Annotated in this window: 50 protein-coding genes, 1 other RNA gene and 1 pseudogene; 36 read left to right on the top strand and 16 right to left on the bottom strand. The window is 51.8% G+C overall.

Going from position 1 to position 57,671, the window contains the following annotated elements; all coding sequences use genetic code 11:
• The first annotated feature begins 72 nt into the window (after nt 1-72).
• From ACQY6F_RS06465 to ilvN, 6 genes and pseudogenes are all read left to right on the top strand, one after another.
• The gene (locus ACQY6F_RS06465; protein WP_428773066.1) at nt 73-600 is read left to right on the top strand and encodes a phosphatase PAP2 family protein; all 528 of its coding nucleotides are present in this window, start codon (nt 73-75) and stop codon (nt 598-600) included.
• 3 nt (nt 601-603) lie between these two features.
• Nucleotides 604-1,650, top strand: coding sequence for an MJ1255/VC2487 family glycosyltransferase (locus ACQY6F_RS06460; protein ID WP_428773064.1), 1,047 nt, complete (start codon nt 604-606; stop codon nt 1,648-1,650).
• Nucleotides 1,651-2,001: 351 nt separating this feature from the next.
• Nucleotides 2,002-2,961 (top strand): transcriptional regulator LeuO, encoded by a 960-nt coding sequence (leuO, locus tag ACQY6F_RS06455; RefSeq protein ID WP_428773062.1) that lies wholly within the window; start codon nt 2,002-2,004, stop codon nt 2,959-2,961.
• Nucleotides 2,962-3,126: 165 nt separating this feature from the next.
• Nucleotides 3,127-4,938 (top strand): AMP-dependent synthetase/ligase, encoded by a 1,812-nt coding sequence (locus ACQY6F_RS06450; protein ID WP_428773060.1) that lies wholly within the window; start codon nt 3,127-3,129, stop codon nt 4,936-4,938.
• A 441-nt stretch (nt 4,939-5,379) separates the two neighbouring features.
• Nucleotides 5,380-7,100: pseudogene (locus tag ACQY6F_RS06445) on the top strand (acetolactate synthase 3 large subunit).
• A 1-nt stretch (nt 7,101) separates the two neighbouring features.
• Nucleotides 7,102-7,596: an acetolactate synthase small subunit gene (gene ilvN, locus ACQY6F_RS06440; protein WP_428773058.1), complete on the top strand. Its 495-nt coding sequence runs from the start codon at nt 7,102-7,104 to the stop codon at nt 7,594-7,596.
• Nucleotides 7,597-7,662: 66 nt separating this feature from the next.
• Here ilvN and serA read toward each other — a convergent pair whose 3' ends face one another.
• From serA to ACQY6F_RS06415, 5 genes are all read right to left on the bottom strand, one after another.
• Nucleotides 7,663-8,892, bottom strand: a complete 1,230-nt coding sequence (gene serA / locus ACQY6F_RS06435) for a phosphoglycerate dehydrogenase (RefSeq protein ID WP_428773057.1) — start codon at nt 8,890-8,892, stop codon at nt 7,663-7,665.
• 252 nt (nt 8,893-9,144) lie between these two features.
• On the bottom strand, nt 9,145-9,801 hold the full coding sequence (gene rpiA, locus ACQY6F_RS06430) for a ribose-5-phosphate isomerase RpiA (protein WP_428773056.1): 657 nt from the start codon (nt 9,799-9,801) through the stop codon (nt 9,145-9,147).
• 68 nt (nt 9,802-9,869) lie between these two features.
• Nucleotides 9,870-10,460 carry a 5-formyltetrahydrofolate cyclo-ligase gene (locus tag ACQY6F_RS06425; RefSeq protein ID WP_428773055.1) on the bottom strand — a complete coding sequence of 197 codons (591 nt, stop codon included), beginning with the start codon at nt 10,458-10,460 and terminating at the stop codon, nt 9,870-9,872.
• 35 nt (nt 10,461-10,495) lie between these two features.
• Nucleotides 10,496-10,680, bottom strand: a non-coding RNA gene (gene ssrS, locus ACQY6F_RS06420) — 6S RNA.
• A 6-nt stretch (nt 10,681-10,686) separates the two neighbouring features.
• Complete coding sequence (locus ACQY6F_RS06415) at nt 10,687-11,010, bottom strand: cell division protein ZapA (RefSeq protein ID WP_428773054.1); 324 nt, start codon at nt 11,008-11,010, stop codon at nt 10,687-10,689.
• A gap of 246 nt (nt 11,011-11,256) precedes the next feature.
• Here ACQY6F_RS06415 and ACQY6F_RS06410 point away from each other — a divergent pair, with 246 nt between their 5' ends.
• From ACQY6F_RS06410 to ACQY6F_RS06400, 3 genes are read left to right on the top strand one after another with little or no spacing between them, the layout of a single operon-like run.
• Complete coding sequence (locus tag ACQY6F_RS06410) at nt 11,257-11,829, top strand: YecA family protein (protein ID WP_428773053.1); 573 nt, start codon at nt 11,257-11,259, stop codon at nt 11,827-11,829.
• 20 nt (nt 11,830-11,849) lie between these two features.
• Nucleotides 11,850-13,028 (top strand): 2-octaprenyl-6-methoxyphenyl hydroxylase, encoded by a 1,179-nt coding sequence (gene ubiH / locus ACQY6F_RS06405; protein ID WP_428773052.1) that lies wholly within the window; start codon nt 11,850-11,852, stop codon nt 13,026-13,028.
• Between the two features lie 23 nt (nt 13,029-13,051).
• Complete coding sequence (locus tag ACQY6F_RS06400) at nt 13,052-14,275, top strand: FAD-dependent 2-octaprenylphenol hydroxylase (RefSeq protein ID WP_428773051.1); 1,224 nt, start codon at nt 13,052-13,054, stop codon at nt 14,273-14,275.
• Nucleotides 14,276-14,341: 66 nt separating this feature from the next.
• Here the strand turns inward: ACQY6F_RS06400 and ACQY6F_RS06395 are convergent, their stop codons facing one another.
• The 3 genes from ACQY6F_RS06395 to ygfZ form a co-directional block, all read right to left on the bottom strand.
• A complete protein-coding gene (locus tag ACQY6F_RS06395; protein ID WP_428773050.1) occupies nt 14,342-14,548 on the bottom strand; it encodes a DUF1107 domain-containing protein in 207 nt (68 codons plus the stop codon).
• Between the two features lie 602 nt (nt 14,549-15,150).
• Nucleotides 15,151-15,657 (bottom strand): aminoacyl-tRNA deacylase, encoded by a 507-nt coding sequence (locus ACQY6F_RS06390; protein WP_428773049.1) that lies wholly within the window; start codon nt 15,655-15,657, stop codon nt 15,151-15,153.
• A complete protein-coding gene (ygfZ, locus tag ACQY6F_RS06385) occupies nt 15,647-16,621 on the bottom strand; it encodes a tRNA-modifying protein YgfZ (protein WP_428773047.1) in 975 nt (324 codons plus the stop codon). The genes ACQY6F_RS06390 and ygfZ overlap by 11 nt, the downstream gene beginning before the upstream one ends.
• Before the next feature lie 206 nt (nt 16,622-16,827).
• Here ygfZ and ACQY6F_RS06380 point away from each other — a divergent pair, with 206 nt between their 5' ends.
• Both ACQY6F_RS06380 and ACQY6F_RS06375 read left to right on the top strand, forming a co-directional pair.
• Entirely contained in the window at nt 16,828-17,088 is a 261-nt protein-coding gene (locus tag ACQY6F_RS06380) for a succinate dehydrogenase assembly factor 2 (protein WP_428773046.1), read from the top strand.
• A gap of 142 nt (nt 17,089-17,230) precedes the next feature.
• On the top strand, nt 17,231-17,455 hold the full coding sequence (locus tag ACQY6F_RS06375) for a hypothetical protein (protein WP_428773044.1): 225 nt from the start codon (nt 17,231-17,233) through the stop codon (nt 17,453-17,455).
• Between the two features lie 39 nt (nt 17,456-17,494).
• Here ACQY6F_RS06375 and nadB read toward each other — a convergent pair whose 3' ends face one another.
• Nucleotides 17,495-19,105, bottom strand: coding sequence for an L-aspartate oxidase (nadB, locus tag ACQY6F_RS06370; protein ID WP_428773082.1), 1,611 nt, complete (start codon nt 19,103-19,105; stop codon nt 17,495-17,497).
• A gap of 314 nt (nt 19,106-19,419) precedes the next feature.
• Here nadB and rpoE point away from each other — a divergent pair, with 314 nt between their 5' ends.
• The 11 genes from rpoE to acpS all read left to right on the top strand — a co-directional run bounded on the left by rpoE (nt 19,420) and on the right by acpS (nt 28,620).
• On the top strand, nt 19,420-19,998 hold the full coding sequence (rpoE, locus tag ACQY6F_RS06365; protein WP_428773042.1) for an RNA polymerase sigma factor RpoE: 579 nt from the start codon (nt 19,420-19,422) through the stop codon (nt 19,996-19,998).
• 25 nt (nt 19,999-20,023) lie between these two features.
• On the top strand, nt 20,024-20,656 hold the full coding sequence (locus tag ACQY6F_RS06360) for an RseA family anti-sigma factor (RefSeq protein ID WP_428773040.1): 633 nt from the start codon (nt 20,024-20,026) through the stop codon (nt 20,654-20,656).
• Entirely contained in the window at nt 20,653-21,618 is a 966-nt protein-coding gene (gene rseB, locus ACQY6F_RS06355) for a sigma-E factor regulatory protein RseB (protein WP_428773038.1), read from the top strand. The genes ACQY6F_RS06360 and rseB overlap by 4 nt, the downstream gene beginning before the upstream one ends.
• Nucleotides 21,615-22,085, top strand: coding sequence for a SoxR reducing system RseC family protein (locus ACQY6F_RS06350; RefSeq protein ID WP_428773037.1), 471 nt, complete (start codon nt 21,615-21,617; stop codon nt 22,083-22,085). Before rseB ends, ACQY6F_RS06350 begins: the two co-directional genes overlap by 4 nt.
• A gap of 106 nt (nt 22,086-22,191) precedes the next feature.
• Nucleotides 22,192-23,985: a translation elongation factor 4 gene (gene lepA, locus ACQY6F_RS06345; RefSeq protein ID WP_428773035.1), complete on the top strand. Its 1,794-nt coding sequence runs from the start codon at nt 22,192-22,194 to the stop codon at nt 23,983-23,985.
• 88 nt (nt 23,986-24,073) lie between these two features.
• Complete coding sequence (gene lepB, locus ACQY6F_RS06340) at nt 24,074-24,970, top strand: signal peptidase I (protein WP_428773033.1); 897 nt, start codon at nt 24,074-24,076, stop codon at nt 24,968-24,970.
• Nucleotides 24,971-25,005: 35 nt separating this feature from the next.
• The gene (gene rnc / locus ACQY6F_RS06335) at nt 25,006-25,686 is read left to right on the top strand and encodes a ribonuclease III (RefSeq protein WP_428773031.1); all 681 of its coding nucleotides are present in this window, start codon (nt 25,006-25,008) and stop codon (nt 25,684-25,686) included.
• Nucleotides 25,676-26,644, top strand: coding sequence for a GTPase Era (gene era / locus ACQY6F_RS06330; protein WP_428773030.1), 969 nt, complete (start codon nt 25,676-25,678; stop codon nt 26,642-26,644). The genes rnc and era overlap by 11 nt, the downstream gene beginning before the upstream one ends.
• 87 nt (nt 26,645-26,731) lie before the next feature.
• Nucleotides 26,732-27,499, top strand: a complete 768-nt coding sequence (recO, locus tag ACQY6F_RS06325) for a DNA repair protein RecO (protein ID WP_428773029.1) — start codon at nt 26,732-26,734, stop codon at nt 27,497-27,499.
• On the top strand, nt 27,496-28,227 hold the full coding sequence (gene pdxJ, locus ACQY6F_RS06320; RefSeq protein WP_428773028.1) for a pyridoxine 5'-phosphate synthase: 732 nt from the start codon (nt 27,496-27,498) through the stop codon (nt 28,225-28,227). Before recO ends, pdxJ begins: the two co-directional genes overlap by 4 nt.
• 6 nt (nt 28,228-28,233) lie before the next feature.
• Nucleotides 28,234-28,620: a holo-ACP synthase gene (gene acpS / locus ACQY6F_RS06315; protein ID WP_428773027.1), complete on the top strand. Its 387-nt coding sequence runs from the start codon at nt 28,234-28,236 to the stop codon at nt 28,618-28,620.
• On the opposite strand, the gene barA is transcribed toward acpS, so the two are convergent.
• The gene (gene barA / locus ACQY6F_RS06310; protein WP_428773026.1) at nt 28,602-31,397 is read right to left on the bottom strand and encodes a two-component sensor histidine kinase BarA; all 2,796 of its coding nucleotides are present in this window, start codon (nt 31,395-31,397) and stop codon (nt 28,602-28,604) included. The genes acpS and barA overlap by 19 nt on opposite strands.
• A gap of 164 nt (nt 31,398-31,561) precedes the next feature.
• On the opposite strand from barA, the gene rlmD reads away from it, so the two are divergent.
• The 5 genes from rlmD to eno all read left to right on the top strand — a co-directional run bounded on the left by rlmD (nt 31,562) and on the right by eno (nt 39,269).
• The gene (gene rlmD / locus ACQY6F_RS06305) at nt 31,562-32,884 is read left to right on the top strand and encodes a 23S rRNA (uracil(1939)-C(5))-methyltransferase RlmD (RefSeq protein ID WP_428773024.1); all 1,323 of its coding nucleotides are present in this window, start codon (nt 31,562-31,564) and stop codon (nt 32,882-32,884) included.
• A 61-nt stretch (nt 32,885-32,945) separates the two neighbouring features.
• Nucleotides 32,946-35,165, top strand: coding sequence for a GTP diphosphokinase (gene relA / locus ACQY6F_RS06300; protein WP_428773023.1), 2,220 nt, complete (start codon nt 32,946-32,948; stop codon nt 35,163-35,165).
• A 96-nt stretch (nt 35,166-35,261) separates the two neighbouring features.
• Nucleotides 35,262-36,056 carry a nucleoside triphosphate pyrophosphohydrolase gene (gene mazG / locus ACQY6F_RS06295; RefSeq protein ID WP_428773022.1) on the top strand — a complete coding sequence of 265 codons (795 nt, stop codon included), beginning with the start codon at nt 35,262-35,264 and terminating at the stop codon, nt 36,054-36,056.
• Between the two features lie 196 nt (nt 36,057-36,252).
• Nucleotides 36,253-37,890: a CTP synthase gene (locus tag ACQY6F_RS06290; protein ID WP_428773020.1), complete on the top strand. Its 1,638-nt coding sequence runs from the start codon at nt 36,253-36,255 to the stop codon at nt 37,888-37,890.
• A gap of 77 nt (nt 37,891-37,967) precedes the next feature.
• Complete coding sequence (gene eno, locus ACQY6F_RS06285) at nt 37,968-39,269, top strand: phosphopyruvate hydratase (RefSeq protein ID WP_428773018.1); 1,302 nt, start codon at nt 37,968-37,970, stop codon at nt 39,267-39,269.
• 127 nt (nt 39,270-39,396) lie between these two features.
• Here eno and ACQY6F_RS06280 read toward each other — a convergent pair whose 3' ends face one another.
• Nucleotides 39,397-40,611: a multifunctional CCA addition/repair protein gene (locus ACQY6F_RS06280; protein ID WP_428773016.1), complete on the bottom strand. Its 1,215-nt coding sequence runs from the start codon at nt 40,609-40,611 to the stop codon at nt 39,397-39,399.
• Nucleotides 40,612-40,699: 88 nt separating this feature from the next.
• Between ACQY6F_RS06280 and ACQY6F_RS06275 the strand changes: the two genes are divergently transcribed.
• Together ACQY6F_RS06275 and ACQY6F_RS06270 are read left to right on the top strand one after the other, a co-directional pair.
• Complete coding sequence (locus tag ACQY6F_RS06275; protein ID WP_428773015.1) at nt 40,700-42,310, top strand: AAA family ATPase; 1,611 nt, start codon at nt 40,700-40,702, stop codon at nt 42,308-42,310.
• Nucleotides 42,311-43,051 carry a general secretion pathway protein GspB gene (locus ACQY6F_RS06270; protein WP_428773014.1) on the top strand — a complete coding sequence of 247 codons (741 nt, stop codon included), beginning with the start codon at nt 42,311-42,313 and terminating at the stop codon, nt 43,049-43,051.
• 66 nt (nt 43,052-43,117) lie between these two features.
• Here the strand turns inward: ACQY6F_RS06270 and ACQY6F_RS06265 are convergent, their stop codons facing one another.
• From ACQY6F_RS06265 to ACQY6F_RS06255, 3 genes are all read right to left on the bottom strand, one after another.
• Entirely contained in the window at nt 43,118-43,729 is a 612-nt protein-coding gene (locus ACQY6F_RS06265) for a TIGR04211 family SH3 domain-containing protein (RefSeq protein WP_428773013.1), read from the bottom strand.
• Nucleotides 43,730-43,912: 183 nt separating this feature from the next.
• Entirely contained in the window at nt 43,913-45,172 is a 1,260-nt protein-coding gene (locus ACQY6F_RS06260) for an inorganic phosphate transporter (protein WP_428773011.1), read from the bottom strand.
• Nucleotides 45,173-45,294: 122 nt separating this feature from the next.
• Nucleotides 45,295-45,975 (bottom strand): TIGR00153 family protein, encoded by a 681-nt coding sequence (locus tag ACQY6F_RS06255; protein WP_428773010.1) that lies wholly within the window; start codon nt 45,973-45,975, stop codon nt 45,295-45,297.
• Between the two features lie 205 nt (nt 45,976-46,180).
• Here ACQY6F_RS06255 and ACQY6F_RS06250 point away from each other — a divergent pair, with 205 nt between their 5' ends.
• The gene (locus ACQY6F_RS06250) at nt 46,181-47,698 is read left to right on the top strand and encodes a CYTH domain-containing protein (protein ID WP_428773009.1); all 1,518 of its coding nucleotides are present in this window, start codon (nt 46,181-46,183) and stop codon (nt 47,696-47,698) included.
• A 120-nt stretch (nt 47,699-47,818) separates the two neighbouring features.
• Here ACQY6F_RS06250 and ACQY6F_RS06245 read toward each other — a convergent pair whose 3' ends face one another.
• Nucleotides 47,819-48,589 (bottom strand): potassium channel family protein, encoded by a 771-nt coding sequence (locus ACQY6F_RS06245; protein WP_428773007.1) that lies wholly within the window; start codon nt 48,587-48,589, stop codon nt 47,819-47,821.
• Nucleotides 48,590-48,710: 121 nt separating this feature from the next.
• On the opposite strand from ACQY6F_RS06245, the gene ACQY6F_RS06240 reads away from it, so the two are divergent.
• The 3 genes from ACQY6F_RS06240 (at nt 48,711) to hldE (ending at nt 54,457) form a co-directional block, all read left to right on the top strand.
• Complete coding sequence (locus tag ACQY6F_RS06240) at nt 48,711-49,967, top strand: methyl-accepting chemotaxis protein (protein WP_428773005.1); 1,257 nt, start codon at nt 48,711-48,713, stop codon at nt 49,965-49,967.
• Between the two features lie 150 nt (nt 49,968-50,117).
• Entirely contained in the window at nt 50,118-52,958 is a 2,841-nt protein-coding gene (glnE, locus tag ACQY6F_RS06235) for a bifunctional [glutamate--ammonia ligase]-adenylyl-L-tyrosine phosphorylase/[glutamate--ammonia-ligase] adenylyltransferase (RefSeq protein WP_428773004.1), read from the top strand.
• A 68-nt stretch (nt 52,959-53,026) separates the two neighbouring features.
• Nucleotides 53,027-54,457 (top strand): bifunctional D-glycero-beta-D-manno-heptose-7-phosphate kinase/D-glycero-beta-D-manno-heptose 1-phosphate adenylyltransferase HldE, encoded by a 1,431-nt coding sequence (hldE, locus tag ACQY6F_RS06230; protein ID WP_428773003.1) that lies wholly within the window; start codon nt 53,027-53,029, stop codon nt 54,455-54,457.
• Between the two features lie 115 nt (nt 54,458-54,572).
• On the opposite strand, the gene tolC is transcribed toward hldE, so the two are convergent.
• The gene (gene tolC, locus ACQY6F_RS06225; protein WP_428773001.1) at nt 54,573-55,880 is read right to left on the bottom strand and encodes an outer membrane channel protein TolC; all 1,308 of its coding nucleotides are present in this window, start codon (nt 55,878-55,880) and stop codon (nt 54,573-54,575) included.
• 254 nt (nt 55,881-56,134) lie between these two features.
• Between tolC and nudF the strand changes: the two genes are divergently transcribed.
• From nudF to cpdA, 3 genes are all read left to right on the top strand, one after another.
• Nucleotides 56,135-56,770: an ADP-ribose diphosphatase gene (nudF, locus tag ACQY6F_RS06220; protein WP_428772999.1), complete on the top strand. Its 636-nt coding sequence runs from the start codon at nt 56,135-56,137 to the stop codon at nt 56,768-56,770.
• Nucleotides 56,752-57,189, top strand: a complete 438-nt coding sequence (locus tag ACQY6F_RS06215) for a DUF1249 family protein (RefSeq protein ID WP_428772998.1) — start codon at nt 56,752-56,754, stop codon at nt 57,187-57,189. The genes nudF and ACQY6F_RS06215 overlap by 19 nt, the downstream gene beginning before the upstream one ends.
• 29 nt (nt 57,190-57,218) lie before the next feature.
• Nucleotides 57,219-57,671, top strand: a 453-nt coding sequence (gene cpdA, locus ACQY6F_RS06210; protein WP_428772996.1) for a 3',5'-cyclic-AMP phosphodiesterase, incomplete at its 3' end; no start/stop codon positions are given.

Here is a 57,671-nt window from a genome sequence, read left to right as displayed (position 1 = left end):
CAAAAAATATTCACTTTCCTGTCACTGTATTGCTTTAGCGTGGAATCCAGACTTGTGAGCAAGGATGACACCATGCGAGTAATCGATTCTATCGTCAAATTGGATTTGGCCTTTTCCGGTTTATGTCTGCACCACCGACACAGTATGCGAATGGCCCAGCTTAGCCGGGCGATTTCTCACACCGGCGATGGCCACTTATATCTGTTGATGGGGCTGATGGCCTGGGCCACCGGAGGTGGCAGGGGATTGGCCTTTCTCACTGCCGGGCTGGTGGCATTTGCTATTGAACTGCCATTTTACTGGCTGATTAAAAATGGCTTCAAGCGCCGCCGCCCTGAAGAGCTGTCCAGCCAGTTAAGGGCTTATATCAAGCCATCGGACCGTTATAGCCTCCCTTCCGGTCACACCGCTGCCGGCTTTGTAATGGCGATTTTGATCGGTCACTTCTATCCGTTAATGGGCGGCTTGGCGCTGGTTTGGGCGGTATTGATCGGTACTTCGCGAATTCTGCTCGGGGTCCATTTTCTTACCGACGTAGTATTAGGTGCAGCCTTAGGGATGGCTTCAGCGCTGGTGGCGCTGCAGTTAACAGGAGCATAGTAATTGAACATTTTATATGGCGTACAGGGAACGGGCAACGGTCATATCGCCCGTGCCCGAGCGATGGAACAGGCTCTGGCTAACCACAGCGTGGCGGTGGATTTTCTGTTTTCCGGCCGGCCAAGTGAACGCTACTTTTCAATGGAGCAATTCGGCGCTTTCCAGACCCGGCGGGGAATGACGTTCCAGAGTCATCATGGCCGGGTGGATTACCTGAAAACACTACTCAATAACAGCATCAGTCAGCTATGTAACGAAGTGAAGCAACTCGACTTGTCTGGCTATGATCTGGTGGTGACCGATTTTGAGCCGGTGACGGCCTGGGCTGCCAAACGACAGGGAGTACCCTGTATCAGTCTTAGCCATCAGAATGCCTTTCGTTACCAGGTGCCGAGCAAAGGGGCCAGTTGGCTGGACCGCCAGGTAATCCAGCATTTTGCCCCGGCACAGCATTACATCGGGTTACACTGGTACCATTTTGACCAACCGATCTTGCCGCCGATTGTCGATATCGGCACGCACGCTGTCAACTGTGAAGATTTTATCCTGGTCTATCTGCCGTTTGAGTCCCGCGAAGAGATCAACCAGTTGCTGGCCAGATTCACCAATCAGCGCTTTATTTCTTATCATCCTGACAACAGCGAAATGGCGGTTCTGGGCAATGTCGAGCAGCATCCGCTATCCCGGGAACAGTTTCAGTGTCATCTGCATCGTTGCCAGGGGGTGATTGCCAATGGCGGGTTCGAATTACCTTCTGAAGCGCTAGTTTTAGGTAAGAAATTGTTACTGAAACCGCTTTCAGGTCAATTTGAACAGCAGAGCAATGTGGCGACCCTGGAAACAATGGGGCTGGCCAGTGCAATGTCTTTTCTTGATGCCAGTACCGTCCGCGAGTGGTTAGATGAACCAAAAGCAGAGCCGGTGGGCTATCCGGATGTAGCCAGTGCCATTTCTGACTGGTTGATCCGCGGCGACTGGAGCCAGTTTTCAACCCTGCGCGACCGGCTCTGGGAGCAGGCGGAGTTTCCCAGTTACACCCTTTCCCTCTAGATTTATTTTTGACCTAAATCAATTTTGCCGACCAATTATCATATTTAATAGGTCGGCTTATTTTTGTCGTAAATGATTCAATGCTCAATAATTCAAAAAATGTATAAAAAATGCACTTTTAGCTTTTTTTATCTATTTGCTATCCGTTTGAAAGTTATGGAATAATGCATGCGTACCGTAAAAAGAACTGATTAATTGTCAATCTTGTTGCCACCCTCTGAATGATTCGCAGATAGTAATACTCGCTCAAAACCTATGCGACCGATAAATACTAAGTACATATGGTTGTTCAATTAATCGACTGAATTAATCCGTACGACGTGCTGAGAGTGGAATCTAGAGGCGAAACCGATGTTAGATAAAAAAGATGCAGTAAGTGCTATTGCAAACTACCGAATGGAAAGCACCTTAAGAGGTGTTGACCTAAACTTATTAACTGTTTTTGATGCCGTGATGCAAGAGCAGAATATTACTCGTGCCGCGCACAACCTGGGCATGTCACAGCCTGCGGTAAGTAATGCAGTAGCTCGACTAAAAGTGATGTTTAATGATGAACTGTTTATGCGCCAGGGGCGTGGAATTCAGCCAACTCAGCGCGCTCGTCAGTTGTTTGGCCCGGTTCGTCAGGCATTGCAGCTGATTCGCAATGAACTGCCTAGCTCTATTTTCTCTCCAGAAACGTCGACTCGTCTGTTTAAGTTGGCCATCTGCAGCCCGTGTGATCTGCGCTTTGCACCAAAAATTCTGACTACCGTTCATGAGTTGGCACCGAATGTTCAACTGCACCTGGATGCAGAATTCAATAGCCAGTTGTCGCAGCGTATGCGTTACCAGGAGCTGGATTTCGTGATCGATTACACCCGTTTTGAAGAGCAGGGCGTATCGAGCACTGAAATTTTCCAGGATGAACTGGTTGTTGTTACCTCTAATATCCATCCACGTATTCAGGGTCAAGTCTCAGCGGCACAACTGATGGCCGAACGTCACGCGAAGCTGTCTAATGTGCATGGTCAACGCGGTTTTACCGAGCAAGCTTACCGTGAGATGGATGTGCAGGCGTTCTATGAGGGTACCAGCCTGAGCAATGTGCTGTATGTTGTCGGTCAGTCTGAACTGGTGACGGTGGCACCTCGCTGGATGGTGGAAAATGCCGTCAATAAAGATCAGTTACAGATCCTTACCCTGCCATTTGATAACCGTAAGATTACCGGTTACCTGAGCTGGCACGAGTCTAGTGAAAAAGACAAAGGTCATATCTGGTTACGTGATCAACTGATGATGATCTGCGGTGAAGTTGTTGCCCTGAACTGATTTAAGTTAAGCATAACCACTTGAAAACCTTGAACTAAGTGATTTGTTCAAGGTTTTTTATTTTCCCACGCTACAACTTTGATATTGCTCAGTTGCCTTTTTTGAAACTGACGGTACACTTGTGCGCTCAAAATAGCTTACAGCTGTAAGCCAAAGGTAAGAGAGATGGCTAATTTAGACTTTCATATCGTCCTGCGGATTCGTGAACAGATTGCGCAAGGCGGCCACCGCACGGCTCTGAAACATAGAGTTGCCGGGGTTTGGCAGAGTATCAGCTGGCAGCAATTTGGTGATCAGATCGATACCCTGTCGCTGGCGTTACTGGCTCATGGTATCGGCGTTCAGGATAAGGTTGGCCTGTTTGCCAACAACATGCCTGAGTGGACCATTGCCGACTTAGCTTCACTGCAGGTCCGTGCGGCCACGGTACCGGTTTACCCAACCAATACCGCAGCCCAGGCCGCTTATATCCTGGATAATGCCGATGTCAGAGTCCTGTTTGTTGGTGAACAGGGCCAATTTGATGCGGCAGTGGCGATGTTTGACCAGTGCCCGACACTGGAGCTGGTGGTAGCCATGTCCGACGATGTCGACATTGGTAATTACCCGTTTGCCAGCAACTGGCATACTTTCCTTAGCAAAGCGCAAGAAGTGTATCGTCCGGAATTGATGACGCGCTTGTCAGATGCCCGAATGGATGATCTGTTGACCCTGATCTATACCTCAGGTACGACGGGACAGCCAAAAGGGGTGATGCTGGATTACGCTAATATCGGTGCTCAACTGCTTGGTCACGACCAACGTCTCAGCCTGAGCCGCGACGACATATCACTCTGTTTTCTGCCGCTGTCACACGTGTTTGAACGGGCATGGACATTCTATGTGCTCTATCGCGGCGCCACTAACTGCTACTTGCAAGACACCATGGCCGTTCGTGATGCCCTGTCGGAAGTCAGACCGACAGTGATGTGTGCGGTACCGCGTTTCTATGAGAAGATTTTTTCTGCCATCCACGAAAAAGTGGCCAAAGCGCCCTTTATTCGTAAGGCGCTGTTTACCTGGGCAGTCAATATGGGCGCCAAGGTGGCACAGTGTCAGCAACAGCAGCAAACACCTTCCTGGCTGCTCAGCCGGGCGCACCGCTTGGCCGACAAACTGGTGTTAAGCAAAATCCGGCTGTTGCTGGGTGGGCGGATCAACTTTATGCCTTGCGGCGGGGCAAAACTGGACGAAACCATCGGACGTTTTTTTCACGCTCTCGGTATCAACGTCAAGCTGGGTTACGGTATGACGGAAACCACCGCGACCGTCTCTTGCTGGGATGATCTGGGGTTCAATCCGGACTCCATCGGTACCACTATGCCGGGCGCTGAAGTGAAGATTGGTGCGGAGAATGAAATCCTGGTTCGTGGTCCTATGGTGATGCGCGGTTATTACAAAATGCCGCAAGAAACGGCGGCCAGTTTTGATTCGCAGGGTTTTCTCAAAACTGGCGATGCTGGTCATATCGACGATCACGGTAATCTGTTTATCACCGATCGGATCAAGGAGCTGATGAAAACCTCCGGAGGTAAATACATTGCGCCGCAGATGATCGAAGGCACCTTGGGCAAAGATCACTATATTGAGCAGATCGCGGTGATCGCCGACACGCGCAAGTTTGTTTCCGCCTTGATCGTACCTTGTTTTGATACCCTGGAAGAGTATGCCAAAGAGCTGAATATCAAATACCACGACCGACTGGAGCTGATTAAGCATCACCAGGTGGTGGAAATGTTTGAAAGCCGGGTCAATGAATTGCAGAAAGAACTGGCCAGGTTTGAGCAGGTCAAACGTTTTAAGCTGTTGCCGAAAGCGTTTTCCATGGACGAGGGGGAGCTGACGCCAACGCAAAAACTGCGTCGTAAAGTGATTAACGACAAATATCAGGATGAAATAGAAGAAATGTACAGCGAAAACTCGCCAGCGAAGCGTTAATCTGCGCACTTGATATTGATAACTTTATTAAACCTTCACTGTTTGCTGAAAAGGCAAAGTGAAGGTTTTTTTCTGTCTGATGAACGCTTTAAGTGCGGCCATATCGACTAAAAAGCCATATTTTGCTGCGGCGGAAATTAAATTTTTCTCTGTTTTGGCTGGTAATTTGGCGGTTTATTTTGAGTTGTGTTTAATGTCGAGTGAATGTTGCTAGTATTTTGCTTGCCAGTAGTGAATTGTTGATAGTTAGATCAAAGTCGCAATAGATTCCGGCTGGATAAAGCGTTACATTGGGCAGGTATACTTGTTTTCCCGAACCTGTGGGAACAAGGCATAGCCGGAATTTGGATAAATTTCGAATTAGGCTACGAATAAGACCTAGACTATGTAAAACCAGATCAGTTGCTCACCATAGCGACTGATGACTGGAAGGAGAAAAATATGGCAATGTTGTCTGGCGCAGAGATGGTCGTCCAGTCTCTGATCGAAGAGGGCGTAGAGCAGATATTTGGTTACCCTGGTGGTTCCGTACTGGATATCTACGATGCGCTGCATGAAAAAACCGATAAAATCAAGCATGTCCTGGTACGCCACGAGCAAGCCGCTACCCACATGGCCGATGGCTATGCCCGTGCAACGGGCAACCCTGGGGTAGTGCTGGTCTGTTCCGGTCCGGGGGCTACCAATACCATTACCGGTATTGCCACCGCCTATATGGACTCCATCCCAATGATTGTGATCTCCGGTAACGTGCCGAACAACCTGATCGGTAACGATGCGTTTCAGGAGTGTGACATCGTGGGCGTTTCCCGTCCGGTGGTTAAACACAGCTTTCTGGTGAAAAAAGCCGAAGATATTCCTGAGACAGTCAAAAAAGCGTTTTATATCGCCACGACCGGCCGTCCTGGTCCTGTGGTGATCGACCTGCCTAAAGACGTAATGAACCCACAGGTGAAACTGCCGTATCAATACCCTGATACCATCAACATGCGTTCTTACAAGCCGACAACCAGCGGCCACAAGGGCCAGATTAAAAAAGGTCTCAAAGCCTTGCTGGAGGCAAAGAAACCGGTACTGTACATCGGTGGCGGCGCAGTGATCTCCGGTGCCCATGAGCCGCTGTTCCGTCTGGCTGACTCTTTGAACCTGCCGGTAGTCAGCACCTTGATGGGGCTGGGGGCTTTTCCCGGCACTCACAAGAATTCACTGGGCATGCTGGGTATGCATGGTACCTATGAAGCCAACATGGCAATGCACCACGCCGATCTGATCTTTGGTATCGGGGTGCGTTTGATGACCGCACCACCAACAACCTGGAAAAATACTGCCCTCAGGCCAAAGTGATGCACATCGATATCGACCCGTCTTCGATTTCGAAAAACGTCAAAGCGGATCTGCCGATAGTCGGCTCGGCGGAAAAAGTGCTGGAAGCCATGCTGAACCTGCTGGTGGAGCAGGGCGGCAGCAATGATGAACAGGCGATGCAAGCCTGGTGGGAAGAAATCCAGGTCTGGCGCGATCGTAACTGTTTGTCTTACGAAACGTCCTCTGAACGGATTAAGCCACAACAAGTTATTGAAACGCTGCATAAACTGACCAATGGTGATGCTTACGTTGCCTCGGATGTCGGCCAGCACCAGATGTTTGCTGCGCTCTACTATCCGTTCAACAAGCCACGTCGCTGGATCAACTCTGGTGGCCTCGGCACCATGGGCTTTGGTTTGCCAGCGGGAATCGGCGTTAAGTTTGCCATGCCGGAAGAAGAAGTGCTGGTGGTGACCGGTGACGGCAGTATCCAGATGAATATTCAGGAGCTTTCTACAGCGCTTCAATACGATATTCCATTGAAAATCATTAACTTGAATAACCGATTCCTCGGTATGGTTAAGCAGTGGCAGGATATCATTTATCAGGGCCGTCACTCTAACTCGTACATGAGTTCGGTACCGGATTTTGCCGCAATCGCTGAAGCTTACGGCCATGTGGGTATTCGTATTTCGAAACCGGAGGAACTGGAAGCAGGCTTACAACAAGCGCTGGATATGAAAGACCGTCTGGTATTCGTAGATATCAATGTGGATGAAACCGAGCACGTATACCCAATGCAGATCAAAGGTGAGGGTATGGACAAAATGTGGCTGAGCAAGACGGAGAGAACCTAATATGAGACACATAATTTCGCTTTTATTGGAAAACCAGCCTGGTGCTTTGTCTCGCGTGGTGGGTCTGTTCTCTCAGCGTGGCTATAACATTGAGTCGCTGACCGTGTCCCCGACTGATGATGAAACCCTGTCGCGGTTAAACATCACCACCAATTCCGATGAAATGCAGCTGGAGCAAATCCAGAAGCAGCTACATAAGTTAATCGATGTGCTTAAAGTTCAGGAAGTAACCGAACTGGAGCATATTGAGCGTGAACTGATGATGGTGAAAGTAAAGGCGAGTGGTTTTGCCCGGGCAGAGGTTAAACGCACGGCGGATATCTTCCGCGGGCAAATCGTTGATGTTACTGCCTCGCAATATACGGTTCAGTTAGCCGGGACCAGTGAGAAACTCGATGCCTTTATCCAGGCGCTGTCCGAAGTCACCGAGGTGGTCGAAGTTGCCCGTAGTGGCGTGGTCGGCATCGCGCGTGGAGAGCGGGCGCTGAAACCTTAACTTGCTTATTTAATGATAAAAAAGGCCGCATTAGCGGCCTTTTTTGTACTCGGTTCAACCGGATTTTTAGTGCAGGATTCGGGCGCGAATGGTGCCTTCGATATTCTTAAGCTGATCCAACGCTTCTTCTGAGCGGGCCGTTTCAACATCGATCACCACATAACCGATATCGGCGCTGGTTTGCAGGTACTGACCGGCGATGTTAATGCCTTTTTCAGCAAAGATGGTGTTGATCTGGGTCAGGATACCCGGGCGGTTCTGGTGAATGTGCAGCAGGCGCGAACATTCGCCGTGCTCAGGCAGCGATACTTCAGGGAAGTTAACGCTTGATAGCGTTGAACCGTTATCGGAATATTTGGCCAGTTTACCCGCCACTTCGACGCCGATATTTTCCTGAGCTTCCTGAGTAGAGCCACCCACGTGTGGGGTCAGGATACAGTTGTCGAATTGCTGCAGTGGTGATTCAAACGGATCGGCATTGGTCTTAGGTTCAACTGGGAAGACGTCGATCGCTGCACCTGCCAGGTGACCGCTCTCCAGTGCACCACAAAGTGCCGGGATATCGACTACCGTACCGCGTGCCGCGTTGATGAAGATCGAACCCGGTTTCATACGGGCGAACTCTTCTACACCCATCATGTTCTTGGTTTGCGGGGTTTCCGGCACGTGCAGTGAAATTACGTCACACTTGTTCAGCAGTTCGCTCATGGTGTGTACCTGAGTGGCATTACCCAGCGACAGTTTATTTTCAATGTCATAGAAGTAAACGCGCATCCCCAGGTTTTCCGCGATGATGCTCAGCTGGGTACCGATGTGGCCGTAACCGATAATCCCCAGACGTTTACCACGGGCTTCGAATGAGTTATCCGCGCTTTTTTTCCAGATACCACGGTGAGCCAGGGCACTTTTTTCCGGAATACCGCGCAGTAACAGCAAAATTTGCCCCAGCACCAGTTCCGCTACGCTGCGGGTGTTTGAGAAAGGTGCATTAAATACCGGAATACCGCGTTTGGCCGCGGCATTCAGGTCAACCTGGTTGGTACCAATACAGAAACAGCCAATCGCCACCAGTTTATCGGCCGCGTTGATCACTTCTTCGGAAAGGTTAGTGCGCGAGCGAATACCGATAAAGTGCACACCTTTAACGGCTTCCAACAGCTCGTCCTCGGCGAGGGAGCCTTTGTGATATTCAATATTGCTGTAGCCAGCGGCTTGCAGAACTTCGACTGAAGACGGGTGCAACCCTTCGAGTAGCAGGATCTTGATTTTGTCTTTTTCCAGTGAAACTTTGGCCATTATTCTCGTCCTTAAAAATGGAAAGTGGGCTTTATTGGGCGCGCGTAACCAAGGTTGACTAAATTCGCTAAACATTAGTGATTCGTAACGGAAGCAAACGTTTGCCCTGAATATATTCTGACCATAAAGTTATCAAAAAAATATTGTTTTGGGTAAGAAAATTACGGAATAAGGCATAATTTTTATATAGAAAAGCTAAAAAAACGGCACCAACCGGTGCCGTTTGTAATGAAATCACTGAAACTGTTGAAGTTACTCTTCGATTTTTGTCCCTTCAGGGGTACCAGTGATGACCACATCGGCACCACGGTGGGCAAACAGCCCGTTGGTCACGACGCCGGCAATGGCGTTGATCTGCTCTTCCAACTGCTTAGGATGGGTGATCTTCAGGTTATGGACATCGAGGATAATATTGCCGTTGTCGGTCACGACACCTTCACGGTAAGCCGGATCGCCACCCAGTTTAACCAGTTCGCGGGCGACGTAAGAGCGTGCCATCGGGATCACTTCAACCGGCAGTGGGAAATTGCCCAACACATCAACGGCTTTCGTATCATCGACGATACAGATAAATTTATCGGCAATTGCGGCGACGATTTTTTCACGGGTCAGTGCCGCGCCACCGCCTTTGATCATGTCGTGCTCCGGATTGATCTCGTCAGCACCATCGACATAGATATCCAGGCTGACTACGTCGTTACAGTCAAAAACTTCGATACCCAACCCTTTCAGTTTTTCGGTAGAAGCTTCAGAACTGGAAACCGCACCTTTGATGTCGTCTTTGATGGTGCCCAGGGCGTCGATGAAGTGATTAACGGTTGAGCCGGTTCCCACGCCTACAATGCTGTCTTTTTCAACGTATTTCAGCGCGGCCCAGCCTGCTGCTTTTTTCATTTCATCTTGAGTCATGCCCATCTCCTGATTCGAATAATATTAACTAGGTTACGCTAGTGCCGCGCGATTATAGCGGCAATAGGTTAACATTCCCATTGCCAGATCTGACTTGGGGTAACAATTTTAGTCAGTGGTACATCCCAGCTTTCCGTTGGCAGCTGGTCTACATATTGGCAATCGTGCGCCAGGCCTATCGCCCTCGGTCCTTGGGCGTCATTGTGCCATCTAGCCAGGGTACGATCATAGTAACCTCCACCCATGCCTAAACGATGCCCTTGAGCATCAAAGCCGACTAAAGGAGTGGCAATCAAATCCAGCTGTTCCACCGGTTTGACCAGGCGCTTGTCCAGTTTAGGTTCGATGATACCGTATTTGTTGTACACCATCGGCGTGGACGGGGCGAAATTAAGAAACAGCAGTTGGCCTGAGGAGAATGGATGCAACACGGGCAGGTAGATTTGTTTGCGCCGTTGCCACAGGGCTTCGATCAACGGCATGGTGTCGATTTCACCGTCGGTGGAAAGATACAGGGCGATGTGCTGGCTTTTGGGGTATTCGTCCAGAGATAAAAATTGCCGGATAAGATCCTGACCGGCCTGGTACTGGTCATCGCTGGAGAGTAAATTGCGCTTTTGGCGGATATCGCGTCTGAACTCTTGTCGGGTTAAGGTCATTCGGGTGCCTTATACTGCAGAGTCGGGTATCAAGGAGATACCCCAGAGTGCCGTTGAGGATTGTGGCCCTTGAACCAGCCGGTTCAAGGCGGATCAGCAATGATGACCGTAGGCTTCTCGGTTCGGGCCGAGCTTGCTCAATAGTTATCAAGTACTAACCCTTAGGTATTGCTTATCGGCTCAGGGACATAAATCCTGCTGACGCACACTCCAGGGTAAAAGCGTATTATAACTCAAGCGGGCTCTGCTGTCCTTGCATAACCTTGCTGAGTGCATCATCTAATGATGCTGTGAGCTGTTCCATTCGCCCGGTTAATAATTCGTCACGGCTCTGTAAATCCTTATCCCGGCTTTGCAGTTCATAACAGACATTCAACGCCGCAATCGTCAACAGGTGTACTTCATTGGTCACCTTGGTTTTCGCGGCCATCTCTTTCAGTCGTGAATCAAGATCCTGCGCAGCTTTCAGCAATGACTCTTCTTGCCCGGCGGGACAATTTACCCGAGTAAGTTTGCCTAAAATTTCCACTTCAACTGCTTGACTACTCATGAATATCGGACTCTGTGATGCCTCGTTATGGTGGACAGGATTAACTATCACCGAAGAGCAAACTATAGAAAATGCGCTGTTAAGATTCAAGCTTTTCCCGTTGAACAAGTGTAAAGCGTCGCCTGAATGAACAACGAATTGGCAGATCGCACAAAAGCTGGCCGCAAATCCGGTAAGATCATTTTCCCCATCAGAGCTAAGTGGTAGGATTGAGGCCGATTTATTGACAGAATTTAGGCCTTAGCCATGAGTGACAAACAGTTACCCGAATACTCTATCGCATTCCAGCAGTTACAATCCGCGGGTTTAGCCGTGACACCGGCGGAGATGCATGGTCTGTTGTGCGGAATGTTAAGTGGCGGTATGGCCATCAACGATGATAGCTGGCAACCGCTCTTGTTTGATTACACCAACGACGGAATGGGCTGGCCGGACAATGCCTTGCAAATGGCAAGACAGGCGCTCACCGTTTCCACCGCAGAACTGACCGGGTCAGCCATTGAGTTGTCAATGTTGTTGCCAGGCGATGAGCAAGCCAGTCTGTTTGAACGGGCGGATGCGTTAAGTGAGTGGGTGAACCACTATTTCTCTGGTATGGGTTTAGTCGCGGCCAAACTGGACAAAGTACCTCAGGACGTACAGGAGGCTATGGCCGATCTGGAAGAGATCGCCCGGCTGGGGATCGATGAAGATGATGATCTGCAGGAGCAGGCTCAGTTACTGGAACAGGTGATCGAACACGTCAAAGCTTGTGTGCTAACCATTCATGCCGAGCTTGGCGCCAAACCGACTCAGCCGTCAAAACCAACTCTGCACTAAGTCGGAGGCGGGGTAGTGCTATGAAGCAGTATGATGTGGTAATTGCCGGTGGTGCTATGGCTGGGATGACGCTGGCACTGGCGCTCGATCGGCTCAGTTGCGGCTCGTTCCGTATTGCAGTGGTAGAGCCCTATCAGGCGGATCAGCAGCAGCACCCAGGCTTTGACTCCAGAGCAATTGCGCTCAGCCAGGGTACGGTAGCCATATTGCGTCAGTTTGATCTCTGGCGTCACATCCTCGACGTGGCCACGCCAATTCAACATATCCATGTCTCTGATCGCGGTCACGCCGGTATGACGGAAATTAGCCGCGAGCAGAGCGGTGGCGAACCGCTCGGGTTTGTGGTGGAACTGGCCGATGTGGGGCGGGCTTTTGCCCAGCTAGCAGAGCAGAGCAGCGCCATCACAATGTTGTGCCCCGATTCCGTTGCATCGATAGAACGCCAGTTGGAGCGAACCCAAGTCCGGCTGCAATCCGGCAGCGAACTGAGTGCAAAACTGTTGGTCGCCGCCGATGGTGCGCTATCGACCTGCTGTCAGCAGCTTGGCTTGAGCTTACAGGAACATGATTTTAATCAGGTAGCAGTGATTGCCAATGTGGTCTGCAGCCAGCCTCATCATTTCCGGGCTTTCGAACGATTTACTGATTCCGGCCCGGTGGCATTACTGCCGATGAGTGAAGGGCGAATGTCACTGGTATGGTGTTTACGTCCGGATGAGGCCGGACAGGTGATGGCGTTGAACGATCAACAATTTCTGGCCCGCTTACAACGTGCATTTGGCTGGCGTCTTGGTGAGATGAAGGCTACCGGTGCCAGGGCCTGTTATCCATTACTGCTGCGCTATCGGCCGGAAAATATCTCTCACCGCTTTGCCATCGTAGGCAATGCCGCGCAGACCCTGCATCCAATCGCGGGGCAGGGATTCAACCTGGGCATTCGAGATGTCGCCAGCCTGGCTGAAGAGATCATGCGCTCTCCAGAGGATCCGGGCCAATATCAAGTTTTAAGTGCATTTCGCAACCGGCGTCAGCAAGACCGCCAAGCGACAATTGCATTGACCTCCGGGTTGGTAGAAATATTTTCCAATAACTGGCTACCGATGCGCATTGGCCGCAACCTGGGATTGGCCGCAGTGGACCACTGCACGCCGCTCAAGGCGCCACTACTGAAAAGAACATTGGGCCTGGTTAAACGTTAACCGGGATAAAAGGAAAACAAAAGATGATGACAAGCGTCGATGTGGCCATCGTGGGTGGTGGGATGGTCGGACTGGCTCTGGCCGCTGCGCTCAAAGAGAGTGATATTCGTGTCGCAGTAATCGAAGGTACTGAGCCGGCCTGCGAGCTGGCACCATTACCGGATGTGCGTGTATCAGCACTCAGTCGTGCCAGTCAGACGATGCTGGAAAGATTGTCTGCTTGGCCGGGTATTGCTCAGCGCAGAATGGCCAGCTATCAGGCGATGGAAGTCTGGGAGCAGGACAGTTTTGGCAAAATCAGTTTTGACGCCGCTTCGCTGGCTGAGCCGGATTTGGGGCATATTGTCGAAAATAGGGTAATCCAGCTGGCCCTGTTGGATCAGGTCAGGCAGCAGGCCAACGTTAAACTGTATATGCCGGCCAGATGCAGCAATGTGGCTGTGGGTGAGCGGGAAGCCTGGCTGACCCTGGACAACGGCGAGTCGTTGACCGCCAAATTGGTGGTTGGTGCCGATGGGGCTAATTCCTGGGTGAGACGACAATTCAATATCCCGTTGACCCAGTGGGATTATCAGCATACGGCGATCGTAGCCAATGTGCGCACTGAAGTTCCCCATCAGCGGGTCGCACGGCAGATCTTCACCGCAAATGGTCCGCTGGCATTTCTGCCGCTGGCTGAAGCCGATTTGAACTCTATTGTCTGGTCGACGGACACCTCCCGGGCTAAGCAGCTTATGGCGCTGCCGGCAGAGGAATTTAATAAAATGCTGGCGGCAGAATTTGATATGCGACTGGGCTTGTGTCAGTTGGAGGGCGAACGCTTTGCTGTGCCGCTGAAAATGCGTTATGCCCGTGATTTCGCTGCCGAGCGAGTGGCATTGGTGGGCGATGCCGCGCACACTATCCACCCGTTGGCCGGGCAGGGCGTCAACCTAGGACTACTGGATGCCGCCAGTCTGGCAGAGCAGATTCAACTGCTGTGGCAACAGGGGGCCGATATTGGTAGCCGGCGAAACCTGCGTCACTATGAACGCTGGCGAAAAGCCGAAGCCGCTAAGATGATAGCCGCGATGCAAGGCTTCAAGGAGCTGTTTTCCGGTGATAATCCGGCCAAGAAAATGGCACGGGGAATTGGTATGAAACTGTTTGCATTTTTGCCAGGGGCGAAAGAAGAGCTGATGAAAAAAGCGCTCGGACTTGACGGTGAGTTACCCAAACTGGCCATTCCGGCAGGTCAGAACCACTGAAGTAGTCTGGGATCTAAAAAGGGTTAGCTTCGGCTAACCCTTTTTTATTTGATCTGGCAGTCGCTATCAGGCGTATGCGCAGCGGAGTTTCATAATCTCACTATTAACTTCTTTGACGGTTTGAAAGTGACGAGGCTGCGCTTTTTCCGGCAGAATCAATTTACCGTTGTCGAACTCGAATTTACCGATGCCATAGATGTAAATTCTACCTTTAAACAGTCGACTGATATGTTTAGCAATCATTCCTGGTGTATAGCGCTTAAACAGTCTCATTACTTAATCCTTTTGTTTCCCTAGCTCTGTAATTATAGCGTTTCGCCACCATCAGCAGTGTGATATCCCTGCACAATTAGTCAGTAGTTACCAAGAATTGTGGATATTTGTGCTGCAATGGGCATATTTTTGGATAAATATCTATTCTTGCGTGACGGTTCCCTCATTTTTGTTCTGAACTGGGAACCGTATGCGCCACTATTAAGCCCGAGAATTGTTACAGTTGTAAGAAAGGTGATGCTGTTGTTACGAATCGTTGTAACGGCTGGATCAACAGATAAAAAAATGCCCGCTACAGCGGGCAAAAGTCACAGATGCATTACACAAAAAGTGGATGTCCTGAAACAATCAGTGGATTCACTTTTGTTGTTGGAGAAGGACCTGCAACACCAGCGCTTAGTCACGGCGCGGAGGCGGTGCAGACAGCAATACAGCAAGATTTGCGTGAACTTTAACCAACGGAATTGAGTATACTTAAAAAATTCCATAGTGACTACTTATGCTTTGTTGGTGAATAAAAATTTATCCAAATGAAATGAATTAGTGCGATCTTGATCACTCTGTAAATGTAATCGATTGCAAAAATGCAAAGTTTGATACGGTTATTGGCGGCAGATATCGCCAAAACAGGGCTGACAAAGTGCGATCAGGTCCTGATAGCGAAGCGCGATGCCCGCCATATCGGAGCCACTGCTGATAGTTACGGTCGAATACTGCTCTAGCCGGTGGTCAAATACTACCGGCATCGGCGTGGCCAACAGCAGCGGGGTGACAGTACCTAACTGATAACCTGTGATGGTATAAACATGTTCGAGATCGACACAAGTCATTCGCCGCCAGCCCAGCAATGCACGTACCTTCTTCGGATCGACAGAGCAATCGCCCGGCGCACAGGCCAGGGCGTAGCGATCGCTCATATCGCGCAGTAAGATGGATTTAACCATCTGTCCCGGTTCGATTCCCCGCTGCCGCGCCGCTTCTGCGATGGTGACCGCGGCGCTGCGATGCCACAGCAGGCGATAGTCTACCTGCTGTTGCTCAAGAAACCGGGTAACTTTGGTACTCAGCTCCGAGTTATCGTTGCCGCCGTCGTCCTGATTATTGCTCATCTTCATCCAGTGAGTAGGGCAGTGGCTGGATGCGCCAGTTGCAGTCAGGGTGCTGTTTTAGCCTCAACGCGGTATCGGCTGCCAGATCATTGGGCAGAATAATCAGGCCAATTGCCTGCTGATCAGCAAAAACATATTGTGCTAACAGTTCGCCGGCGCCACGCCAGTTATCGCCCACGGCCCGTTCCAGTTCAACCGGTGAGGTTAATGACGTCTCTGGCCAGTCACCGGCGACGATCATCATGCTGCGTTTATTGGTACCACGGTATTTGGCTCGGGCAACGGTTTCCTGGCCGGTATAGCAGCCTTTACTGAAACTGATGCCGCCAAGAGCCTGCAGGTTCAAGGCTTGCGGGATGTGCTTATTCTGCTCGGACTGTTCCAGGATGGGGTATCCGGCTTCAATCTCGCCACGGGTCCAGAGCGCCTGATCGACTTTCTCCCCGGCCCAGGTGCTTGCCAGCTGCTCGGCCCGTTGCGGGCTTAACAGCAGTAGCCAGCGCTCGGCTGAGATACGAACCGCGCTACCGCCGTCAATGGTGCGCACTTCGCCACGCTGGTTGCTCAATTGGTCGACGTACTGCTCCGCTTCGCTGCCGATAACGCCAAGAGCGATCTCGTGACTTTGCTCGATCTCTACTTTAGAAAACACTGCGTATTTTTTCAGTTCTCTCAGCTCTGCTTCGATGGCTGACTGGGGCTGAAACATGGCATAACCGTCATTATGGTGAAACAGACGGAATGCGCTCCAGACTTTGCCCTTAGCGTCACAATGGGCCGCAAACGTCACGGCATCTTGGGCCAGAGTGACGGCATCCGCAGTGATTTGCCCTTGCAGAAAGGCTTTTTTATCCGCCCCGGTCATGACTATGGTTCCCCAGGAGGTCAAATGCGTCAGCATCAAAGGTGCCATTGGCTGAGCAAATTTGAGCGAAAGGGGAGGGAATGCGTTTTGCCAATCCATGTTATGTCCTTGCTGTAAACTTATGGTGCCACGTCGGCATGATAATCATTATGTTAGCGCTTTATTCCGGGTTGAAACAACCATGCACCGCATACGGTTACCGCGCAATTTCGTTATCTGGCTCGGGACTGTGACTTGAACAGTGGTGAGAGGTGATATTGCCTGTTAAACTCGCCGCAAACAAGCCATAAGGTGAGGATAGCTAAATGTACACCGCAGAAGAAAAAGCGCGTATCAAATGGGCCTGTCGGAGAGGGATGTTGGAACTGGATGTGGTGATCATGCCTTTTTTCGAAGAGTGTTTTGAATCTCTGACTGACAGTGAACAGCGAGATTTTGTCTCTTTGCTGGAATGTGATGATCCGGATTTGTTCACCTGGATTATGGGGCATGGCCGCAGCGAAAATCTCGGTCATGCCGCCATGGTAGATAAAATTGTCGCGCACAACCTCAGCAAGGTGCGTTAATCTCCAGCCCCGACTGTCATACTCAGCCCGTATCATCCCGGTAGTCTTGCTCTGTTGGGGAATCGCAGGGCTGATCATTTCGCCGTTGTCGTTACCGGCAACGGTCTATCTCATCCTGTTAATACAAGTTTCAGCTAAGCCAGTGGCCTGGTTACCTGCAGCAATCGAACAACCGGTTAGTCTGCACGGTTCCCGTGCACTCGCATTCCCACATCAGCAGATTGAAATAAGCCGGGTCGATACCAGACTGCGTTTCTGGTTTATCCGTTTTGATGGCAGGGATGGCAGCCAGCACTGGCTGTGGCGAGACAGTGTTGACGAAGCGCACTACCGGCTTTGCCTGACTGAAATAGCCAGGGAGCGCTGAGCGCTCCCTGGTAAATGGTGTAACTTGGGATTGAGGAGATCAGAAATCTCCCGGGCTGAGAATTGTCGCTGAACTATTTTGGTCCAGTTCCGGATAATCCAGCGTGTAGTGCAGTCCGCGGCTTTCTTTCCGCTGCATCGCGCAGCGCACCATCAACTCGGCCACCTGCAGTAAGTTACGCAGCTCGAGCAGGTTATTGGACACCCGAAAATTGCTGTAGTATTCGTGCGTCTCCTGTTGCAGCAGTTGGATGCGGCGCAGCGCGCGCTCCAGGCGTTTGTCTGTCCGGACGATACCCATGTAATCCCACATAAACAGCCGCAGTTCGTGCCAGTTGTGTTGGATGACGACTTCTTCATCCGAACAGGTGACCTGGCTTTCATCCCAATGTGGTAGCGCAGGTGGTAAGGTGGCCTTATCGAGTTTACTCAGAATATCCTGCGCTGCAGACCAGGCGTAAACCACACACTCCAGCAGGCTGTTGGAGGCCATGCGGTTAGCACCATGCAGGCCGGTGTAACTGACTTCTCCGATGGCATACAGCTGATCCAGGTCGGTCTGGCCCTGCTGATTCACCATTACACCGCCACAGGTATAGTGTGCGGCCGGAACGATAGGGATCGGCTCTTTGGTCATATCAATGCCGAGATCCTGCAGGCGCATGTGGATGGTCGGGAAATGTTTCTCGATAAAATCAGCCGGCTTATGGCTGATATCCAGGTACATGCAGTCGGCACCGAGACGTTTCATTTCAAAGTCGATGGCCCGGGCGACCACGTCGCGCGGTGCCAGTTCGGCGCGCTCGTCGAAATCGAGCATAAAGCGGCTGCCGTCAGGGCGTCTCAGGTATGCCCCTTCACCTCTTAGAGCTTCCGTCAGCAGGAAATTGCGCGCTTCCGGGTGGAACAGGCAGGTTGGGTGAAACTGGTTAAACTCCAAGTTGGCGACGCGACAACCGGCCCGCCAGGCGATAGCGATGCCGTCGCCGGACGAAACGTCCGGGTTGGAGGTGTACTGGTACACTTTGGAAGCGCCGCCGGTGGCCAGAACCACGAATTTTGCTCTGACGGTTTCAACGTGCTCACGGTTGCGGTTCCAGATGTAAGCACCGACTACTTTATTGCGCTTACCGCCGACTTTATCTTCGGTGATTAAATCCAGCGCATTGTGGCGTTCGAGAATGGTAATATTTGGGTGGTTGTGGACGTTATCCTGTAGTGAGGTTTGCATCGCCATGCCGGTTGCGTCAGCAGCGTGAAGGATACGACGATGGCTGTGGCCCCCTTCTCGGGTGAGGTGGTAGCGTGGATGATCATCAGTATCGTTCTCTTCACGATCAAATGGTACCCCGCCGTCGATCAGCCACTGAACCGATTCTTTGGCATGTTCAGCAATAAAGCGAACCGTATTCTCATCACACAGACCTGCGCCGGCGATCAAGGTATCCTGAACATGCGACTCAATACTGTCTGATTCGTCGAACACCGCCGCGATACCGCCTTGCGCGTAATAGGTTGCCCCTTCACTGCGCGGCCCTTTACTCAATACGATAACTTTCGCTTTATTAGCAATGCGCAATGCCAGCGACAGTCCCGCAGCCCCACTTCCAATTACTAACACATCACACTGATGTTCCCGGTTTACGCTCATAGCGGTCTTGATTTCCCAACTTAAAGAGAGTGTTACCACCCCAAATCCAATCTGATTTCAACAATCATACCACTGCACAAACATGAATTGTTGTTTAATGGCATTGCTTTTCTTACCCATCATCCTCAATATTTAGTGATAAAGAGTATTTCAGGTCATCACATAAGCAAAAATAAAGAAAGTTTTGAACTTTGATTATTTTGCAGAGTCACAATAGTGCTCTTGTAAGCGGTGGTGTCAATACTAGATATTACATAATTAATACTCATATCTGAGAGGATAAGAGTCGATAACAAATAGGAGTGCGCGCTCGAATGAACGAGCAGTTGACCGATCAAGTCTTGATTGAGCGAGTTCAGAGTGGGGATAAGCAAGCTTTTAACTTATTGGTGCTGAGATATCAGAATAAAGTATGCAACCTTATCTCGCGTTATATCAGTAACCCGGGTGATGTCGCCGATGTAGCCCAAGAGGCCTTTATCAAAGCCTATCGTGCGATCCCCAGTTTTCGAGGTGAGAGTGCGTTTTACACTTGGCTATATCGAATTGCTGTTAATACCGCTAAAAATCACATCGTAGCCCAGGGCCGCCGGCCGCCAGCGACCGATGTCGATGCTGAAGAAGCTGAATATTACGAAACAGGCAGTGCGTTAAAAGAAATATCGAACCCTGAAAACTTAACGTTGTCCAACGAGTTGAAGCGAGTAGTTTTCAGTGCGATTGAAGCACTGCCAGAAGATTTAAAAACAGCGATCACCTTACGTGAACTGGATGGTTTAAGTTACGAAGAGATCGCTGATGTGATGGATTGCCCCGTTGGGACAGTGCGTTCGCGCATTTTCCGAGCACGAGAAGCGGTGGAAAAGAAAATTAAACCGCTTATGCAACGCTAAACCTGTACTCATTATGGTGAAAATAATGGCTGACAAAGAAAGACTTTCAGCGCTCATGGATGGAGAGTTGGTCGACAAGGTTCTGATTTCGGAGCTCGAGCTTGACCAGGAAAGCCAAACCAAGTGGAAGAATTACCACTTAATTGGTGACGTCATGCGTGGAGAGGCTCCTGCTGTACCGCAATGGAATATTGCTGAAAGTGTCGCAGCTGCACTGGAAAGTGAGCCTGCCCACGGTAGCTTTGATTCCAGCTCGACTGTGGTGGATTTCTCCCGCCAGCCGAGCGAATCCCAGCCGACGCCTCAACAGGCTAAGCGCCATTTACCAGCATGGCTGAATCAATTCGGTCAGGTGGCGATGGCGGCTTGTGTCTCCCTGGCGGTCATCCTGGGTGTACAACAGTACGGGGGCTCAGATGCTGTTCAGACTCAGGCAGATCAAATTCCGGTGCTGCAGACCATTCCGTTTGCCGGCAGTGCCGAACCGGTCAGTCTGACACGGGAATCTGTGCGTCAACAGCAATCAAACAGTGAAGTGAAGTTGCAGGAACAGCGTCGCCGTATCAATGCCATGCTGCAAGATTATGAGCTGCAACTCAGACTTAACAGTGAGTCCGATGTACAACATCAAGATGTGAGCGAACCGGTAGTCGAATGAAAAAACTCCTGATCAGTGCGCTGACGCTGTTCAGTTTGAATATCAACCAGGCCTTTGCGGAGCAACCCTCTGCAGAGGCTTTGTTGCATCAAATGAACGAAGCCAGTCAGCAACTCAACTATGAACTCTCCTATATCCTGATTAAGAAAAACAGTATTGAGCCACTGCTGTATCGACATGCGATGGCTGAAGGCAAGCACCTGGCTCACCTTTTGTACCTCAGTGGGCCGATAAGAGAAGTCATTCGTCGCGGCGGGGAAGTCAGTTACATCGAACCCGGGGTGGAACCATTTTCGATTCAGTCCGGGACTATGGTGGCACCGACCATGCCGCTGCTAAATAGCAATGTTGACCAGTTGGGCCGTTACTACGACTTTATCCAGGTCGGTAGGGCGCGCGAAGCCGGAACGGCTTGTCAGGTTTTACGTGTGGTGCCGAAAGACGGCCTGCGCTATTCCTATGTGTTGTGGGTTGATGAGCTGAGCAAGTTACCGCTGCGTGCTGATCTGGTGGATCGGGACGGCGAAGTACTGGAGCAGTATCGAACCATTTCCTTCACAGTGAATGATCAAATCGCCCAGGTCATGGCAGGCTTAAATCAGGTCCAGTTGCCAGAAGTGTTGTCTCTTCCTGACGGAAACCTGGACCAGACTTACTGGACGGTAGGCTGGACCCCGAATGGCTTTATTGCCAAAGAGCTGAATCGTTACCGGATGGCAATATCGGACCGGCTGGTGGAAAGCCGGATGTATTCGGATGGTTTATTCAACTTTTCCATCTACATCTCGCCAAAAGACGAACACTCGTTGAAAAACCAACTGGTTCGCCAGGGGCGAAGAACACTACACAGTATGGTGATTGGTGACCGTGAGGTGTCTGTCGTCGGTGATATTCCACCGTCGACTGCCCAGCGTATCGCTCAGTCGGTCACGTTTCAGCGTCAAGAGGACACCACGCCATGATGACTGCGTTAGCCACCGTCGCGTCGGTGTCAAAACAGCGGCACGGCTATCAGCTTGAACTGGATTGCCAGCAGCAGACCAGCTGCAGCAGTTGCGCCTCGCAAAAAAGCTGTGGCACCGGTGTGGTGTCGAAAGCGATAGGTAACCGTAATTTGCACTGGAGCCTGAATACCGATCAGCCGGTCAAAGTCGGTCAGGTGGTAGAAATCGGTTTGCCCGAACGTTCGCTGCTTCAATCCGCTGCGTTGGTCTACCTGTTGCCTTTGATCATGCTGATGATGGGGGCTGGACTGGCGAGCACCATTCTGGCTCCCTGGCTTAACCTGGGCGAAGGCATTGTTATTCTGGCCGCTTTTGCCTCTGCGGCTGCCGGAGTACTGATGGCTAAACGCTGGTCGTCGCGGCTGGAACAGAGTTCCAGGCAGCAGGTAGTATTGGTCAGGGTGTTGGGTGAACCAATTAGCTAGTGCCAAGCGGCAAGAAATTGGGTAGAATCGGCCAACTTGATTGAAATGCCGTCAGCCGACGGCTTTCTTATTTTGATATTTTACAAGAGTTAGTCACGCCAAATCTATGAAGCACATTCGTAACTTTTCGATCATCGCCCATATCGACCACGGTAAATCCACCTTATCAGACCGCTTAATCCAAGTTTGCGGCGGGTTAAGTGACCGCGAAATGGAAGCTCAGGTTCTTGACTCAATGGATCTGGAGCGTGAACGCGGGATCACCATCAAAGCGCAAAGTGTGACACTCGATTATCACGCCAAAGATGGTCAAACATACCAGTTAAACTTTATCGACACTCCGGGACACGTGGATTTCTCTTACGAAGTTTCCCGCTCACTGGCCGCCTGTGAAGGTGCACTGCTGGTGGTCGATGCCGGGCAGGGCGTAGAAGCTCAGACTTTGGCCAACTGCTATACCGCCATTGAGATGGACCTGGAAGTGGTGCCAATCCTGAATAAAATCGATTTGCCGGCAGCAGAACCCGAGCGGGTAGCAGAAGAAATCGAAGATATCGTTGGTATTGATGCGATGGAAGCGACCCGTTGCTCAGCGAAAACCGGTCTTGGCGTAGAAGATGTGCTGGAAAACATCGTTTCCGCGATTCCAGCGCCGGAAGGCGATCCGGATGCGCCGCTGCAGGCGCTGATCATCGATTCCTGGTTTGATAACTACCTCGGCGTGGTGTCACTGGTACGAATTAAAAATGGCTCTCTGAAGAAAAACGATAAGATCAAAGTGATGAGCACCGGCCAGACCTGGGGCGTGGACCGTCTTGGGATCTTTACACCGAAGCAGGTTGATAAAACTGAGCTGAACACCGGCGAGGTAGGCTGGGTTGTCTGCGGCATCAAAGATATTCTCGGCGCGCCGGTGGGTGATACCCTGACTCTGGCCAAGCATGGCTGTGACAAGCCGTTGCCGGGCTTTAAAAAAGTTAAACCTCAGGTCTATGCCGGCTTGTTCCCGGTCTCGTCGGATGATTATGAAAACTTCCGTGACGCGCTGGGCAAACTGAGCCTGAACGATGCCTCACTGTTCTATGAGCCAGAAAACTCTGCCGCGCTGGGCTTTGGTTTCCGTTGTGGTTTCCTTGGCATGCTGCATATGGAGATCATTCAGGAGCGCCTAGAGCGTGAATACGACCTGGATCTGATCACTACCGCACCAACGGTAGTGTATGAAGTGGCGAAAACCGACGGTGAGACTCTCTACGTTGACAGTCCGGCTAAACTGCCAGCGGTGAACGATATCAATGAAATCCGTGAACCGATCGCCCGCTGTAATATTCTGGTGCCGTCTGACTACCTGGGGAACGTGATCACCCTGTGTGTTGAAAAACGTGGTGTTCAGGTCGACATGGTTTACCACGGTAATCAGGTCGCGGTCACTTACGATATTCCGATGGCGGAAGTGGTACTGGATTTCTTCGACCGCCTGAAGTCAACCTCACGCGGCTATGCCTCGCTCGATTATAACTTCCAGCGCTTCGAAGAGTCGGATATGGTGCGGGTGGATGTGCTGCTGAACGGTGACCGCGTTGATGCGCTGGCGCTGATCACCCACAAAGATCAATCCCAGACCCGTGGACGTCAGCTGGTTGAAAAAATGAAGGAATTTATTCCTCGTCAAATGTTTGATATCGCGATTCAGGCGGCGATCGGCAACCATATTATTGCCCGTTCGACCGTTAAGCAATTGCGTAAAAACGTAATCGCCAAATGTTATGGTGGTGACGTCAGCCGGAAGAAAAAACTGCTGAAGAAGCAGAAAGAAGGTAAAAAGCGGATGAAGCAGATCGGTAACGTTGAGCTGCCGCAAGAAGCCTTCCTGGCGATTTTGCACGTAGGCAAAGATTAATTCGCTGTCCTGTCCGGCTGAAAACTTAACAGACAAGTGAAAGAGTCCCGGCTCTTTCACTTTCGTATTTTTAGAATAAGGGAACTCAATGGCTAATACATTTTCACTGATCCTGGTCGTGGTAACGTTGCTGACCGGCGTGGTTTGGGTGCTGGAAAAACTGGTCTGGGCGAAAAAACGTCAGTTGAGAGTGGCGCAGGTAGCAGCGCAGACTAATGGCCTAGACGACAGCACGGCCCAAAAAGTGGCGGCTCAACCATGGTGGGTTGAGAACAGCGTCTCAATTTTCCCTGTGATAGCTGCCGTATTGGTACTGAGAACCTTTATTTACGAACCGTTTCAAATCCCGTCCGGCTCGATGATGCCAACCTTGCTGGTGGGGGATTTTATCCTGGTGGAAAAATACGCCTACGGACTGAAAGATCCGGTATGGCAGAAGCAGCTGGTGGAAACCGGCAAACCGGAACGGGGCGATATCGTGGTGTTTAAATATCCGCCGCAGCCGAACATTGACTATATCAAACGGGTAGTGGGGATGCCGGGTGATACCGTGCGCTACAGTGCTCGTAAGCAGATCTGCATCAAGCCGCAGGGACAGGCGAAATGTGAGCCGATCAAACTGTCCAACGTCCAGGAAAGTGAATTTGTCCAGAACGGTATTCCGTTGATGCAGCTGGATGAACAGCTGGGCGAGGTCAAACACCAGGTACTGATCCATCCGCTGCGTCGTGATCGGGTTGAAGCGTACCAACCGCGCAGCGGCGTCAATGAGTGGGTAGTGCCAAAAGGACAGTATTTCGTCATGGGCGACAACCGTGACAACAGTGCCGACAGCCGTTACTGGGGCTTCGTACCGGAAGCCAACCTGGTTGGTAAAGCGGTCGGCATCTGGATCAGTTTTGAATTTGAGCGCGATGCCAACAGCGTATTGCCGTCTTGGATTCCAACCGGGGTGCGTTTTAACCGCATCGGTGGTATTAACTAGTCTGAGTAACTCAGACCCCAAAAGTTAGAGAGAGTATGACTTCTCCTGTAGCAAAATTAGAACGTAAGCTCGGCTATCAGTTTAATGATGCTGAGCTGATCAACCTGGCGCTGACCCATCGCAGCGCCAATGGTAAACATAATGAGCGTCTTGAATTTCTGGGCGATTCAATTTTAAGTTTTGTCATCGCTGACGACTTGTATCACCGTTTTCCAAAAGTGAATGAAGGGGATATGAGCCGCATGCGTGCCACTCTGGTACGTGGCAATACGTTAGCCGAGCTGGGTCGTGAATTTGATCTGGGAGATTACTTAAAATTAGGTCCAGGCGAGTTAAAAAGCGGTGGCTTCCGCCGTGACTCTATCCTGGCAGACGCAGTCGAGGCCATTATCGGCGCCATCTATCTCGATAGTGATATCGAATCGGTGCGGGCGATTATCCTTAGCTGGTACCAGAGCCGACTTGAAGCGATCAAACCGGGTGTATCACAAAAAGATCCGAAAACCCGCCTGCAGGAATTTCTGCAGGGGCGCAGAAAGCCGTTGCCACTGTACACAGTGACTAATATTAAAGGTGAGGCACACAACCAGGAATTTACGGTTGCGTGTGAAGTCGCAGGCCTGGAAGCGCCTGTTGTGGGTAAAGGAACCAGTCGTCGCAAGGCAGAACAGGCGGCTGCGGACACAGCATTAGAGCAACTGACTAATGGCAGATAACGAATTTGATATCGACGCGTACTTCTCTTCCAGTGCGCCTGCAGCGAGCCCGGAGAATCAGCATTGCGGCTTTGTCGCGATCGTAGGCCGGCCCAATGTGGGTAAGTCGACCCTGCTGAACCGGATCCTGGGCCAGAAAATTTCCATTACGTCGCGTAAACCCCAGACGACCCGCCACCGGATCATGGGCGTGGATACTGAAGGGGATTACCAGGCGATCTACGTCGACACGCCGGGACTGCACATCGAAGAGAAACGCGCCATCAACCGTCTGATGAACCGTGCCGCCAACTCCTCGCTGAGCGATGTTAACCTGGTGCTGTTTCTGGTCGACGGTACCCACTGGACCAACGACGATGAAATGGTGCTGAACAAGCTGCAGAAAGCCAACTTCCCGGTGGTGCTGTGCGTCAACAAAGTTGATAACGTCAAAGACCGCAATGACGTGATGGTACACATGCTGGAAATGTCGAAGAAGATGGATTTTGTCGATGTGGTGCCGATTTCAGCTAAACATGGCAAAAATATCGATGTGATTCGCCAGCACGTGCGTGACCACCTGCCAAAGGCTGTGCACCACTTTCCGGAAGAGTATGTGACCGACCGTTCGCAGCGTTTTATGGCCTCGGAAATTGTCCGTGAAAAACTGATGCGCTTTACCGGCGATGAACTGCCGTACTCGGTCACGGTTGAAATCGAACGTTTCGATTACAACCCGGAAACGGACGGATTCCATATCAATGCTCTGATCCTGGTTGAGCGCAACGGCCAGAAGAAGATGGTGATCGGCAAAGGTGGCGAGAAAATCAAAACCATTGGCCGTGAAGCACGGCTGGATATGGAAGAGCTGTTTGGCCGCAAAGTGTTCCTGGAAACCTGGGTCAAAGTGAAATCCGGCTGGGCCGATGATGAACGAGCCCTGCGCTCACTTGGTTATATCGACGACCTGGACAAATAATTTCGGTTAGCGGCCGCGCGCTCCCGACATCGTGTATTGAAAAGGAGCCACTGGCTCCTTTTTTCGTCTGCAAAGGAAGACAAAGCATTGGCGAACTATTCTTCACAATCGGGCCGTTACGACTCGTCGGCGCAGGGACTGCAGCGCGGCTTTGTGTTGCATCGGCGCCCTTACAGTGAAACCAGCCTGATCCTGGATGTATTCAGCGAAGAGTATGGCCGGATAACCCTGATGGCGAAAGGGGCGCGCAGTAAACGTTCTAACCTGAAAGGGGCATTGCAGCCCTTTACCCCTTTGCTGTTAAAGTGGTCGGGGCAGGGACAGATGAAAACCCTGCGCCAGGCTGAAGCCATCAGTCTCGGACTGCCATTGGCGGGGATCACCCTCTATTCGGCCATGTACGTTAACGAGCTACTGTGCCGGGTACTGGCCAGTGAAGTGGCAATGCCGGCGCTGTTTCACGACTACCTGCACGCATTAACCGAACTGGCCCAGTGTGACAATCCGGAACCGGCGCTGCGCCGGTTTGAACTGGCGTTGCTGTCGGCGCTCGGTTATGGCGTTGATTTTCTCCATTGCGCCGGTAGCGGCGAAGCGGTAGAAGCATCTATGACTTATCGCTACCGGGAGCAGAAGGGCTTTATCGCCTCAGTGCGCAACGATAACCTGACGTTCACTGGCGAGCAGCTGATCGCCATCAGCGAGCGGCGCTTTGTCACTAAAGAACAACTGCAGGCCGCAAAACGCTTTACACGTACTGCGCTAAAGCCTTATCTTGGCGGCAAACCTTTAAAGAGCAGGGAGCTGTTTATCCATAGCCAGGCGGTTCCCAGAGCAAGGAGTAATAATAAATGAGCTCAATCTACCTAGGCGTCAACATCGATCACATCGCAACTCTGCGCAACGCTCGCGGTACCAAGTACCCGGACCCGGTTCATGCGGCGGAAATCGCCGAGCGTGCTGGCGCGGACGGCATCACCATCCACCTGCGTGAAGACCGCCGCCACATTCTCGACCGTGATGTCCGTATATTGCGTGAGACCATTCAGACCCGAATGAATCTGGAAATGGCGGTGACCGACGAAATGGTCGAGATCGCGCTGAAAACCCAGCCGGAATATGTCTGCCTGGTGCCGGAAAAGCGTGAAGAACTGACCACCGAAGGTGGGTTAGATGTGGCGGGCCAGCTGGAAAAAGTCAAAGCGGCCACCCAGACGTTGACCGAAGCGGGCATCAAAGTATCGCTGTTTATCGATGCTGACCGCCAGCAGATCGATGCGGCCAAAGCTTGCGGCGCGCCATTTATTGAGCTGCATACCGGCCATTACGCCGATGCGACCAATGAGCAAGAGCAGCAGGATGAACTGAAGAAAATTGCTGCCGGAGCCAGCTATGCGCACAGCCTGGGGATTACCGTCAATGCCGGTCATGGTCTGACCTATCACAACGTCGCACCGATTGCCGCGCTGCCGGAAATCTACGAGCTGAATATTGGTCACTCGATCATCGGCCGGGCGGTATTTGATGGGCTGCATGCGGCCGTAGCGGATATGAAAGCGGCCATGGTCGCGGCGCGGAAATAAGCGCCGATGGCTATCGTTGGGTTAGGCACTGACATCGCAGAAATCGAGCGGGTGGAAAAAGCGTTGTCCCGTTCCGGTGAGGCTTTTGCCGAACGGATCCTTACCGCTGAGGAGATGGCGACGTATCACAGCCTGAAACAGCAGGCCCGCTTTGTTGCCAAACGTTTTGCCGCCAAAGAGGCGGCATCCAAAGCGCTCGGCACCGGCATCGCACACGGGGTCAGCTTCCATGATTTCTGCGTCAGTAATGATGACAACGGTAAGCCGCTGCTGACCTTGTCCGGAAAGGCGCAGCAACTGGCGGCCCAGCTGCAGGTGAGTTCGGTTCACCTGTCGATCTCCGATGAACGCTTTTACGCGGTCGCTACCGTGATTTACGAATCCGACAGGTAAGGTTCGGCACTGGCGGTCACTTTTTCCATTTCGTCCTGCAATTCAAACAGTTCGGGTTCTACGTCTTCGACGCTGGAGCCGGAACGCAGCGCCTGCTCCAGCACGGCGCACACTTTTTTCAGCCGTGGCACCCCACAGTAAGAACAACTGCCGTGCAGTTTATGGATATGGTGGATCAGCAGTTCGATATCCGGTTGTTCCTGGTCAAGTACCTGCTCGACATGCTCAGTGACCTCGCGGATATAGTCGACCAACATCTGCAACATCTCTTTGGCCAGGTCCTGTTTGTTGGCTGACTGCTTCAGGGCGGCCTGCCAGTCGATAATGATATTGCCGTGTTCTTCATTTTCAGCGGCTTCCGCCTCTGGCTCGGGAGGATGCACAATATCCAGTTTGTCGACCTGAGTCTGTTCGCTGACCGGGCTCCAGTGCATCAATACCTGGTGCAGGACGTGCTCTTCAATCGGTTTAGTCAGATAATCATCCATACCGGCTTTGAGTAATCGGTCCCGTTCACCACTCATGGCGTGGGCGGTGACGGCAATCACCGGGGTATTGCCGTTCAGTTCGGTCTTTTTGATTTCAGCACAAGCGGTAACGCCGTCCATATGCGGCATCTGAATGTCCATCAGGATCACGTCAAAGTGATTGGATTTTGCCTGCTCCACCGCATCCAGACCATTGCTGCAAGTAATGATATGGTCGACCTGTTCTTGCAGCAGGGCACTGATCAGCTTCAGGTTGGCCGGGTTGTCGTCGACCGCCATGACGGTCAGTGGCAGTTTTTCACTCTGGATAAACTCCAGCGGCTCCTCTTGTGCGACCAGGGTATCGGTCAGATTCGCCAGCAGCGCCTGGAGTAACTTACGCCGCGATAACGGCTTGGTGAGACACTGGACCTGGTACTTTTCGATCAAATAGTCTGACAGGGCCAGCGCGGTGCTCGGGGTGCCGACGATCACCTGCGGCGCGCATTTCAGCGCCTGTTCTACCCAGCGATTGACTTCAGCCCGGTTGTTCTGCCGCGCCGGAGAGAGATTGAGCAACACATAGTCATACGGCTCCGGTTTTTCCGGCAGCGCGGAGCGGTAGGTCACCAGCAGTTTTTCCTGGATCAGGAACTGTTGCACCACAGATGCGGCCTGCATGTTGGGCTCGATCAACAGCAGCTGTTTCTGGTTCAGCGCTGAGGCGTTAACGATTTCACTCATCGGCATATCGGTGCTGTGCAGGCGCAGGGTGAACCAGAACGTGGAACCCTGGTGCAGCCGGCTGGTGAGGCTGATTTCGCCACCCATCTGCCCGACCAGTTTCTGGGTGATCACCAGGCCGAGACCGGTACCGCCATAGCGGCGGGAAATACTGGCATCAGCCTGGCTGAATGCCTGGAACAGCTGTGCTTGCTGGCGCTCGGAGATACCAATACCGGTATCGCGCACCATAAATTGCAGCTCAACGGTATCGTCTTTTTGCGAGCGCAGCTCAATACTGATATCGATATTGCCGCGCTCGGTAAATTTGATCGAGTTACCCACCAGGTTAGTCAGCACCTGCTGAATCCGCAGCGGGTCGCCAACCAGCCCATTGGGCACTTTAGGGTCTACTTTCAGTGTCAGCTCCAGCCCTTTCTCGTGCGCGGATGGTGCCTGCAGGTTGACCACTTCTTCCAGACTCTCCTGGAAATCAAACGGGATATTCTCCAGTGCCAGTTTGCCGGCTTCCAGTTTGGAGAAATCCAGGATGTCATTGATGATGTTGAGCAGGTTATTGGCTGATTTTTCAATGGTCTGCAGGTAGTCTTTCTGGCTTTCGGTCAGCTTAGTTTTCAGCATCTGGCGGGTAAAACCGATCACCCCGTTCAGCGGCGTGCGCAGTTCGTGGGACATATTGGCCAGGAACTCTGATTTCACTCGCGCGGCTTCCTGAGCGCGTTTTTTGGCGATATCCAGTTCCACGTTCTGAATTTCCAGCTGCTCCAGGGTTTCACGCAGGTCGGACGTGGCCTGGTCGATACTGTGCTGCATTTCGACATGGTATTCAGATAAGGACACCGCCATGGCATTGATACCGTTTTTCAGCGAATCCAGCTCGCCGTGCATTTTACCTTCAATCCGTACATCCAGGTGACCACGCCGGATCCGGTCAACCATATTTTTCATATGACTGATGGGGCGGGTAACGTCATACATCAGCCGGAAGGCAAACACGGCCGATAAGCCTATCCCGGCCAGCAGCACGACCACTGCCGAAATCAGTTCCTGATACTGCTGCAGTCGCAGCGGTGACAGATCCAGCTCCACCGAGATATATCCCAGCGCCTGGTTGGCGGAGTTGCGCCCTTCCATTGGTGAAGTAAACGCGGTTTCACTGACGATTGGCGCGCGCAGGATCATGGTGTTGCCGTGGATGTCGGCGCTGACCAACAGCGGGATCGGCATGTCACGCGGTAAGGTCAGCGACTCAAAATCCGGATGGAAATTGGAGGTCACAAACAGGTCGTGATTGGCATCGAATACCGCGATACTGCGCACGAATTTTGAATTTTTCCGGTGGGTATAACTGATGATGCGCCGCACCAGTTCGCGGCTCTGATTTTTCAGCCCGTCAACGCTGGCAATGGCCAATGGCTCGACAATCGAATAGCCGGAGTCGATCACTTGCTTTTCCAGATCCTGGTAGCGATTGTAGGAAAAAAAAGTACTGAGAAACAATCCGATGATTAAAGTCGGTGCAAGCGTCAGTGTTATCACGCGGGCGCGTAAGCCGTATCTGGTCATTATGGTCTAAACATCGTGGTGTGGATGTGGGACAATAGCCCCTATCTCGAAACTGGTTGCTGGCCTTAGCTTAATCAAGACCGCGCGGTTCGACAATCTCCCTGGGCGTAAATAGTGACCCTGGGAGACTCATCAGTAACATATTGACAGTGTAGGCATTCAGCATGGCGCGTTTTTTTCAACCCAAGAAAAGCCCTTCTCCGACTCAAAAACATCAGCAGCTGCAGTTTGAAAAGCTGGACCACCACGGGGCTGGGATCGCTTACCTGAACCGCAAGCCGCTGTTTGTGGAAGGGGTGTTGCCGCAAGAAACGGCCGTGATACAAGTGACGGAAACCAAGAGCAAATACGCCCGTGGTCAGCTGATTAAGTTGCTCAGCAGTAGCGAGCAGCGTCAGGCGCCGTTTTGTCCTCACTACAGCCAGTGTGGCGGTTGCAACCTGCAGCATCTGGTTCGTCCTGCCCAGCTTGATTACAAACAAGACGTATTGCAGCAAATGATGCAGCGCTTTGCTGACCAGAATATCGCCCTGGAGCCACCGCTGACCGGTGGGGATCGCGCCTACCGCCGCCGGGCGAGAGTCAGCCTGAAATGGGATCGAAAGAGTCGTCAGCTGCAGTTTGGTTTCCGTCAGAAACAGAGCCAGCGAATTACTGACATTGAGCAATGTCCGGTCTTGGAGCAGTCACTGAACCAATTACTGCCACCACTAAAGCTAATCCTGAGTCAGTTCAGTCAGCCGGAACATCTTGGCCATCTGGAACTGGTTGCAGGCGACAATCAGCGGATAGTGGTGCTGCGCCACCTGAAGCCACTGGCGGAAAAAGACCGCCAGCAATTGCTAAACCTGGCAGAGCAGCATCAACTGAGCGTATATCTGATGCCGGAATCCGGTCAGTTGGATCTGATTGCCGGAGAGCCGGGAATTTATCAGGAAACCGGCTGTCAGATTGAGTTCGCACCCAATAATTTCATTCAGGTTAATCAGGACGTCAATCGTCAGATGGTGCAGCAGGCAATGGACTGGCTGCAACTCGATGGTGAGGATAGGGTATTGGACCTGTTTTGCGGCCTGGGTAACTTCAGCCTGCCAATCGCCAGACTATGCCAGGAAGTCATTGGTGTGGAAGGGGTCGACGCTATGGTGGTAAAAGCGGCGCAGAACGCGGCATTAAACCAGTTAGACAATGCCCGTTTCTATCAGGCGAATCTGGAACAGGATTTGACCAGCCAGCCTTGGGCTCAGCAACAGTTTAACAAAATCCTGCTCGATCCGGCCCGGGCCGGTGCCGCGGGCGTGATTGATCAGGTTGGCCGTCTCGGAGCAGAGCGGGTGGTTTATGTTTCCTGCAATCCTGCTACTCTAGCGAGAGACAGCCAGAGTCTCATTGCACAGGGCTACCAGTTGACCCGACTCGGCATGCTGGATATGTTTCCCCATACCAGCCATATGGAATCAATGGCACTCTTTGAAAAACAACAGTAGCTACCTAATCCGGTGATCTTGGGTGGCTAGACTAGCGAACAAATACTAGGACGAAAGTAAGATGGTTGCGGTAAGAAGCGCACATTTAAATCAGGATGAGCAATTCGCTTTGGAGAAGTGGATTGCCGGGTTAGCACAACCAAAAAAGACAGCAGATAAGCTCGCGGAGGTGTACAGCTTCTGTGTCGAACAAGCGGCTGAGCGTGAAGACTGCTCACTGCTGTTGTGGCGTGGCCGGGAGATGATCGAAATCCTGGTGACGCTGTCGATGGATCAGGCAACACTGGTGGCGGCGCAGCTATTCCCTCTGGTATCCAGTGGTGCGCTGGACAGAGAACAACTGGAAGAAAAATACAGTAAAGAGATCGTCAAGCTGATTGAAGGCGTGGAAGAGATGGCGGCCATCGGCCAGCTGAATTCAGGTCTGCAAGGCAACGCGGCCTCGTCTCAGGTCGACAACGTACGTCGCATGTTGCTGGCCATGGTGGATGATTTCCGCTGCGTGGTCATCAAGCTGGCCGAACGTATCTGCAATCTGATCGAAGTCAAACAAGCGCCGGATGAAGTGCGCCGCGCGGCAGCCCGTGAATGTGCCAATATCTATGCCCCGCTCGCCAACCGGCTTGGTATCGGTCAGCTCAAATGGGAAATCGAAGATTACGCCTTCCGTTACCAGCAACCGGAAACCTATAAACAGATCGCCAAGCAGCTGTCTGAGCGGCGCATTGTACGCGAGCAGTACATCAAGGATTTCGTCGACGATCTCTCCACTGAAATGCACGCCTGCGGCATCAAAGCCGAAGTCAGTGGCCGGCCGAAACACATCTACAGTATCTGGCGCAAGATGCAGAAAAAGAGCCTGGCGTTCGATGAACTGTTTGATGTCCGGGCGGTGCGTATTATTGCCGATCAGTTGCAGGACTGTTATGCCGCACTCGGCGTCGTACATACCAAATACAAGCACCTGCCCAGCGAGTTTGACGACTATGTCGCCAATCCGAAACCGAACGGCTATCAGTCGATCCACACCGTGATCCTGGGGCCGGAAGGTAAAACCATCGAAATCCAGATCCGCACCAAGCAGATGCACGAAGAGTCTGAACTCGGTGTGGCGGCGCACTGGAAATACAAAGAAGGTGGCAGCGGCCGCAGCGGCTATGATGAAAAAATCACCTGGCTACGTAAACTGCTGGATTGGCAGGAAGAGATGTCCGATTCCGGTGAGATGCTCGATGAACTACGCAGTCAGGTGTTTGATGATCGGGTTTACGCCTTTACCCCGCGCGGTGATGTGGTGGATCTGCCGATGGGCGCGACGCCACTCGATTTCGCCTACCATATTCACTCTGAGGTCGGTCATCGCTGCATCGGCGCTAAAGTTGGCGGGCGTATAGTCCCCTTTACCCACAAATTGCAGATGGGCGATCAGGTGGAAATCATTACCTCCAAAGAGCCCAACCCATCCCGTGACTGGCTCAACCCGTCTACGGGGTTCGTCCATTCCGGTCGGGCCAGGGCGAAAATCAACGCCTGGTTCCGTAAGCAGAGCCGGGAGAAAAACCTCGAGGCTGGTCGGGAAATCCTGGAAGCCGAGTTGGCCAAAATTGGTGCCACGCTGAAAGATGCCGAGGTTTATGCGCTAAAACGTTTTAATGTTAACTCGGCAGACGAACTGTACGTCGGTGTCGGTAGCGGTGATTTGCGTATTAACCAGATCATTAACCACATCAACGCGCTGGTGAATAAACCGACCGCCGAAGAAGAAGATCAGCAGGCGCTGGAAAAACTGCAGGAAGCGGAGACGCGTGGTTCGGCGCCGCAGCGGCCGAAGAAAGATGCCGTGGTGGTGGAAGGGGTCGATAACCTGATGACCCATCTGGCCCGCTGTTGCCAGCCGATCCCGGGTGATGAAATCTGTGGATATATCACTCAGGGGCGGGGTATTTCAGTTCACCGGGCGGATTGCGAGCAGTTGGATGAGCTGCGTCATCACGCACCGGAGCGGATCATCGACACCGTCTGGGGCAGCGGTTTCGTCGGCAGTTATATGCTGACCGTACGGGTCGAGGCCTTGGAACGAGGTGGGTTGCTGAAAGACATCACTACCTTGTTTGCCAACGAAAAAGTCAAAGTGGTTAGCATGAAGAGCCGGGTTGATTACCGTAATCAGATGTCGATTATGGACTTTGACCTGGAAGTCAACAGCGTCGAAGTGCTGAACCGGGTCAGTAAACGGGTGGAACAAATCAAAGACGTGATGTCGGTTAAACGACTCGGATAACCGCCACTGTCAGTCTTCATTGAGGGTGGGCGCGCAGTTGCCCACCCTTTCTGTTTCTGCTGAAGTGACACTAAGCAATCGGAAGGGAAGTAAGCAATGAGTCATTCTATTGAACAATTGGTGGAGATCATGGCCCGGCTACGGGATCCGCAACACGGCTGTCCCTGGGATTTGCAGCAGACGTTCGACACTATCGTTCCCCACACCATTGAGGAGACCTATGAAGTGGTGGACGCCATCCATAACCAGGACTGGTCAAACCTCAAAGAAGAGCTGGGTGATCTACTGTTTCAGGTAATCTTTTATAGTCAGTTGGCGAAAGAGCAGGAGCTGTTTGATTTTGCCCAGGTGGTGGAAGGGGTCAATGAAAAACTGACCCGCCGCCACCCCCATGTGTTTGGCGAAATCGAATTTGAGAATGAAGCGCAAATTCACGCCAACTGGGAAGCGGAAAAGGCGAAAGAAAAAGCCCGGGCGGGCAAAACAGCACAAAGTATCCTAGACTCAGTTCCTAATTCGCTGCCGTCCTTGGCCAAAGCCAATAAAATTCAGCGCCAATGCGCCAAAGTGGGCTTTGACTGGCCAACATTAGGCCCGGTAGCCGAGAAAGTCGCTGAAGAGCTGGACGAGGTGATGCAGGAAGCACGGCAAGTGGACGTCGATGCGGTGGCGATTGAAGAAGAGTTGGGTGACCTGCTGTTTGCCACCGTCAACCTGGCCAGGCATCTGAACACCGACCCTGAAGCGGCATTGGCGAAAGCGAACAATAAGTTTACTCGCCGTTTCCAGCAGGTAGAGCGGATGGTGGCGGAGCAGAATAAAGGACTGGAAGAGTGCTCACTTGATGAGCTTGAATCGCACTGGCAGCGGGTCAAACGGCAAGAAAAATAGCCGACATTGTGATCAATTAAGACGGTCATCCCGACGCATAAAGGCAGATTGAGACACCGTGTGATTTGATTTGAAGCAAAAAATAAAAAAACGCAGTGTGATAGATTTCACGTTGTGGCGGTAAAAGGGTTCTGGTATAGTTTGGTCCCGTCCAGAAGAAATCCATTTCCCTCATTCAACCAATTTCAGGTTAAACATGACGACAAATTATATTTTTGTTACTGGCGGGGTTGTATCCTCTCTAGGTAAAGGTATTGCAGCGGCATCCCTTGCAGCGATTCTAGAAGCTCGTGGTCTTAAAGTGACCATGATGAAGCTTGACCCTTACATCAACGTTGATCCAGGCACCATGAGCCCAACTCAACACGGTGAAGTGTTCGTTACGGAAGATGGCGCGGAAACTGACCTAGACCTTGGTCACTACGAGCGTTTCATTCGTACCAAAATGACCAAGCGCAACAACTTTACCGCCGGTCGTGTTTACGCTGACGTTCTACGCAAAGAGCGTCGTGGCGACTACCTGGGTGCAACCATTCAGGTTATTCCTCATATTACTAATGCGATCAAAGATCGTGTGATTGCTGGCTCTGAAGGCCACGATATCGCTATCGTTGAAGTGGGCGGTACTGTGGGTGACATCGAGTCACTACCATTCATGGAAGCTATTCGTCAGCTAGCGATCGAAGTTGGCCGCGAAAACGCGATGTTCATGCACCTGACGCTGGTTCCTTACCTGGCAGCAGCGGGCGAAGTGAAAACCAAACCAACCCAGCACTCTGTAAAAGAGTTACTGTCGATCGGTATTCAGCCAGATATTCTGGTTTGCCGCAGTGACCGTATTATTCCTGCCAACGAGCGTAAGAAAATCGCCCTGTTCTGTAACGTATCAGAAAAAGCGGTTATCTCGATGAAAGACGTCGACTCGATCTATAAGATCCCGCAACTGATCCGCTCGCAAGGGTTGGATGACCTGGTTTGCGCACGCTTTGGTATTGAAGCTCCGGAAGCGGACCTGTCTGAATGGGAACAGGTAATCTATGAAGAAGCCAACCCTACCAGTGAAGTGACCATTGGTATGGTGGGTAAATATATCGAACTGCCTGATGCTTACAAATCCGTCAACGAAGCTCTGAAACACGCCGGCCTGAAAAATCGCCTGAGCGTGAATATCAAGTACGTTGATTCACAGGATGTGGAAACCAGAGGTGTTGAAGTGCTGGAAGGCCTGGACGCGATCCTGGTTCCTGGCGGCTTCGGTGACCGCGGTATTGAAGGTAAGATCCGTGCGGCTCAGTACGCGCGTGAAAACAAAGTGCCTTACCTGGGTATCTGTCTGGGTATGCAGGTGGCGCTGATCGAATACGCGCGCAACGTGGCCGGTATGGAAGGTGCGCATTCAACCGAATTTAACAAAGAAACCAAATACCCGGTTGTTGGCCTGATCACTGAGTGGGTCGACAAAGAAGGCAACGTAGAAGAGCGCACTGAAACGTCAGATCTGGGCGGTACGATGCGTCTGGGTTCACAGCTGTGTCACCTGGCGAAAGGTTCAAAAGCTTACGAAATGTACGGTAGCACCACTATTCACGAGCGTCACCGCCACCGCTACGAAGTGAACAACAACCTGCGTCCACAAATTGAAAAAGCCGGCCTGAAAGTTTCCGGCTTGTCGGCAGACAAGAAACTGGTAGAGATGATCGAAAACCCGGATCACCCATGGTTTGTTGCTGCTCAGTTCCACCCTGAATTTACCTCGACACCTCGTGACGGACATCCACTGTTCTCAGGTTTCGTGAAGGCTGCCGGCGAGTACCAGCGCAGCGAAGACAAGTAAAAGGATACGGGCAGTTGCGAAGGCTGTGCTGCTGCCCTTTAATTTTGACATTTAAATTTAAATGAGAGGAATCATTAATGTCTAAGATCGTTAAAGTTCTAGGTCGTGAAATTATCGACTCACGTGGTAACCCAACGGTAGAAGCAGAAGTTCACCTAGAAGGCGGATTCGTAGGTATGGCTGCTGCACCATCTGGTGCATCTACTGGTTCTCGTGAAGCTCTTGAGCTGCGCGATGGCGACAAATCTCGTTTCCTGGGTAAAGGTGTACTGAAAGCGATTGCTGCAGTAAACGGTCCAATCGCAGAAGCTCTGGTTGGTAAAGATGCCAAAGCTCAAGCAGACATCGACCAAGTGATGATCGACCTGGACGGTACTGACAACAAATCTAACTTCGGTGCAAACGCGATTCTGGCTGTGTCACTGGCGAACGCTAAAGCAGCGGCAGCTGCCAAAGGCATGCCACTGTTCGAACACATCGCTGAACTGAACGGTACTCCTGGCCAGTTCTCTATGCCTCTGCCTATGATGAACATCATCAACGGTGGTGAGCACGCAGATAACAACGTTGATATCCAGGAATTCATGATTCAGCCAGTTGGCGCTGCAACCCTGAAAGAAGCGCTGCGCATCGGTGCTGAAGTATTCCACAATCTGGCTAAAGTACTGAAAGGCAAAGGCCTGAACACTGCAGTTGGTGACGAAGGTGGTTTCGCTCCTAACCTGGAATCTAACGCTGCTGCTCTGGCTGCAATCAAAGAAGCAGTTGAGCTGGCTGGCTACGAGCTGGGCAAAGACGTAACTCTGGCGATGGACTGTGCAGCTTCTGAGTTCTACAACAAAGAAGAAGGTATCTACGACCTTAAAGGTGAAGGCAAGAAATTCACTTCTGAAGAGTTCAACCACTACCTGGAAGGCCTGGTTGCTGAGTACCCAATCGTTTCTATCGAAGACGGTCTGGACGAGTCTGACTGGGACGGTTTCGCACACCAAACTAAACTGCTGGGCGACAAAATCCAACTGGTTGGTGACGACCTGTTCGTAACTAACACTAAGATCCTGGCTGAAGGTATCGAGAAAGGCATCGCTAACTCTATCCTGATCAAATTCAACCAGATCGGTTCTCTGACTGAAACTCTGGCTGCTATCAAGATGGCTAAAGATGCAGGTTACACTGCGGTTATCTCGCACCGTTCAGGTGAAACTGAAGACGCAACTATCGCTGACCTGGCGGTAGGTACTGCGGCTGGTCAAATCAAGACTGGTTCTATGAGCCGTTCTGACCGTGTTGCTAAGTACAACCAGCTGATCCGTATCGAGGAAGCGCTGGGTGAACGTGCACCGTTCAACGGTCTGAAAGAAGTGAAAGGCCAAGCTTAATTTAAGCTTAGCGATAACGCTTTAATCAAAGCCCCGCAATGCGGGGCTTTTTGCTTTCTGTTACTCAATCAGTTTATTGCGATTGACCTGTTTTCACTAAGCTGGTGTCCGTAATTGGCGACTGGGCTCAACCGGTTTGCGCTATTGCCGCCACCCGCCTTTTATCCAGTTCTTCACGAATCGACTGGCCCTTAAAGCCGTCTGCGATCACCTGCTGCACATCGACAGAGACAGCGGCGTCAAAAGCAGCAGTAAAAATCTCCCGCTGGGGGTAGGGCTCGTTTTCCAGGCCGAGACGACCTCTGTGGTCCGCTTCACAGCACAGCAGCACTTCATCCAACCTGCTCGGTTTTCGCCACACATCCAGCCGGTTGAGTATTTTCAGTTTAGTCGCGGGTTTCAGTTCCGCCGCCCGGTGTATATTTGAGTGCTGGGCGCACACCGCCAAAGCTAAGTCGCGAAATTCATTCGGTACCCGGACTCGCCCACACAGGGTTTCAATCCGTTTCAGCCCAGTGTGGCAGTGCATTTTATGACTTGGCCACTCGCTTTCCGGCGTGACGCCTTTGCCGAGATCGTGGACTTGGGCGGCAAAGCGCACCGTCGCTGACTCAGAAAGCCGTGCGGCCTGCTCGGCGACCATCAAGGTGTGAATACCGGTATCGATTTCAGGGTGCCACCTGGCAGGTTGAGGGACGCCAAACAGGCAGTCCAGCTCCGGTAGCACTACCTTGAGCGCTCCGCACTCTCTGAGTATCTGCAGGAATACCTGCGGGCGTTGTGTCGTCAGTGATTTATGCCACTCCTGCCAGACCCGTTCAGCGGTTAAATGCGCCAGCTCGCCGGAGTCGGCAATCTGACGCATTAACTGCAGGGTTTCTTCCGCGACGGTGAAGCCTAGGTGGGCCAGTTTGGCGGCAAAGCGCGCTACCCGCAGCACCCGCAGTGGATCTTCAACAAATTCCTCAGAGACATGCCTGAGCACCCGTTGTGCTACATCCTGCTGGCCGCCGTAAGGGTCGATTATCTGCCCGCTCTGATCCTGCGCCATGGCATTGATGGTCAGATCGCGCCGGCGTAGATCCTGCTCTAGCGTCACATCAGGGGCAAAATGGCAGGCAAAGCCGGTATAGCCAGCCGCGGTTTTTCTTTCCGTTCGGGCGAGGGCGTGTTCTTCCCGGGTTTTGGGGTGCAGGAACACCGGAAAGTCTTTGCCGACCGGAGTATAGCCGGCGGCGATCATCTCATCGGGGGTGCTGCCGACCACTACCCAGTCGTGATCATAGACGGGCAATTGCAGCAATTGGTCACGGACCGCGCCGCCAACCAGATAAATTTCCACGTAAACTCCTCGAAAATGCAGCTTTATATTTGCGTAATCTGCTGGCAATGGTACTTTTCTTAACAGACAAAGCAAAGAGAACAGCGCTATGTACAAGGACTTTTTTCGCCTGACGGAGTTGCCATTTTCCATCGTGCCGAACTCTCGTTTCTTATATTTGAGTCAGCGACATAAAGAAGCCATGCGCCATCTCAAGGATGGCCTGGGTGATGGTGGCGGGTTCGCCATGCTGACCGGTGAGGTCGGCACCGGCAAAACCACTGTCGCCAAAGCCCTGCTCAGGTCCCTGAAGAGCAACGCGAAGGCGGGATTTATTCTCAATCCGACCTTCTCCAGTCAGGAGCTGCTGGAAGCCATCTGTGATGAATATGACATCGCTTACCAGCCGCAATCGAGCCTGAAACAACTGACCCAGGCGATTTACCAGTACCTGCTTGATAAGCATAGTCAAGGGGTGCTGGTGCTGTTGGTGATTGATGAAGCGCAGCACCTGGCTGCGGATGTACTGGAGCAGTTGCGGCTGCTAACCAACTTTGAGACCGAAAGCCGCAAGCTACTGAAAGTGCTATTAATCGGTCAGCCGGAGCTGCAACAGAAGCTGCAGATGCCCCAGTTACGTCAACTGGCACAGCGCATTACCGGGCGCTATCACCTGCTGCCACTCGATAGGCAGGAGAGCATCAATTATATACAGTACCGGGTGGAGCTGGCGGGAGGCGATGACAATCTGTTTTCACCGGCCTGCCTGAAAGTGATCGCCGAATACAGTCAGGGGATCCCAAGGCTGATCAACCTGGTGTGCGATGCGTCGCTGAAAAAAGCCTATCAACTGGGAGAAGCCCTGCCCAGCCGGCAGACGGTAGAAGCGGCCTGTATCGAGGTGATGTCGTTCCAGACTGCCTCGCAACAGACACCGGTGGCTGCGCCGCGACGACAGTCAAACTGGACACTCGCGGCGGCACTGGTATTTGGCGTCAGCTTGGCGACATTGACCTATCAGTGGACACCGACATTGTCTGCACCCTATATCGCCCGTTATCTGCAGCAGGCTTATCCGGTGATTGACGTGGAGCCTATCGAGCATCAAGTGCTGTCGAATGAGCTGGTGGAGCAGTTATTGGCTTCCAGCCAAGTAGAACCCGAGATAGAGACGCTGTACCAGTTGTGGGGCTTTCAACCTTCGTTCGTCGAACAGCTGTGCCAGCCAGGTGGCCAAGGGGCGTTTTATTGTCAGGCGGCCCGTGGCGATCTGGAACAGCTGAGCGCGTTGAATCAGCCGGTGGTGCTGACACTTCGTCATCAGGGAACAACCGGTTATGCCGTGTTATACAGGCTAGATCAGGATCAGATGGAGCTACTGGTGAATGGCCAGCATCTGAAGCTGGAGAGCCGCTGGCTGGCGGAAATCTGGCGAGGGGAGTACCGATATATCTGGCAGCGCTACTGGTCTGAGACATTGAAGCCGGGTATGCGAGGGGAATCGGTCGCGTTACTCGAACAGCGTCTGGCGCAGGTGCTGGGTGAAATCAGCAGCAACAGCGATCGCTATGACCAACAGCTGAAGCGACGAGTGGAGATGTTTCAGCAGTGGCAGGGGCTGGATGTGGATGGCATTGCCGGCCAGCAGACTTTGCGCCGGTTGGAAGAGTTAAGCCAGCAACAAGCGCCCCGATTAAGCGATTTGCAGGAGGATGCTTAAATGTCAAAAGTGCTTAATGCGTTAGATCGCTCGGAACAGCAGCACCTGCAGTATCAGCCTGGCAATGTTGGCCGCGGCCTGAGCCGTGACGCGGGAGAAACCGGTCCGTCACGGACTAAAATTGCTGCGGCGATGTTTTTGCCCGCGCTGCTGATAGCCGGCTGGTCGTTAAATGACTTCTACCAGCAGCAGTATCAGAGCTGGATGAGCCAGCGCCAGCCGGAGCCAGAGTCTGTGGAAGTGGCGGTGGACTATCAGCTGCTGCCTTATCCCCAGTTTGACAACCTGTTGCCGACCTATCAGCTGGCTCCGCCAGTGACATCGAGTCAGCCGGTCAAAGAGGCCGTTAAAGCGAAGCCTGCGGCGGGTAACGCTTCCGCAAATGGCTTGCAGGATATTGACCTCAGTGGATTATCACCGGAACTGGCCCAGCGAGTGGAGTCGGTGCTGGAGGATTCTCAGCCGGCAGAAACATCGTCAGAGCCGGCGAGTCAGTCCGCGCTGAACCTGGCCACTCAAGGGGCGGGATTACGCGGTAAGTTGCCAGCGATGAACTTTCAGACTCATGTCTATTCCAGCAATGAAAATAAACGTTGGGTTAAGATCAATGGTGTTGAATACAGTCAGGGCGACAGGATCTCAGCTGATGTTGAATTGGTGGCTATTGAGCCCAGGGCATGTTTAATACGATATGCGGGTCAGTTGATCCAGGTGCCGGCGCTATATGACTGGCGGGGATAACCATCCAGATAAACATCCAATAGCGAAAAAGTAACAAGGCCACCGCAATGGTGGCCTTGTTCAGTATTATGCCCAGCCCGATGGAGAACGTTTTCTGCGTGGCAGGATATGAGGTAACAGCAGACCAAGCAGCAAGCCGCCGCCAGCGACACCACCACCGTACATGAAATACTTCAGCAGCAGGTCTTCTTTCTGGGTATCCAGTTTGGCGCGCAGCTTACGCACTTCTTCTTGTGAAGAGGTCAGCTGCTGGCTGATTTCGCCATAGTTCTGTTCCAGATCAGCGATCTGCTGGTTGCGAACATCAAGAGATTCAACCAGACCCGCTTTTTCGCTGTCAGCGTTGGCTCTGGCATTGGCCAGCTTCTCTTTGACGTCTTTCAGTTCCGCTTCCAGTTTCGGCAGACGAACCGCCATGCTCTCTTCACGGGTAACAAAACGACTCTCTACCCAACCTTTACGCCCTTTGGAATCGACGACTTCGCTGTAACCGCTGTCTTTATTGCTCGACAGCAGTTTTACTTTGTCACCCGCATCAACACTGCCAATAATCCGGTATTGATTACTCGGGCCTGAGTGCATGTAAGTAAAGAGTTTGTCGGCGATGTAGCGGTCTTGGGCCAATGCGGCAGGGGCTGCCACTAAAGTCACTAAAACCATGCAAATCAGTTTCTTCACGGTAAATCCTTTAACTTGTTCTTTCTATAAGACATATTCAGCTAGGCCAAATAGTAAGAAGTTTCTTTAGAGCGTGCAACTAACAAGGGAGGCAAAGCCTCCCTTTCTGTGCGTTTGAGTCAATAATGACATTGTCATTACATAGCGTTGACCTTGTAGCCAGGCTGCTATTCAACGCTTTGCTTAGCCAAACATACCTTGCAGCATGTAGAAAAACACCACTGCCAGTAGTGCGCCTGCTGGCAGCGTCACGATCCATGAAGCGACGATATTACGTACTACACCCAGGTTCAGTGCCGCGATACCACGAGCGAAACCGACACCCAATACCGCACCTACCAGAGTTTGCGTGGTTGAAATTGGCAGACCAGTACCAGAGGCCAGAACCACAGTACAGGCTGTGGCCAACTGAGCGGCAAAGCCACGGCTTGGCGTCAGTTCGGTAATACCGGTACCGACGGTCGCCATCACTTTGTGGCCCATCGTAGCCAGGCCGACTACGATACCGAAGCCACCCAGTGGCAGTATCCACCAGGCAATCTGGCTCTTGGAGGTAATCTCACCCATATGTTCAACGGTTGAGACAACCGCAGACAGTGGACCGATCGCGTTGGCCACATCATTGGAGCCGTGAGCAAACGCCATGGCACAGGCTGTTATCACCATCAATACACTGAAGATGCTTTCAACACCGGCAAAGCTGTGGTCATCTTCGCGATTGGCAAATTTCTTCTGAATGTACAGGTAGCCGCCCAGCATAATCAGTCCGGAAACGCCGGCAGACCATACCCAGGCTTCCCCATTACTCAAATGAAGACCAACGTGTTTCAGACCTTTCTTGATGGTTACCAGCGCGATAACCATAGTGGTAATAAACATGTAGACAGGGACAAAGCGTTTGGCGTTGACCAGCGGGTTTTCAGTGTCGAAGATTAACCGTTGGGCACTGATGAAGATCACGTAGGCAAAGAAACCGGAAATCAGCGGGGTGATGATCCAACTGCCGACAATCCCCTGTACACTGCCCCAGTCCACCGCTTCAGTACCGACTGAGACACAGGCAAAGCCGATAATGGCGCCGATAATCGAGTGGGTAGTGGAGACCGGCCAGCCCATGTAGGATGCCAGCAGTAGCCACGTACCGGCGGCCAGCAGTGAAGCCATCATACCGTACACCAGAATATCAGGCTGGTGGGCGAAGAGCTGGGTTTCAATCACGCCCTTACGAATAGTATCGGTTACTTCGCCCCCGGCAAGATAAGCACCGGCAAATTCAAAGATCATCGCAATGATGATTGCTTGTTTAACTGTCAGTGCTTTCGAACCGACCGATGTGCCCATCGCATTCGCAACGTCGTTTGCACCGATACCAATTGCCATCAAAAAGCCGAAAAGCGCAGCAACAATGACAAGGATAGTGCCGTAGTTTGCAAGGATATCCATCGTAATACCTAGTTATTTTTTGTTCAGAACGGCAAAATTTGGCGCGACGCTTCCTGCAGTTTGTCACTGCATAAAGCGATTCGGGCTAAATCATGCGCGATGCTGGTTAGTTAACTTAAAAATTAAGAACGGGACAACATCAGTTCCAGCCGTGCACCCACGCGCTGAGCCTGATCGGCGATTTCGCCAACCCATTCAAGAATCTTGTACAGGAACATAACATCAATCGGATTCATGTCCGATTCGATCGCCATCAATTTCTGGCGCAGTTCGATCTGCATCATGTCCGTGTCGTCTTCGATAACATCCAGTTGATGGATCATCTCAGCGACAAGTGTCACTTCTCGACCTTTAAATCCGGTTTCGAGCAGTTCATCCAGTTCGTTTATGACATTCTGTGCCTGGTTGGCAGCGTCAAGGCAGCGTTTGACGTAAGCGATAAAACCTGGTTGCAGAGCTTCAGGGATCATCAGCCGACGACCGTAAACACGGCCTGCAATATCTTTTGCAAGGTTGGCAAGTTTGTCCTGCTGGGTCAGCAGTTCAAGCATGTCTGTGCGGTCAACAGGAAGGAATAGGCCACGTGGCAATTTCAGGCGAATTTCACGTTTTAATACGTCCGCTTCTTTTTCCAGATGCGAAATTTGAGCACGGATTTCGGCTGCTTTTTCCCAGTCACCTTTAGAGCTGACTTCAAAAAAGTTGATCAAGTGTGAGCAACATTCGTTGACACACACAACGTGGCGTTGCAAAGGCTTTATTGGGGACTTTGCAAATAACCCCATGATGGTATTTACTGGCATGGTCATTCAACCTAATAGCTATAACCTAAAAATAACATACACCAACTCGTGGCGAAATGTTGAACGATGGCTATAAAGGCGCGCATGTTAACCCATAAAAAGCCGTATTAAAACTGTTTTAGATCATCATTGAATGTATATTTCGATCTTGCCGCGCTGGAAAATAGGCAATATTCTTCGGGTATCTGCTTTTAAAGGTCTGATTATGGAAACTGAGATAGAACTGAAGTTTTTTGTTTCTGCTGATTTTTCAGAAATATTGCGAACTAAGATTGCGCAAACAAAAATACTTCAGCACAGCTGTCGCGAGTTGGGCAATACCTACTTCGATACGCCGGAACAATGGTTGCGCCAGCACGATATTGGCTTGCGTATCCGTCGATTCGATGACGTTCACGTACAAACGGTGAAGACATCTGGTCGAGTCGTGGCCGGGCTGCACCAAAGACCGGAATACAACGCCGAACACAGCGGCAATCATCCCGATATCTCTCTACACCCCGTCGATATCTGGCCGGAAGGTAAAGCCCTACAGGATCTACAAGCTGAGCTGGCTCCGCTGTTTTCCACCAACTTTAGTCGAGAGCAGTGGTTGATCGGCATGCCCGATGGTAGCCAGGTAGAAGTGGCGTTTGACCAGGGCGCAGTTATCGCCGGAGACAAGCAGGAACCGATCTGTGAAGTGGAACTGGAACTCAAATCCGGTCAGACCGATGCATTGTTTACCCTGGCGCGTACCTTGTGTGAGGCCGGTGGTATGCGACTGGGTAATCTGAGTAAAGCCGCCAAAGGTTATCGTCTGGCGCTGGATTATCCGGGCGATCAGGTTTGCGATTTGCCGCTAGTCAAAACTCAAAAAGATGATTCGGTGGAAACCTGCCTGATCAATTCGCTCGAGCACGCCTTGTCTCACTGGCATTATCACGAACAGATCTATACTGAGCGGGACGATGTTGCGGCGCTGAAAGAGATCAGCCATGCCATCAGCTTTATTCGTCAGACGCTGACCATTTTTGGCGGCATAGTGCCTCGTCGTGCCAGCGCGATTCTGCGTCAGGAACTCAAGTGGCTGGAAGAAGAGCTCGACTGGCTGAAACAGTCCGATGCTTATGCGGCGCTGCTGGAAGACAAAGGTCATGCCTTGCGTAAACTGGATGCGCGTAAATTCCTGATTGGTGAACTGCAGGCAATGCAAGCCCAGCTGCCCAGCCGGGAAGAGAGCCTGGCCTTGCTGACATCCGCGCGTTATACCGGCCTGTTGCTGGATATCAGTCGCTGGATATTAACCCGTGGCTGGCAACCATTTCTGGATGAAAAAGCCCGTGACAAGATGGCGCTCAATGTTCAGCACTTTTCGGTCAAGCAGTTGGATCGCACCTGGGCTGAGCTGATGGAGGCTTTTCCGCCTGAGCGTAAGCTGAGCTGTCAGGAATATATCGACCAACACTATCGGCTGATGCGCAATCTCTATACCGGAGTTGGCTTTGCCAGCCTTTATGATGTGCAGGAGCGCAACAGTTTCCGTATGCCGTGGGCCGACCTGATTCAGGGTATTGAAGATCTGTTGATGTTAAAACCTCTGGAAGCGTTGAGCGATAAATTGCAGGGTGAGGAGCAGGAACAGTTGGTACGCTGGATCGGCAGACAGCAGAACTCCATCCTGCATGCGATGGAGCAGACCCGCCGAATCAGTATTGAAGCGGAACCCTACTGGCAGGAGTAATGCCCACAGACTCAAACAGGAGCGGCAAAAGCCGCTCTTTTTATATCGGTAAGTCGTGCTCCGGCGATATTTTGGGTCTGAATGCTTACCGGGTATGAATGCCGCTCGGCGGGCCAGCGGTCAGGACTCGGGTGGGTTATCGGCTTTTGGCATTGGTTGATTTTGGCGCTCCAGTGCATCGAGCCTGGCCAGCAGCTGTTGCTGCTGGGTCAGTAACTGTTGCAGCATCGCACGATCTTTACGGCTGTGGCTGCTCGGACTGACGATCAGCGAGGTGATGAGACCGGAGATGGTACCAAACAGGCCAACGCCGGAAATAATCAACCCGGCGGCCAGAATTCTTCCTGCCGTGGTTACCGGGTAAAAATCACCGTAGCCGACAGTGGAAATAGTGACTAGTGACCACCACAGGGCGTCACCACCGTTGTGAATATTGGCCTCCGCCACATCCCCTTCCAGCAGCACCATCAAAATCGATCCGCTGGTGATCAGTAACACCATCATCAGCAATATTGACGCCACGGTGGTTTCCCGCCGGTTCCGGCTTAACTGTTTGCGCAGTGAACGGCTGGAGCGAAGTTCCAGCAGCACACGCAGGATCTGCACCAGCCGCGCGTAGCGCAGTGGCTCAACCAACGGCACGCTGGCGATAAAGTCAATCCAGTGCCGCTTCACAAAATGTTTTCGATCTGCGGCTCGGATCAAATCTATCAGGAGTTGCAGTAGAAAAATGCTACAGATCAAGGTATCCAGGCCGATAAGGATTTGGCGCGTATTGGTTTCCAGCGGGACGAACAATAGGCCGGATACCACAAAAAGCGCTATAAATGAAAGGATTAGTGACAGCAGACTCATCGGTCTGGTGTCGTCTCTGATATCATTCGGCATCATACAAACAAAGCTCATTTTAATGGGTTAACTGCTGCAATCGGGGCAGCGGTGGTAAACCGCAGTAAGATATAAAAATAATCTCATATAAAAATAGTGTATAGGACTAAATGGAGGTCTCACAATGACAACAATGGCATTTAAGCCATGGGAAAGGTTGATTACGGACATCAAACTGGTTCCCAAAATGTTAATGCTGATGGTATTCAGTACGGCGCTGATTGTTGCCAAGCAATTATGGGATGCGAACACTTTCTATAATTCGCTACTGGCGGCAACCAATGACATGCAAGTTGCCCAGCAGCATTACGAAGCTTATTTAGTGCAGGTCGTCTGGCAGACAGTCGCGATGATCATTGTCTTCGCCGGATTGTTGTTGTTTGCCTCGCGTATTATGCTGCGCCAGACTCAGTACCTGAGTGATTCCATCAAGCTGATGGCAGAAAAAGATCTGTCAGTGCCCATCGTGATGGAATGTAAAGACGAATACGGTGATGTAGCCCGAGAGCTGGAAAGAACACGCGTTCAGTTGCAAGAGATGATCCGTATGCAGGTCGACGCTTCCCAGGAACTCTCCTCGCTGACGGAAGTGATGACCACCAGTATGGCAGAAACCCGCGAATCGACGCAGGAAGAGTTTGCTGAAATTGACCAGCTGGCAACCGCGATGAGCGAAATGAGCTCGACGGTACAGACGGTCGCTGAGCATGCGCAGAATGCCTCGACTTTGACAGAGAATGCCTCGGGCCAGGCATCTACCGGCCAGCGTTTTGTTCAGGACACCGTGTCTAAAATCAGCGAGTTATCACAAGATATTTCCGCTTCTGCTCAGGCAGTGAATCAGGTTGAAGAGAGTGTCGAAGCTATCGGTAGCGTGGTCGGCACCATTCAGGGCATTTCGGAGCAGACCAACCTGCTGGCGCTTAACGCGGCAATCGAAGCCGCACGTGCCGGTGAAGCTGGCCGAGGGTTTGCTGTCGTAGCGGATGAAGTACGGAACCTGGCTCAGCGCACTCAGACCGCGACGGTCGAGATCCAGGATATGATTTCACAGCTGCAAACCAGTGCGACCTCTGCGGTAGAACTGATGGAAAAAAGTGTCGTAGAAGCGGCCGAAGGGGTGGAGCTGGTTACCAATGCGGGTAATGAACTGGATGGCATCGTCATGCAGGTGAATCAGATCAACGACATGAATTTCCAAATCGCTACCGCTGCAGGTCAGCAAAGCAGTGTGGCTGAGGAGATGAATCAGAATCTGACCAATGTCCGCGGGCTGGTGGAAGTGTCAGTTACCGTGATCACTGAACTGCTGGAGACCTCTGAACTGATGCAGAACAACGCTCACGAGCTGGATAAGAAAATCACGTCATTTAAAATCTAGTTCGCGTGGACAGAGCGGAACTTTAAATCGTTGTCAGAGCTTTGAATTAACGCCCACACTTTGCTGTTGGGCGTTTTTTTATTGCTGCCAATTACGGTACATTAAAGCAATATGGCCTGATGCCAGACTCGCTATCATCAAGGAAGCCAAATGCTCACATCTGAACTAGACACCATCGCGCAAAAAAACCTTCAGCTACTCTACCAGCAACAGCAATTTGAACATTGGCCGCAACTTTTGCAGCAGCAGCTCGAACAGGTGGCTGGTCTGAGCCAGTTTATCTGTGAGGCGTTGACCCGGGATGCGACTCTGGTGGAGCAGTTACCGGCGATGTTGACGGAGTCGCAGCGCTGGCAGCAATACCGGCCGAGGCTTGAGGTGCTACTGGCCAACTGCAGTGATGAAAGCAGCGGTCACCGAATATTGCGTCAGTTCCGTAATCGGGAAATGGTCTACATCGCCTGGCGGGATTTCTGTAACGACTGGTCACTGGACAGCAGTCTGGAGCACTTGTCGCAGTTGGCGGAAGCGCTGATTGTGGAAACTTATCGCTGGCAATATCAGATCTGCTGTCAGGAGTGGGGTACGCCCTGCAATGAGGCCGGAGAAGCGCAACCTATGCTGATTATCGGAATGGGTAAGCTCGGTGGCGGTGAACTGAATTTCTCTTCCGATATCGACCTGATTTTCACCTACCCGGAAAACGGCGAAACCCAGGGTGCCAGACGCAGTATCGCCAATGCGCAGTTTTTTACCCGCCTGGGCCAGCGCATCATCAAGGCGCTCGATCAACAGACCTTTGACGGCTTCTGTTATCGGGTGGATATGCGTCTGCGGCCGTTTGGTGAGAGTGGCCCACTGGTGATGAGCTATGGTGCCCTGGAGGATTACTACCAGGAGCAGGGCCGGGACTGGGAACGTTACGCGATGGTGAAAGCCCGGGTAATGGGCCGGGAAATGTATCCTGAATATCAGAGCCTGCGTCAGATGCTGCGGCCGTTCGTTTTCCGCCGTTATATCGATTTCAGTGCCATTCAGTCGCTGCGGCGGATGAAATCGATGATCAGCAGTGAAGTACGCCGCCGCCGTTTAACCAACAATATTAAACTCGGACCGGGTGGCATTCGGGAAATCGAGTTCATCGCCCAGGTGTTCCAGTTGATCCGCGGTGGCCGGGATCCGCTGCTGCGTCAACGGGGCTTGTTGGAAACCCTGTCGGCGGTGGCGCAATTGCAACTGCTCAGTGACAGCGACGTCGATAGCCTGATCGGCGCTTATCGTTTCCTGCGCCGGTTGGAAAACCTGCTGCAGGCGATGGCGGACAAACAGACCCAGACCTTACCGGATTCCGAGCTGGAACGGCTGCAACTGGCTACCGCAATGGGCTATGCTGAATGGTCGGCGCTACAGCAGGATGTCGAGCAACATATGGCCAGCGTCCATCAGGTGTTTGAGCTGCTGATTGGCGAAGAAGAGGAAGAGAGCAGCTCGGTCGCGCCTTTTTACCAGGAGCTGTGGGATATGGCTCATAAACGGGATGTGATTGAACACATTCTGGAACAGGATATCGGCAGCAACCAGATCGGCCAGATGGCCGAAACCATCATAGGTTTCAAACAGGATCTGGCCAAGAAGACCTTAGGCCCCAGAGGGCGGGATGTGCTCAACCGGTTAATGGCCAAGGTATTTGCCGCTATCTTCGAACACCCGGAAGCCGAATTCGGTCTGCCGCGCGTGCTGCACCTGTTGCAGAATATAGTAACCCGCACGACCTATCTGGAACTGCTTGACGAGCATCCTGCGGCATTAACTCAGGTGGTTCGACTCTGTACGGCCAGTCCGATGATTTCTGAACAGTTGAGCCGTTATCCGATCCTGCTCGATGAACTGATAGACCCGCAACAGCTTTACAACCCGATTGCGCTCAATGCCTATCGCACTGAGCTACGCGATTTTCTGGCCCGGATTCCGGAAGATGATATGGAGCAGCAGATGGAAGCACTGCGACAGTTTAAACAGATCTGTATCTTGCGTATCGCTGCCGCCGATATTGCTGGTGTGCTGCCGGTGATGAAAGTCAGTGACCACCTGACCTATCTGGCAGAAGCGATCGTCGACGCGGTTGTCAGCCAGGCCTGGCTGCAGATGGTGGAAAAATACGGTCAGCCGGCTCATTTGGCCGAGCGAGACGGCAAAGGGTTTGCGGTCATTGGTTATGGCAAAGTCGGCGGCTGGGAGCTGGGTTACAACTCTGACCTCGATGTGGTGTTCCTGCATGACTGCCCGGTCAATGTCTACACCGATGGCAAAAAAGAGATCGATGCGCGCCAGTTCTATTTGCGCCTGGCCCAGCGCATTATTCACCTGTTTTCGACCCGGACCGCTTCCGGCATCCTGTATGAAGTGGATACCCGCCTGCGTCCTTCTGGCGCGTCCGGTTTGCTGGTTAGCCCGGTAGAGGCGTTTGAACAGTATCAGCGCGAAGATGCCTGGACCTGGGAACACCAGGCGCTGGTGCGGGCGCGGATGATATATGGTGATCCACAACTTGAACAGGCGTTTGCGGCGGTGCGCAAATCCATTCTCACCCTGGCCAGACCTGAGCCGGAGCTGAAAACCGAAGTGAAGCAGATGCGACAGAAAATGCGTGATCACCTGGCGGGCAAAAAGCCAGAGCGGTTCATGCTCAAGGAGGATCAGGGTGGTATTACCGATATCGAATTTTTGGCCCAGTATCTGGTGCTAAGGTTCAGCCATGACTGTCCCGAACTGACCACCTGGTCGGATAACGTGCGTATCTTTGAAACTATGCAGCAGCAAGGGGTGATGGAGGCTGGGCAAGCGGAAGCGATCAGCCACGCTTATACCTCAATGCGCGATCAGATCCATCACCGCAACCTGCTCAATCTGGATGCGGATGTGGCACTGGATAAATTCCGCACTGAACGTCAGCAAGTTATCGATATTTGGCAGCAGTGGCTCGGTGAGTAAAAACGTCGTTTTAGTGCCGAGGTGCGCTGTGATAAACTCTGCCGCAAGCTATAAATTGGAGAACCATAATGAAACCTATCCTACCTGACTACAGCGATTCAGGTGTCCTGATCATCGGTGATGTCATGCTGGACCGCTACTGGTACGGCCCTACCGGACGTATTTCACCAGAAGCGCCGGTACCTGTAGTGAAAGTAGAGAATAATGAGGAGCGTCCTGGCGGCGCGGCCAACGTGGCGATGAATATTGCCTCACTCGGTGGCCATGCCCACATTATTGGTTTAACTGGTATCGATGAACCTGCCCGGGTTCTCAATGAAACCTTATCGGCGCTGAAAGTCCGTTGTGACTTTGTCGGCTTGGCCAATTACCCGACCATTACTAAACTGCGGGTGCTAAGCCGCGGTCAGCAATTGATTCGACTCGATTTTGAAGACAAATTTGAAAATACCGAAGCGGATCTGATCCTGTCACGGATGGAACAGGCGCTGCCAAAAGTACGTGCGGTGATCCTGTCTGACTACGCCAAAGGTGCTCTGGAGCACGTCGAGCTGTTCATTGCCAAAGCCCGCGAAGCGAAGGTACCGGTGTTTATCGATCCGAAAGGCAGCGACTTTGAACCTTATCGTGGTGCTACCCTGCTAACACCGAACATGGCTGAATTTGAGCTGGTAGTCGGTAAAGTGAAGACCGAGCAGGAGCTGGTGGACAAGGGCCTGGCCCTGATCGAACAGTACGACCTGGAAGCGCTGCTGGTGACGCGCAGTGAGCACGGAATGACGTTACTGCGCAGAGGTCTGCCGCCGCTTAACCTGCCGACACTGGCAAAAGAAGTCTATGACGTGACCGGTGCCGGTGATACGGTCATATCCGTGCTGGCAGCATCGGTTGCCGCAGGCAAACCGCTCGACGAAGCCTGTGCATTAGCCAATGCCGCTGCTGGCGTGGTAGTGGGTAAACTGGGCACCTCAACCGTTTCGACCATTGAACTGGCTGAAGCGGTACATGGCAGCCAGGATACCGACTATGGTGTGGTGAACGAACAAGCCCTGATTGAAGCGGTACAAAAAGCGCAGGCCAAAGGCGAAAAAGTGGTGATGACCAACGGCTGTTTCGACATTCTGCACGCTGGCCATGTGTCATACCTGAATCATGCGGCGCAACTGGGTGACCGGCTGATCGTGGCGGTCAATACCGATGAATCGGTCAAACGGCTGAAAGGCCCGGGCCGCCCGGTTAACCCGACCGACCGACGGATGGCGGTCCTGGCTGCCCTCGGTGCGGTAGACTGGGTTGTGCCATTCAGTGAAGATACCCCGCAGCGGCTGATCTCGGAAGTCCTGCCAGATCTGCTGGTGAAAGGGGGGGACTATCTGCCTGAGCAGATCGCCGGCGGTAAAGAAGTGATTGCTAACGGTGGCCAGGTCAAAGTATTAAACTTTGAAGATGGCTGCTCAACTACAGAAATCATTGATGCCATCAAAGGTGGCCGGGGTTAAACAGCAGTAAAGACGCAGACTGCCGTTGATTGCCTAACCGGCTCAGCCTGTCTTTCTGCTATAAAAAAGCCACTGCATGCAGTGGCTTTTTTGTTGTCGGTTTGTCGTTGAGCCGTTATTGGGCCGCTTTCAATCCGGCGTCGATATCGAGAATTTCCTGTTCGCTCAGAGTACCAACGGCCTGGCGCAGTTGCAGTACGCTCTGGATGTAATCGTAACGGGCGTTAGACAGATTGCGGTTGGCATCATACAGACGACGGGTAGAATCCAGTACGTCTACTATGGTACGAGTACCTACTTCAAAACCGGCTTCTGTGGCTTCTAACGCTGAGCGGGCAGAGATGACCGACTGCTCGTAAGCACGCAGTGCGCCAATAGAAGAAGTGATGTTGTTATTAAATGCACGGACATCACGTACTACGCTACGATAAGTCGCTTCCAGATCCTGGCTTGCCGAGACATAAGCGTATTCAGCTTGTTTGGTTTTCGAGGTGACACTACCACCGCTGTATATTGGCACTGACAGGTTAATGCCGACATTGAGGTTGTTGTAATTCTGAATATTGCTTGGACGAGAATCGTCAGCAAGAGTGTAACCACCGTCAAGTGTCAGAGAAGGCAGGTGGCCAGAGCTGGACAGGGAGATATTGTCACGGGCGATATCTTGATTGATACGCGCCGATAACAGGCTCAGGTTACGTTGCTGCGCTTGATCGATCAGATCTTCCACTCCGGTTGGCGTCGCGCTGGCTTTGAAGCGACCGGTATCTAAAACATCCAGGTTGGAATGTTCCTGACCAGTAATTTCACGCAAGCCTTCGTAACTGTTGGTCAGCGTATTTTGTGCCAGTACTTCATCGGCTAACACCCGGTCATATTGAGCCTGAGCATCGTGAACGTCAGTGATAGCGGACAGTCCTACTTCAAAGCGTTGTTTGGTCTGTTCCAGTTGGCGGGCCACTGCAGCTTTTTCCGCGCGAACGAATACCAGGCTGTCCTGCGCGCGCAAAACGTTAAAATAAGCCTGTGAGACACGCAAAATCAGAGCTTGTTGCGCGACAGCATAAGACGCATCAGAACGACGTGCGTTCTTTTCGGCAGTATCTAATGTGATCCAGCTAGAACGGTTGTACAGCTCTTGCGAGAAACCCAGAGTGGTCGACCAGCCATTGATGTTTTGGGTAACGTTGTTGTTTTCCCCACGATCAATATCGTAGCCTGCGGTCAGTTGGATTTGAGGCAGCAAGGTACTACGGCTAGAGTTGATGGCTTCAAAAGCCGCGTCTCGTTGGGCCGCAGCACTTAAAAGCGTAGGATCATTCGTTTTCGCTTGTTCGTAGATGTCTTTAATGCTGTCTGCAGAAGCATTAAAGGCCAGACCACTGAGAGTTGCACCTATTATAATTGGTAGCAGTTGCTTCATCGTCTTATTTCCTGCTGTTTTATTTAGAGGGGTAGTTGCTCTGATTTTAACTTATCTTGCTGCCTATTTACTCAAAATTTTGCATTTTTTTACATCGACCTATTTGAATACCTGTTGATACCTATCGAATTTGGCAATAAAAAGACCTGTTTAAGTTAACTAATAATGCAATTTTTATATAAAAAGTTGAATGGTGTCTTGGCAGTTATGTGAGAGTCTGAGTAAACTAGTGGTTCAACGTTGAGAGGTGCACCATGCAGCAAGCAAAACTGGCTCAGGTACAGTTTACGCCCGAGGATGTCGATATCCTGGACAAGGAAATTGTCTTTGACGGTTTCTTCAAAATGCGCAAATACCGCTTCCGTCACAGACGATTTGCCGGAGGCTGGAGTGAGCCCATTGAGCGGGAAATGCTCGACCGTGGTCATGCTGCTGCGCTATTGCCTTACGATCCTGTTACCGACCAGGTGGTTATTATTGAACAGATTCGGGTTGGGGCACTGGAACATGCCAACCCCTGGCAGCTGGAAATTGTCGCCGGGATACTCGATACCGACGAAACCGCTGAGCAAGTGGTCCGCCGCGAAGCGGTAGAAGAAGCGGGCGTCGCTATCGATCAGGTAATTAAGGTGACCTCCTACTATCCTTCTTCTGGAGGTTGTTCTGAAATGCTCGACATTTATGTCGGCAGCGTAGATGCAAACTCGGCGGACGGCATCCATGGTTTAGAGCACGAAGGAGAAGATATCCGTGTCCATGTGATGACGCGAGAGCAAGCCTACCAACTGGTTGAACAGGGCAAAATTGAAAATGGAGCCTCTATTATCGCGCTGCAATGGCTGCAGCTAAATGTGGATAAATTAAGAAAGCAATGGATAACGTCGCTGTGAAAAAAACCTATCACGTTGACCTGAGTGAGTTAATGCGGGTTTACGAGACTAATTACGCCAAGCTTAACGCTTTGTTGCCGTCGCAACCGAGCGTCGGTGACGTGCGTTGTTACCAGGCAGCGAACAGCTCTTATCAAATAGAAGTGGGAGAAGTCACAAAGTACACAACTTTGGTTGATATTTGTCAAAGCGATGACACCCCAGTATTTCCATTGCCAAAAATGTCTGTCAGGCTGTACCACGATGCGAGAGTTGCTGAAGTTTGTCGTGCTGAGCACTTAAGCCAAGTAAAAGCCCGTTATGACTATCCCAACAGTAAAATGGTTCAGAAAGATGAGAAAGCTCAGCTGAACCGGTTTTTGGGAGACTGGCTGACATTTTGTTTGAAACATGGCATCAGTCGCGCACCACTAATATAACTCTAAGACTATTGTTAGGTTTTTAAGAATTGAAACTATCGTCAAGCTCAACTGACCAATCAGCGATCCGGCTGTTACAAATTACAGATACTCATTTGTTTGCCCCTGCAGACGGCAGCTTATTGAGTGTGAACACGATCGACAGCTTTCAGGCTGTCGTGAAAGCGATCGTGGCGCAGCAGAGTCACTATGATGCGATTCTGGCCACCGGGGATATCTCCCAGGACCACAGCGCCGAGTCGTACCAACGTTTTGCTGATGGAATTCGTCCGCTGCAGCAAACCTGCTACTGGTTACCCGGCAACCACGATTTCAAACCCAACATGGGCTCAGTACTGCCATCCCAGCAGATCCAGCAATGTGAACATATTCTGCTCGGTGACCACTGGCAGATGATCATGTTGGATTCCCAGGTCGTGGGTGTTCCACACGGTCGGCTGAGCGATCAGCAATTGCAGTTGTTGGATCAGAAGCTGAGCGAA

The sequence above is a fragment of the Vibrio sp. genome, assembly GCF_050299255.1.
Lineage (GTDB): Bacteria > Pseudomonadota > Gammaproteobacteria > Enterobacterales > Vibrionaceae > Vibrio.
The sequence above is the reverse complement of the archived record's forward strand: the minus strand, read 5'-3'. Positions and strand labels throughout refer to the sequence as shown.

Bases quoted from the DNA above. Each gene is read 5' to 3' on its own strand.
- ACQY6F_RS06400 (WP_428773051.1), top strand. From the start codon at position 13,052: ATGATGACAAGCGTCGATGTGGCCATCGTGGGTGGTGGGATGGTCGGA.
- rseB (WP_428773038.1), top strand. From the start codon at position 20,653: ATGAAAAAACTCCTGATCAGTGCGCTGACGCTGTTCAGTTTGAATATC.
- ACQY6F_RS06290 (WP_428773020.1), top strand. From the start codon at position 36,253: ATGACGACAAATTATATTTTTGTTACTGGCGGGGTTGTATCCTCTCTA.
- nadB (WP_428773082.1), bottom strand. From the start codon at position 19,105: ATGAGCGTAAACCGGGAACATCAGTGTGATGTGTTAGTAATTGGAAGT.
- ACQY6F_RS06270 (WP_428773014.1), top strand. From the start codon at position 42,311: ATGTCAAAAGTGCTTAATGCGTTAGATCGCTCGGAACAGCAGCACCTG.
- rpoE (WP_428773042.1), top strand. From the start codon at position 19,420: ATGAACGAGCAGTTGACCGATCAAGTCTTGATTGAGCGAGTTCAGAGT.
- pdxJ (WP_428773028.1), top strand. From the start codon at position 27,496: ATGAGCTCAATCTACCTAGGCGTCAACATCGATCACATCGCAACTCTG.
- leuO (WP_428773062.1), top strand. From the start codon at position 2,002: ATGTTAGATAAAAAAGATGCAGTAAGTGCTATTGCAAACTACCGAATG.
- nudF (WP_428772999.1), top strand. From the start codon at position 56,135: ATGCAGCAAGCAAAACTGGCTCAGGTACAGTTTACGCCCGAGGATGTC.
- ACQY6F_RS06245 (WP_428773007.1), bottom strand. From the start codon at position 48,589: ATGATGCCGAATGATATCAGAGACGACACCAGACCGATGAGTCTGCTG.
- rpiA (WP_428773056.1), bottom strand. From the start codon at position 9,801: ATGACTCAAGATGAAATGAAAAAAGCAGCAGGCTGGGCCGCGCTGAAA.
- ACQY6F_RS06415 (WP_428773054.1), bottom strand. From the start codon at position 11,010: ATGAGTAGTCAAGCAGTTGAAGTGGAAATTTTAGGCAAACTTACTCGG.
- ilvN (WP_428773058.1), top strand. From the start codon at position 7,102: ATGAGACACATAATTTCGCTTTTATTGGAAAACCAGCCTGGTGCTTTG.
- acpS (WP_428773027.1), top strand. From the start codon at position 28,234: ATGGCTATCGTTGGGTTAGGCACTGACATCGCAGAAATCGAGCGGGTG.
- barA (WP_428773026.1), bottom strand. From the start codon at position 31,397: ATGACCAGATACGGCTTACGCGCCCGCGTGATAACACTGACGCTTGCA.
- ACQY6F_RS06390 (WP_428773049.1), bottom strand. From the start codon at position 15,657: ATGAGCAATAATCAGGACGACGGCGGCAACGATAACTCGGAGCTGAGT.
- era (WP_428773030.1), top strand. From the start codon at position 25,676: ATGGCAGATAACGAATTTGATATCGACGCGTACTTCTCTTCCAGTGCG.
- ACQY6F_RS06425 (WP_428773055.1), bottom strand. From the start codon at position 10,460: ATGACCTTAACCCGACAAGAGTTCAGACGCGATATCCGCCAAAAGCGC.
- rnc (WP_428773031.1), top strand. From the start codon at position 25,006: ATGACTTCTCCTGTAGCAAAATTAGAACGTAAGCTCGGCTATCAGTTT.
- ACQY6F_RS06275 (WP_428773015.1), top strand. From the start codon at position 40,700: ATGTACAAGGACTTTTTTCGCCTGACGGAGTTGCCATTTTCCATCGTG.
- ACQY6F_RS06410 (WP_428773053.1), top strand. From the start codon at position 11,257: ATGAGTGACAAACAGTTACCCGAATACTCTATCGCATTCCAGCAGTTA.
- ubiH (WP_428773052.1), top strand. From the start codon at position 11,850: ATGAAGCAGTATGATGTGGTAATTGCCGGTGGTGCTATGGCTGGGATG.
- ACQY6F_RS06395 (WP_428773050.1), bottom strand. From the start codon at position 14,548: ATGAGACTGTTTAAGCGCTATACACCAGGAATGATTGCTAAACATATC.
- lepA (WP_428773035.1), top strand. From the start codon at position 22,192: ATGAAGCACATTCGTAACTTTTCGATCATCGCCCATATCGACCACGGT.
- ACQY6F_RS06250 (WP_428773009.1), top strand. From the start codon at position 46,181: ATGGAAACTGAGATAGAACTGAAGTTTTTTGTTTCTGCTGATTTTTCA.
- ACQY6F_RS06350 (WP_428773037.1), top strand. From the start codon at position 21,615: ATGATGACTGCGTTAGCCACCGTCGCGTCGGTGTCAAAACAGCGGCAC.
- ACQY6F_RS06240 (WP_428773005.1), top strand. From the start codon at position 48,711: ATGACAACAATGGCATTTAAGCCATGGGAAAGGTTGATTACGGACATC.
- glnE (WP_428773004.1), top strand. From the start codon at position 50,118: ATGCTCACATCTGAACTAGACACCATCGCGCAAAAAAACCTTCAGCTA.
- mazG (WP_428773022.1), top strand. From the start codon at position 35,262: ATGAGTCATTCTATTGAACAATTGGTGGAGATCATGGCCCGGCTACGG.
- lepB (WP_428773033.1), top strand. From the start codon at position 24,074: ATGGCTAATACATTTTCACTGATCCTGGTCGTGGTAACGTTGCTGACC.
- serA (WP_428773057.1), bottom strand. From the start codon at position 8,892: ATGGCCAAAGTTTCACTGGAAAAAGACAAAATCAAGATCCTGCTACTC.
- tolC (WP_428773001.1), bottom strand. From the start codon at position 55,880: ATGAAGCAACTGCTACCAATTATAATAGGTGCAACTCTCAGTGGTCTG.
- rlmD (WP_428773024.1), top strand. From the start codon at position 31,562: ATGGCGCGTTTTTTTCAACCCAAGAAAAGCCCTTCTCCGACTCAAAAA.
- ygfZ (WP_428773047.1), bottom strand. From the start codon at position 16,621: ATGGATTGGCAAAACGCATTCCCTCCCCTTTCGCTCAAATTTGCTCAG.
- relA (WP_428773023.1), top strand. From the start codon at position 32,946: ATGGTTGCGGTAAGAAGCGCACATTTAAATCAGGATGAGCAATTCGCT.
- ACQY6F_RS06380 (WP_428773046.1), top strand. From the start codon at position 16,828: ATGTACACCGCAGAAGAAAAAGCGCGTATCAAATGGGCCTGTCGGAGA.
- ACQY6F_RS06450 (WP_428773060.1), top strand. From the start codon at position 3,127: ATGGCTAATTTAGACTTTCATATCGTCCTGCGGATTCGTGAACAGATT.
- ACQY6F_RS06360 (WP_428773040.1), top strand. From the start codon at position 20,024: ATGGCTGACAAAGAAAGACTTTCAGCGCTCATGGATGGAGAGTTGGTC.
- hldE (WP_428773003.1), top strand. From the start codon at position 53,027: ATGAAACCTATCCTACCTGACTACAGCGATTCAGGTGTCCTGATCATC.
- ACQY6F_RS06215 (WP_428772998.1), top strand. From the start codon at position 56,752: ATGGATAACGTCGCTGTGAAAAAAACCTATCACGTTGACCTGAGTGAG.
- ACQY6F_RS06465 (WP_428773066.1), top strand. From the start codon at position 73: ATGCGAGTAATCGATTCTATCGTCAAATTGGATTTGGCCTTTTCCGGT.
- ACQY6F_RS06260 (WP_428773011.1), bottom strand. From the start codon at position 45,172: ATGGATATCCTTGCAAACTACGGCACTATCCTTGTCATTGTTGCTGCG.
- ACQY6F_RS06255 (WP_428773010.1), bottom strand. From the start codon at position 45,975: ATGCCAGTAAATACCATCATGGGGTTATTTGCAAAGTCCCCAATAAAG.
- eno (WP_428773018.1), top strand. From the start codon at position 37,968: ATGTCTAAGATCGTTAAAGTTCTAGGTCGTGAAATTATCGACTCACGT.